At 62.2% G+C, this 53,695-nt stretch carries 65 protein-coding genes, 3 tRNA genes and 2 pseudogenes (1 of these 70 cut by a window edge); 18 read left to right on the forward strand and 52 right to left on the reverse strand.

The window, feature by feature from the left end; all coding sequences use genetic code 11:
• The 6 genes from CKW37_RS26395 to CKW37_RS26420 all read left to right on the forward strand — a co-directional run.
• On the forward strand, positions 1-3,017 hold a 3,017-nt coding region (locus CKW37_RS26395; RefSeq protein WP_143502139.1), incomplete at its 5' end, for an RHS repeat domain-containing protein.
• A gap of 157 nt (positions 3,018-3,174) precedes the next feature.
• Positions 3,175-3,522, forward strand: a complete 348-nt coding sequence (locus tag CKW37_RS26400) for a hypothetical protein (RefSeq protein ID WP_095159138.1) — start codon at positions 3,175-3,177, stop codon at positions 3,520-3,522.
• Positions 3,523-3,642: 120 nt separating this feature from the next.
• Positions 3,643-4,437, forward strand: coding sequence for an alpha/beta fold hydrolase (locus CKW37_RS26405; protein WP_095159139.1), 795 nt, complete (start codon positions 3,643-3,645; stop codon positions 4,435-4,437).
• Positions 4,434-5,288, forward strand: coding sequence for an alpha/beta fold hydrolase (locus tag CKW37_RS26410; protein WP_095159140.1), 855 nt, complete (start codon positions 4,434-4,436; stop codon positions 5,286-5,288). The genes CKW37_RS26405 and CKW37_RS26410 overlap by 4 nt, the downstream gene beginning before the upstream one ends.
• A 117-nt stretch (positions 5,289-5,405) precedes the next feature.
• On the forward strand, positions 5,406-6,200 hold the full coding sequence (locus tag CKW37_RS26415; protein WP_095159141.1) for a DUF4892 domain-containing protein: 795 nt from the start codon (positions 5,406-5,408) through the stop codon (positions 6,198-6,200).
• 13 nt (positions 6,201-6,213) lie between these two features.
• Entirely contained in the window at positions 6,214-7,263 is a 1,050-nt protein-coding gene (locus tag CKW37_RS26420; protein ID WP_095159142.1) for an AI-2E family transporter, read from the forward strand.
• 113 nt (positions 7,264-7,376) lie between these two features.
• On the opposite strand, the gene CKW37_RS26425 is transcribed toward CKW37_RS26420, so the two are convergent.
• The 4 genes from CKW37_RS26425 to CKW37_RS26440 form a co-directional block, all read right to left on the reverse strand.
• On the reverse strand, positions 7,377-8,066 hold the full coding sequence (locus CKW37_RS26425) for a GntR family transcriptional regulator (protein WP_095159143.1): 690 nt from the start codon (positions 8,064-8,066) through the stop codon (positions 7,377-7,379).
• 17 nt (positions 8,067-8,083) lie between these two features.
• The gene (locus CKW37_RS26430) at positions 8,084-8,788 is read right to left on the reverse strand and encodes a FadR/GntR family transcriptional regulator (protein WP_095159144.1); all 705 of its coding nucleotides are present in this window, start codon (positions 8,786-8,788) and stop codon (positions 8,084-8,086) included.
• Positions 8,789-8,821: 33 nt separating this feature from the next.
• Complete coding sequence (locus CKW37_RS26435; RefSeq protein WP_095159145.1) at positions 8,822-10,126, reverse strand: C4-dicarboxylate transporter DctA; 1,305 nt, start codon at positions 10,124-10,126, stop codon at positions 8,822-8,824.
• Positions 10,127-10,327: 201 nt separating this feature from the next.
• Entirely contained in the window at positions 10,328-10,642 is a 315-nt protein-coding gene (locus tag CKW37_RS26440; protein ID WP_095159146.1) for a helix-turn-helix domain-containing protein, read from the reverse strand.
• 89 nt (positions 10,643-10,731) lie between these two features.
• On the opposite strand from CKW37_RS26440, the pseudogene CKW37_RS33825 reads away from it, so the two are divergent.
• From CKW37_RS33825 to CKW37_RS26450, 3 genes and pseudogenes are all read left to right on the forward strand, one after another.
• Positions 10,732-11,106, forward strand: a pseudogene (locus CKW37_RS33825) (PAS domain-containing protein); the annotation flags it as partial.
• A gap of 153 nt (positions 11,107-11,259) precedes the next feature.
• Positions 11,260-12,393: a methyl-accepting chemotaxis protein gene (locus tag CKW37_RS26445; RefSeq protein ID WP_371864343.1), complete on the forward strand. Its 1,134-nt coding sequence runs from the start codon at positions 11,260-11,262 to the stop codon at positions 12,391-12,393.
• A gap of 21 nt (positions 12,394-12,414) precedes the next feature.
• The gene (locus tag CKW37_RS26450; RefSeq protein ID WP_095159148.1) at positions 12,415-14,118 is read left to right on the forward strand and encodes a bifunctional diguanylate cyclase/phosphodiesterase; all 1,704 of its coding nucleotides are present in this window, start codon (positions 12,415-12,417) and stop codon (positions 14,116-14,118) included.
• A 52-nt stretch (positions 14,119-14,170) separates the two neighbouring features.
• On the opposite strand, the gene CKW37_RS26455 is transcribed toward CKW37_RS26450, so the two are convergent.
• From CKW37_RS26455 to folD, 8 genes are all read right to left on the reverse strand, one after another.
• Positions 14,171-14,665 carry an Lrp/AsnC family transcriptional regulator gene (locus CKW37_RS26455; protein ID WP_095159149.1) on the reverse strand — a complete coding sequence of 165 codons (495 nt, stop codon included), beginning with the start codon at positions 14,663-14,665 and terminating at the stop codon, positions 14,171-14,173.
• A 12-nt stretch (positions 14,666-14,677) separates the two neighbouring features.
• Positions 14,678-15,514, reverse strand: a complete 837-nt coding sequence (locus CKW37_RS26460; protein WP_256587875.1) for an ABC transporter ATP-binding protein — start codon at positions 15,512-15,514, stop codon at positions 14,678-14,680.
• A gap of 3 nt (positions 15,515-15,517) precedes the next feature.
• Positions 15,518-16,231, reverse strand: coding sequence for an ABC transporter permease (locus CKW37_RS26465; RefSeq protein WP_095159150.1), 714 nt, complete (start codon positions 16,229-16,231; stop codon positions 15,518-15,520).
• Positions 16,228-16,953, reverse strand: a complete 726-nt coding sequence (locus tag CKW37_RS26470) for an ABC transporter permease (RefSeq protein WP_095159151.1) — start codon at positions 16,951-16,953, stop codon at positions 16,228-16,230. Before CKW37_RS26470 ends, CKW37_RS26465 begins: the two co-directional genes overlap by 4 nt.
• A 64-nt stretch (positions 16,954-17,017) precedes the next feature.
• Positions 17,018-17,797 carry an ABC transporter substrate-binding protein gene (locus CKW37_RS26475; protein WP_095159152.1) on the reverse strand — a complete coding sequence of 260 codons (780 nt, stop codon included), beginning with the start codon at positions 17,795-17,797 and terminating at the stop codon, positions 17,018-17,020.
• Positions 17,798-18,064: 267 nt separating this feature from the next.
• Positions 18,065-19,111: an ornithine cyclodeaminase gene (locus CKW37_RS26480; protein WP_095159153.1), complete on the reverse strand. Its 1,047-nt coding sequence runs from the start codon at positions 19,109-19,111 to the stop codon at positions 18,065-18,067.
• Positions 19,112-19,136: 25 nt separating this feature from the next.
• Positions 19,137-20,054: a citrulline utilization hydrolase CtlX gene (gene ctlX, locus CKW37_RS26485; protein ID WP_095159154.1), complete on the reverse strand. Its 918-nt coding sequence runs from the start codon at positions 20,052-20,054 to the stop codon at positions 19,137-19,139.
• Between the two features lie 204 nt (positions 20,055-20,258).
• Complete coding sequence (folD, locus tag CKW37_RS26490; protein WP_095159155.1) at positions 20,259-21,113, reverse strand: bifunctional methylenetetrahydrofolate dehydrogenase/methenyltetrahydrofolate cyclohydrolase FolD; 855 nt, start codon at positions 21,111-21,113, stop codon at positions 20,259-20,261.
• 284 nt (positions 21,114-21,397) lie between these two features.
• Between folD and CKW37_RS26495 the strand changes: the two genes are divergently transcribed.
• The 3 genes from CKW37_RS26495 (at position 21,398) to CKW37_RS26505 (ending at position 21,730) form a co-directional block, all read left to right on the forward strand.
• Positions 21,398-21,474, forward strand: a tRNA-Arg gene (locus tag CKW37_RS26495).
• 42 nt (positions 21,475-21,516) lie between these two features.
• Positions 21,517-21,592: transfer RNA gene (locus CKW37_RS26500), tRNA-His, on the forward strand.
• A gap of 53 nt (positions 21,593-21,645) precedes the next feature.
• Positions 21,646-21,730, forward strand: a tRNA-Leu gene (locus CKW37_RS26505).
• A 135-nt stretch (positions 21,731-21,865) separates the two neighbouring features.
• Here the strand turns inward: CKW37_RS26505 and CKW37_RS26510 are convergent.
• The 13 genes from CKW37_RS26510 to CKW37_RS26570 all read right to left on the reverse strand — a co-directional run bounded on the left by CKW37_RS26510 (position 21,866) and on the right by CKW37_RS26570 (position 29,757).
• The gene (locus tag CKW37_RS26510) at positions 21,866-23,032 is read right to left on the reverse strand and encodes an Arm DNA-binding domain-containing protein (RefSeq protein WP_095159156.1); all 1,167 of its coding nucleotides are present in this window, start codon (positions 23,030-23,032) and stop codon (positions 21,866-21,868) included.
• A 236-nt stretch (positions 23,033-23,268) separates the two neighbouring features.
• A complete protein-coding gene (locus CKW37_RS26515; RefSeq protein WP_095159157.1) occupies positions 23,269-23,493 on the reverse strand; it encodes a hypothetical protein in 225 nt (74 codons plus the stop codon).
• Positions 23,483-23,686: a hypothetical protein gene (locus tag CKW37_RS26520; RefSeq protein WP_095159158.1), complete on the reverse strand. Its 204-nt coding sequence runs from the start codon at positions 23,684-23,686 to the stop codon at positions 23,483-23,485. Before CKW37_RS26520 ends, CKW37_RS26515 begins: the two co-directional genes overlap by 11 nt.
• Positions 23,683-23,949: a hypothetical protein gene (locus CKW37_RS26525; RefSeq protein WP_095159159.1), complete on the reverse strand. Its 267-nt coding sequence runs from the start codon at positions 23,947-23,949 to the stop codon at positions 23,683-23,685. Before CKW37_RS26525 ends, CKW37_RS26520 begins: the two co-directional genes overlap by 4 nt.
• A 64-nt stretch (positions 23,950-24,013) precedes the next feature.
• Positions 24,014-24,373 (reverse strand): hypothetical protein, encoded by a 360-nt coding sequence (locus tag CKW37_RS26530; RefSeq protein ID WP_095159160.1) that lies wholly within the window; start codon positions 24,371-24,373, stop codon positions 24,014-24,016.
• Entirely contained in the window at positions 24,370-24,957 is a 588-nt protein-coding gene (locus CKW37_RS26535) for a hypothetical protein (RefSeq protein WP_095159161.1), read from the reverse strand. The genes CKW37_RS26530 and CKW37_RS26535 overlap by 4 nt, the downstream gene beginning before the upstream one ends.
• A gap of 62 nt (positions 24,958-25,019) precedes the next feature.
• Positions 25,020-25,295: a hypothetical protein gene (locus CKW37_RS26540; RefSeq protein WP_095159162.1), complete on the reverse strand. Its 276-nt coding sequence runs from the start codon at positions 25,293-25,295 to the stop codon at positions 25,020-25,022.
• A gap of 47 nt (positions 25,296-25,342) precedes the next feature.
• The gene (locus tag CKW37_RS26545) at positions 25,343-28,066 is read right to left on the reverse strand and encodes a toprim domain-containing protein (protein WP_095159264.1); all 2,724 of its coding nucleotides are present in this window, start codon (positions 28,064-28,066) and stop codon (positions 25,343-25,345) included.
• Between the two features lie 11 nt (positions 28,067-28,077).
• Positions 28,078-28,311: a hypothetical protein gene (locus CKW37_RS26550; protein WP_095159163.1), complete on the reverse strand. Its 234-nt coding sequence runs from the start codon at positions 28,309-28,311 to the stop codon at positions 28,078-28,080.
• A 69-nt stretch (positions 28,312-28,380) separates the two neighbouring features.
• Positions 28,381-28,755: a hypothetical protein gene (locus CKW37_RS26555; RefSeq protein ID WP_095159164.1), complete on the reverse strand. Its 375-nt coding sequence runs from the start codon at positions 28,753-28,755 to the stop codon at positions 28,381-28,383.
• Entirely contained in the window at positions 28,752-29,045 is a 294-nt protein-coding gene (locus CKW37_RS26560; RefSeq protein ID WP_095159165.1) for an ogr/Delta-like zinc finger family protein, read from the reverse strand. The genes CKW37_RS26555 and CKW37_RS26560 overlap by 4 nt, the downstream gene beginning before the upstream one ends.
• Positions 29,042-29,515, reverse strand: a complete 474-nt coding sequence (locus tag CKW37_RS26565) for a YmfL family putative regulatory protein (RefSeq protein WP_095159166.1) — start codon at positions 29,513-29,515, stop codon at positions 29,042-29,044. The genes CKW37_RS26560 and CKW37_RS26565 overlap by 4 nt, the downstream gene beginning before the upstream one ends.
• Before the next feature lie 29 nt (positions 29,516-29,544).
• Complete coding sequence (locus CKW37_RS26570; RefSeq protein ID WP_095159167.1) at positions 29,545-29,757, reverse strand: DNA-binding protein; 213 nt, start codon at positions 29,755-29,757, stop codon at positions 29,545-29,547.
• Positions 29,758-29,851: 94 nt separating this feature from the next.
• Between CKW37_RS26570 and CKW37_RS26575 the strand changes: the two genes are divergently transcribed.
• The 4 genes from CKW37_RS26575 to CKW37_RS32640 all read left to right on the forward strand — a co-directional run bounded on the left by CKW37_RS26575 (position 29,852) and on the right by CKW37_RS32640 (position 31,883).
• A complete protein-coding gene (locus CKW37_RS26575) occupies positions 29,852-30,175 on the forward strand; it encodes a helix-turn-helix domain-containing protein (RefSeq protein ID WP_095159168.1) in 324 nt (107 codons plus the stop codon).
• Between the two features lie 38 nt (positions 30,176-30,213).
• Entirely contained in the window at positions 30,214-30,684 is a 471-nt protein-coding gene (locus tag CKW37_RS26580) for a hypothetical protein (RefSeq protein WP_095159169.1), read from the forward strand.
• Between the two features lie 121 nt (positions 30,685-30,805).
• A complete protein-coding gene (locus tag CKW37_RS33350) occupies positions 30,806-30,934 on the forward strand; it encodes a hypothetical protein (RefSeq protein WP_256587876.1) in 129 nt (42 codons plus the stop codon).
• A 55-nt stretch (positions 30,935-30,989) separates the two neighbouring features.
• A complete protein-coding gene (locus CKW37_RS32640; RefSeq protein WP_143502143.1) occupies positions 30,990-31,883 on the forward strand; it encodes a hypothetical protein in 894 nt (297 codons plus the stop codon).
• Positions 31,884-32,148: 265 nt separating this feature from the next.
• Here CKW37_RS32640 and CKW37_RS26590 read toward each other — a convergent pair whose 3' ends face one another.
• The 27 genes and pseudogenes from CKW37_RS26590 to CKW37_RS26715 all read right to left on the reverse strand — a co-directional run bounded on the left by CKW37_RS26590 (position 32,149) and on the right by CKW37_RS26715 (position 51,032).
• A complete protein-coding gene (locus tag CKW37_RS26590; protein WP_095159171.1) occupies positions 32,149-33,024 on the reverse strand; it encodes a hypothetical protein in 876 nt (291 codons plus the stop codon).
• Between the two features lie 203 nt (positions 33,025-33,227).
• Positions 33,228-34,304, reverse strand: a complete 1,077-nt coding sequence (locus CKW37_RS26595) for a phage late control D family protein (protein WP_095159172.1) — start codon at positions 34,302-34,304, stop codon at positions 33,228-33,230.
• A complete protein-coding gene (locus CKW37_RS26600) occupies positions 34,301-34,744 on the reverse strand; it encodes a phage tail protein (protein WP_095159173.1) in 444 nt (147 codons plus the stop codon). Before CKW37_RS26600 ends, CKW37_RS26595 begins: the two co-directional genes overlap by 4 nt.
• Before the next feature lie 6 nt (positions 34,745-34,750).
• Positions 34,751-37,477 carry a phage tail tape measure protein gene (locus tag CKW37_RS26605; protein WP_095159174.1) on the reverse strand — a complete coding sequence of 909 codons (2,727 nt, stop codon included), beginning with the start codon at positions 37,475-37,477 and terminating at the stop codon, positions 34,751-34,753.
• Positions 37,470-37,586: a GpE family phage tail protein gene (locus tag CKW37_RS26610; RefSeq protein ID WP_095159175.1), complete on the reverse strand. Its 117-nt coding sequence runs from the start codon at positions 37,584-37,586 to the stop codon at positions 37,470-37,472. Before CKW37_RS26610 ends, CKW37_RS26605 begins: the two co-directional genes overlap by 8 nt.
• 8 nt (positions 37,587-37,594) lie before the next feature.
• On the reverse strand, positions 37,595-37,918 hold the full coding sequence (locus CKW37_RS26615; protein ID WP_095159176.1) for a phage tail assembly protein: 324 nt from the start codon (positions 37,916-37,918) through the stop codon (positions 37,595-37,597).
• Between the two features lie 20 nt (positions 37,919-37,938).
• A complete protein-coding gene (locus tag CKW37_RS26620) occupies positions 37,939-38,454 on the reverse strand; it encodes a phage major tail tube protein (RefSeq protein ID WP_095159177.1) in 516 nt (171 codons plus the stop codon).
• 15 nt (positions 38,455-38,469) lie between these two features.
• Positions 38,470-39,642 carry a phage tail sheath protein gene (locus tag CKW37_RS26625; RefSeq protein WP_095159178.1) on the reverse strand — a complete coding sequence of 391 codons (1,173 nt, stop codon included), beginning with the start codon at positions 39,640-39,642 and terminating at the stop codon, positions 38,470-38,472.
• Positions 39,643-39,730: 88 nt separating this feature from the next.
• Positions 39,731-40,165 carry a phage tail assembly chaperone gene (locus tag CKW37_RS26630; RefSeq protein ID WP_095159179.1) on the reverse strand — a complete coding sequence of 145 codons (435 nt, stop codon included), beginning with the start codon at positions 40,163-40,165 and terminating at the stop codon, positions 39,731-39,733.
• Positions 40,166-40,174: 9 nt separating this feature from the next.
• Positions 40,175-42,019, reverse strand: coding sequence for a phage tail protein (locus tag CKW37_RS33355; protein WP_095159180.1), 1,845 nt, complete (start codon positions 42,017-42,019; stop codon positions 40,175-40,177).
• Entirely contained in the window at positions 42,016-42,627 is a 612-nt protein-coding gene (locus CKW37_RS26640; protein WP_256587877.1) for a phage tail protein I, read from the reverse strand. Before CKW37_RS26640 ends, CKW37_RS33355 begins: the two co-directional genes overlap by 4 nt.
• The gene (locus tag CKW37_RS26645) at positions 42,624-43,538 is read right to left on the reverse strand and encodes a baseplate J/gp47 family protein (RefSeq protein WP_095159182.1); all 915 of its coding nucleotides are present in this window, start codon (positions 43,536-43,538) and stop codon (positions 42,624-42,626) included. Before CKW37_RS26645 ends, CKW37_RS26640 begins: the two co-directional genes overlap by 4 nt.
• Entirely contained in the window at positions 43,535-43,879 is a 345-nt protein-coding gene (locus tag CKW37_RS26650; RefSeq protein ID WP_095159183.1) for a GPW/gp25 family protein, read from the reverse strand. Before CKW37_RS26650 ends, CKW37_RS26645 begins: the two co-directional genes overlap by 4 nt.
• Positions 43,876-44,451 carry a phage baseplate assembly protein V gene (locus tag CKW37_RS26655; RefSeq protein WP_095159265.1) on the reverse strand — a complete coding sequence of 192 codons (576 nt, stop codon included), beginning with the start codon at positions 44,449-44,451 and terminating at the stop codon, positions 43,876-43,878. Before CKW37_RS26655 ends, CKW37_RS26650 begins: the two co-directional genes overlap by 4 nt.
• A 61-nt stretch (positions 44,452-44,512) precedes the next feature.
• Positions 44,513-44,968 carry a phage virion morphogenesis protein gene (locus CKW37_RS26660; protein ID WP_095159184.1) on the reverse strand — a complete coding sequence of 152 codons (456 nt, stop codon included), beginning with the start codon at positions 44,966-44,968 and terminating at the stop codon, positions 44,513-44,515.
• Positions 44,961-45,491, reverse strand: coding sequence for a phage tail protein (locus tag CKW37_RS26665; protein ID WP_095159185.1), 531 nt, complete (start codon positions 45,489-45,491; stop codon positions 44,961-44,963). Before CKW37_RS26665 ends, CKW37_RS26660 begins: the two co-directional genes overlap by 8 nt.
• Positions 45,475-45,744 carry an Rz1-like lysis system protein LysC gene (lysC, locus tag CKW37_RS33070; protein ID WP_218241382.1) on the reverse strand — a complete coding sequence of 90 codons (270 nt, stop codon included), beginning with the start codon at positions 45,742-45,744 and terminating at the stop codon, positions 45,475-45,477. Before lysC ends, CKW37_RS26665 begins: the two co-directional genes overlap by 17 nt.
• Positions 45,665-46,036 (reverse strand): annotated as a pseudogene (locus tag CKW37_RS26670) (LysB family phage lysis regulatory protein); the annotation flags it as partial. The gene lysC and the pseudogene CKW37_RS26670, both read right to left, overlap by 80 nt.
• A complete protein-coding gene (locus CKW37_RS26675; protein ID WP_095159187.1) occupies positions 46,033-46,275 on the reverse strand; it encodes a hypothetical protein in 243 nt (80 codons plus the stop codon). The pseudogene CKW37_RS26670 and the gene CKW37_RS26675, both read right to left, overlap by 4 nt.
• The gene (locus CKW37_RS26680) at positions 46,272-47,108 is read right to left on the reverse strand and encodes an N-acetylmuramidase family protein (RefSeq protein WP_095159188.1); all 837 of its coding nucleotides are present in this window, start codon (positions 47,106-47,108) and stop codon (positions 46,272-46,274) included. Before CKW37_RS26680 ends, CKW37_RS26675 begins: the two co-directional genes overlap by 4 nt.
• On the reverse strand, positions 47,105-47,419 hold the full coding sequence (locus CKW37_RS26685; RefSeq protein WP_095159189.1) for a phage holin, lambda family: 315 nt from the start codon (positions 47,417-47,419) through the stop codon (positions 47,105-47,107). Before CKW37_RS26685 ends, CKW37_RS26680 begins: the two co-directional genes overlap by 4 nt.
• A 33-nt stretch (positions 47,420-47,452) precedes the next feature.
• A complete protein-coding gene (locus tag CKW37_RS26690) occupies positions 47,453-47,665 on the reverse strand; it encodes a tail protein X (protein WP_095159190.1) in 213 nt (70 codons plus the stop codon).
• Complete coding sequence (locus CKW37_RS26695; RefSeq protein WP_095159191.1) at positions 47,665-47,874, reverse strand: hypothetical protein; 210 nt, start codon at positions 47,872-47,874, stop codon at positions 47,665-47,667. The genes CKW37_RS26690 and CKW37_RS26695 overlap by 1 nt, the downstream gene beginning before the upstream one ends.
• The gene (locus CKW37_RS26700; protein WP_095159192.1) at positions 47,874-48,335 is read right to left on the reverse strand and encodes a head completion/stabilization protein; all 462 of its coding nucleotides are present in this window, start codon (positions 48,333-48,335) and stop codon (positions 47,874-47,876) included. Before CKW37_RS26700 ends, CKW37_RS26695 begins: the two co-directional genes overlap by 1 nt.
• A 100-nt stretch (positions 48,336-48,435) precedes the next feature.
• Positions 48,436-49,137 (reverse strand): terminase endonuclease subunit, encoded by a 702-nt coding sequence (locus CKW37_RS26705; protein ID WP_095159193.1) that lies wholly within the window; start codon positions 49,135-49,137, stop codon positions 48,436-48,438.
• A gap of 3 nt (positions 49,138-49,140) precedes the next feature.
• Positions 49,141-50,151: a phage major capsid protein, P2 family gene (locus CKW37_RS26710; RefSeq protein ID WP_095159194.1), complete on the reverse strand. Its 1,011-nt coding sequence runs from the start codon at positions 50,149-50,151 to the stop codon at positions 49,141-49,143.
• 29 nt (positions 50,152-50,180) lie between these two features.
• Entirely contained in the window at positions 50,181-51,032 is an 852-nt protein-coding gene (locus CKW37_RS26715; RefSeq protein WP_095159195.1) for a GPO family capsid scaffolding protein, read from the reverse strand.
• 158 nt (positions 51,033-51,190) lie between these two features.
• Here CKW37_RS26715 and CKW37_RS26720 point away from each other — a divergent pair, with 158 nt between their 5' ends.
• Positions 51,191-52,948, forward strand: a complete 1,758-nt coding sequence (locus tag CKW37_RS26720) for a terminase ATPase subunit family protein (RefSeq protein WP_095159196.1) — start codon at positions 51,191-51,193, stop codon at positions 52,946-52,948.
• Positions 52,945-53,695 carry the 5' portion of a phage portal protein gene (locus CKW37_RS26725; protein WP_095159197.1) on the forward strand. Its footprint extends 287 nt past the window's final position, so only the first 751 of its 1,038 coding nucleotides appear in the window; the start codon lies at positions 52,945-52,947; its stop codon lies beyond the right edge, outside the window. The genes CKW37_RS26720 and CKW37_RS26725 overlap by 4 nt, the downstream gene beginning before the upstream one ends.

Genomic DNA, 53,695 nt, shown 5'->3' on the forward strand with positions numbered 1-53,695 from the left:
GCCAGTACGTCGCCCAGCCGGTGCTGCGCACCATGGAAACCCTGAAGACCAACTTCGACGCGGTGAGCAAGGTCATCATCCTGGAACACTCGCTGCTCAACGGCCGCGCGCTGCTGGAGCGTGACGATAACGACGTGGAGATCGCCTACGCCTATGACGCGCTGGGGCGGGTGATCGAAGAGAAAGTCGCGCCGGGCAGCAATGTCGAGGCACGGCGCCAGTACCAGTACCTGCTGGTCAATCAGGTCACCGGGCAACCGACCCAGACCACCATCGACGTCAAGGGCGTGCAGACCCGCAGCCTGCTGGACGGGCTGCAACGGGTGGTGAGCGAACTGCGCCAGGATGTCGACGGCAACCCGGTGAGCAAGCCGCTGCGCGAGACCTACAGCGCCAGCTATGACGCCTTCGGGCAACTGAGCGAGAGCACCGAATTCGACTGGCTGGGCGCCGAGACCGTAGCCCTGACCAGCCGCTACACCTACGACGACTGGAGCGAACAGGACAGCGTCACCGGGCCGGACGGGGTGACCGAATACTCCCGCAACGACCCCGTCGCGCTGCGGGTCGAAACCTGGCGCGAGGGCATGGGCAAGACCGTTACCCGCAACAACCTGTTCGAGAAACCGGTCACGGTGGAGCGCTTCGATCTGGCGGGAGGCAAGATCAGCCTGTACGAGTACTTCTATGACGGCCTGGGCCGCACCTCCCATGAATACGACGAACTGCGACAGTTCCGCTTCTATCGGTACGACGCGTTCGACCGCTTGACCCTCCAGGGTCTTCCCGACAGCGCGCAGGTCGAGCGTCGTTATGCCGAGCACAGTACCGAGGACTTGCCGACCTGGATTGGCGTCGACGGGGTCGTGCTCGGTGAGCAGTCCTTCGACGGGCTCGAACGGATGTACCGCTCCGTGACCGGCGGGCGGGAGCGCACATTCGCGTTCGACGGGGGCCAGCAGCAGCCCTCCAGCGTCACCACGGCCAAGGGCCAGGTCATCGATTACGAGTACAACCCGAACCTGGGCGAAGCGCCGATCCAGCGGCGTATCCAGAACGTCACCGCCGACTATGAATACGACAAGGACAATGCCCGGCTGCTGTCCAGCCGTGAAAACGACCAAAGCCTCAATTGCACCTACTACAGCACCGGTGAACTGAAGACCGAGCAGCGCGTCAATGCCGGGCAGACCCGCAACATGGCCTATGAATACAGCCTGCGCGGACGCCTGCTGGCCTACACCGATGTGCTCGGCCAGCAGCAGCGTTATCACTACGATGCCGGCGGGCGGCTGGAGTCGACCAGCCTGGGACAGACCGAAACGCACTTCAGCTACAACGCCAGTGGCCTGACCTCACGTATCGTCACCGAAGACAAGGCCGAGGGTCACAGCGTGCGCATTGACCTGGAGTACGACGATTTCGGTCGTGAGATCTTGCGCACCTTCACCTTTGACGACGGCGTGATCCAGACCCTGGAACAACGCTACAACGTCCGCGATGCGCTGGAGCAGCGAACCCTGCGTCAGGGCAGTGTGCTGCGCGACGAGAGTTACACCTACGACTCGCGGGGGCGGCTGGAGGACTACCGCTGCACCGGCAGCGACCTGCCCCTGGACGGCTGGGGCAAGCCGATCCAGCGTCAGGTATTCGAGTTCGATGTGCTGGATAACCTGACCCAGGTGCGCACGGTATTCCCCGGTGGCGAGAACCTCGCCACCTATCTGTTCGAAGGCCAGGACCCGACCCAGCTCAGCGCGGTACGCAACAGCCACGCCGATTACCCGGCGCTCATCAGTCTCGACTACGACGCCGACGGCAATCTGATCAGTGATGAACAGGGCCGCAACCTCAGTTACGACGCCCTCGGCCGGTTGCTCAGCGTCAGTGAAGACGGCAGCGAAATGCTGGAATACCGCTACGACGCGCAGGACATCCTCAGTGGCAGCATCGGCGGGGAGGGTGACGAGCAGCGTTTCTACTGCGACGGGCAACTGGTCAACCAGTTGCAAGGTGGTGAACAGCGCACGTTCATTCGCGGCGGCGACCATGTACTGGCCGAACGGGTGACGGGGCAGGACGAACTGCTGCTGGCCACCGATGCAAAAAAGACCGTGCTGGCCGAACGTGACAGTCAGACCCGCAACAGTGCCTACAGCGCTCACGGGTTCCGCTCGTCCAGCACGCAGTTGACGGCCGGGCTGGGCTTCAACGGTGAATGCCTGGAGCGCAGCGGGGTGTATCTGTTGGGCAGTTACCGGGCCTACAACCCGGTGCTGGGGGTGTTCTGCAGCCCGGACAGTTGGAGCCCGTTTGGCGAGGGTGGGCTGAATGGATACACGTATTGCCTGGGGGATCCGGTGAATCATGTGGATCCGACGGGGCACATGCCGTGGTGGGTCGGGATCGTCGGGGGCGTGGTCGCGACGCTCTTGACGGCGGGACTCGCCGCGCCGATAGCCACCACGCTGGGCGTGAGCGCGACAGCCGCGGCAGCGGTCAGTGGTGTGGCCGCGAAGGTGGCGCTGGGTGCGACGGCACTGTCGATTGGCAGCGGTGTTGGCGCGAGCTTCGTGGAGGAGGGGGCACTTAAACAGGGGTTGGAGTGGACGAGCCATGCATCCGGCGTTATTGCGGGCGTCTCGACAGGGCTGGCGTTAGGGATGAAGGCTGCGGCTTCATCGCTCGCCAGGCGTGCGTCGGCAGTGAGTGGTGGATCAAACTCATGGGGGACTAGCTCTTCATTCTTCAAGCAGCGCCCCGGTGGCCAGCCCTCCATAGGCGGCAGTTCTCCGTCATCTGCAGCGTTGCGCAAGGCTCAGGATGATATCTACGAGAGAGCGATTGAGCCCGTGCCTCACGCCGCATTTAAACGCGGCAATTACTCAAATCCACCGGGAATGCAGACCCAGCCGAGTGATCGCCTCCCACTATTCGAGGTGAGGGGCTCTCAGTTGAAGCAAGTGCTTCGAATCAGGGCGAGCAAAGAGATTGTGAGGGGCAACAAGCCTTACTGAAAAAGAAGCACTGCTGCGCGATGTCCGTAGCAGTGCTTTTCGGTGCGCGTATTTTCCGTCCAGCCCTCCACCCACCTGACATTTTTGCCAGTTGTTGCCTCGCTGCCACCTTGTTAGCGTGGCCCCATCGTGGTGTCACTGTCCGGGGAGAAACACAATGAATGGACAAAACGGCGTTCAAGCCTGTGCGGCTGATCTGCGCCAGGTGCTGGACGAAGTGAACCTGAGCTGCAACCTCGATTTCGCCGAGTTCCAGGTGTTGCACGATGCCGCGGATGCCCGTCTCGACGCCCTGGTCCGGCACTACCACAATCGCCGCGAATCACAGCACCTGGAACAGTTCCAGATGGCCTGCGAGCAGATGGCGAAGATGCTCCAGGTGTCCTGCCTGGCGCTGCAACGGGCCCATCTGAACGACAACGAACGTGACCAGGTCCGCGAAGCTTACGAATACCAGGTGGCCTACATCCAGGCCTGCCTGCACCGTTCTTTCCAGGACTTCTGAGCCTCGGCGGCCGGCCCTGGCTGACCGGAGTGCCGTCACCGATGGCTGTTCCGGTCATTGCCGGCTCATAAGCGGTTGCGGACAATCCGTGTCAGTCTTTTCCGCAACGGGCAGTCCGGTATGTCGCAACAGGTCTTCTTCGCTCACGCCAACGGCTTCCCCTCGGCCACCTACGGCAAGCTGTTCACCGCCCTGGCGCCGGATTATCAGGTCAGCCATCTGCCCCAGCACGCCCATGACCCGCGTTTTCCGGTGAATGACAACTGGCTGCAACTGGTTGACGAACTTATCCATCACCTTGAACAGCAACCCGAACCGGTGTGGGGCGTTGGTCACTCCCTTGGCGGCGTGCTGCACCTGCACGCGGCGCTGCGTTGCCCCCAGCTCTATCGCGGCGTGGTGATGCTCGATTCGCCGGTGCTGACCCTGGCGGACCAGTGGCTGATCCGCCTCGCCAAGCGCTGGGGTTTCATCGACCGCATCACCCCGGCCGCGCGCACCGAGGGCCGGCGCGAGGCCTTCGCCGATCTCGATCAGGCCCGGGCTTATTTCGCCAGCAAGACGCTGTTCCGCGCCTTCGACCCGGATTGCCTGGAAGCCTATCTGCATCATGGCCTGAAACAGGAGGGCGATGCCTTGCGCCTGAGCTTCGATCCCTCCATCGAAATGAGCATCTACCGCAGCATCCCCCATACCCGCCCGGCCCATCCCGGCCAACTGCAAGTGCCGCTGGCGATGGTGCGCGGCAGCCACAGCCGTGTCGTCAGGCCCCACCATACCCAGGCGGTACGGCGCATGCCCCGGGGAGAAAACCATAGCGTCGTCGGTGGACACATGTTTCCCTTGGAGCGCCCGGATGAAACCGCGCAACTGATCAGAAACGTCTTTCAGCGCTGGCAGGAGAAACAGGTATGAGCAACCCGGTCGAAGAGGTCCGCCTGGACCTGGGCCATATCGAACTGGCCGCGCATCTCTACGGCCCGGCGGATGGCCGCCCGGTGATCGCCCTGCATGGCTGGCTCGATAACGCCAACAGCTTCGCCCGCCTGGCGCCAAAGCTCGACGGGCTGCGCATCGTCGCCCTGGATTTTGCCGGGCACGGTTATTCCGGGCATCGCCCGCCGGGCGCCACCTATTCACTGTGGGACTATGCCCACGACGTGCTGCGGGTCGCCGCGCAATTGGGCTGGGAACGCTTCGGTTTGCTGGGGCATTCGCTGGGCGCCATCGTCTCGGTGGTGCTGGCGGGCAGCCTGCCGGAGCGCATCACCCGGCTGGCGCTGATCGACGGGGTGATCCCGCCGGACGCCAACGGCCAGGATGCCGCCGAGCGCATGGGCATGGCATTGCAGGCGCAACTGCGCCACGACAGCAAGCGCAAATCGGTTTACCCGGTGCTGGAGCAGGCGGTGGAAGCGCGGATGAAAGGCATGGTCGCGGTCAGCCGCGAGGCCGCCGAGCTGCTGGCCCAGCGCGGGCTGGTGCCGGTGCCGGGTGGTTTCAGTTGGCGCAGCGACAGCCGCCTGACCCTGCCGTCGCCGCTGCGCATGAGCGAAGAGCAGGCCATGAGCTTCGTTCGCCGCGTCGCCTGCCCGACGCAATTGATCGTCGCCGACGACGGCATGCTGGCGCGCAACACGACCCTCCTCGAACAGCTACCCTTTAGCCTGGAACACTTGCCCGGTGGTCATCACTTGCACTTGAACGATGAGGCCGGCGCAACGCTTGTTGCAGACTGTTTCAATCGCTTCTTTGCCATTCCTTGACTTGTATCGGGCAACTGTCGAGGCTTGGCGGGTTTTGATCAGGGAGACAATCATGACCCAGCACGACTTACGCCCCCTTCGCATTGCCCGCGCCGCACCCGTCGGCGGGGTTCGCCGATGAATGCCATTCATACGTTGCGTGCCGGCCTGGCCGGACTTTTGCTGGTAACCGGTGCGGTACAGGCCGGTGGCGAACTGCCGGTGCCGCAGGACGCCAAAAGGGTCGATGAGCGCCCTGTGGCGGAAGTGGAGCGCGTCTACCCGTTGGGCGGGCTGCGCAAGATCAGCGGCCAGGTGCGCATGGAAGGCAAGATCGAGGCCCGTGGCCAGCTCCATTCGGTCACCTGGCAACTGCCCGCCGAACGCAGCGCCGCGGAGGCGTTCAAGGCCGCTCGCGAAACCTTGCAGGCCGATGGCGGTTACCCGCTGTTCTGGTGCGAGGGCCGAGACTGCGGCGAAAACAGCCTGTGGAACGACCTCTTCGGCAATGCCCGCCTGTCCGGCTCGGATCAGGATCAGTTCTTCATTCTGCTGCGTCGCACCGGCGCCGATGCCGATACGCTGGTCGCCCTCTACGCCATCACCCGCGGCAACAAGCGTACCTACCTGCACACCGAACAGTTCGAAGCCAACGCCCCCTTGGGCGAGTTGCTGCCGACGCCTGCCACCGTCCTACGCGAACTGCGCAGCAATGCCAGGCTCGACTACCCTGACCTGAACGCCGAGCCGCCCCAAGCCTGGGTCAATCTGCTGGCGCGCAGCCTTAACCTCGACAGCACCTTGCGCGTGGTCCTCACCGGCGCCCAGGCCCAGGCCTGGCTGGACCAGTTGACCGCCGCCGGTGTCCGCTCGGCCCGGCTCGAAGTCGGCAGCCAGGCGGCGAACGGCTTGCATGTCGAACTGATTCGCTGAGCCGGGAGGCGCGATGCTCAACAATGATCGGTTGCTGGTGCAGATTCTGTTGCTGGCGCTACTGGGCGCTGGCCTCTGGGTCATGGCACCGTTCATCTCCGCGCTGCTCTGGGGCGCGATCCTCGCGTTCGCGAGTTGGCCACTGATGCGTTTGGTCACGCGCCTCTGCGGCGGCCGCGAAACCCTCGCCGCGAGTTTCCTGACCTGCCTGTGGTTACTGCTGGTGGCGCTGCCGCTGGTCTGGTTGGGCTTCAACCTCGCCGATCATGTGCGCGATGCCACCACCTTCATTCGTGACGTGCAGGTTGACGGCCTGCCCGATGCGCCGGCCTGGCTCGGCGGCGTGCCCTTTGTCGGCGAACGCCTGGTGCGTTTCTGGGACACCATGGACCAGCAGGGCGCCGCCATGCTGGCGACGGTCAAACCCTATCTCGGTCAGGTCGGCAACTGGTTATTGGCGCGCAGCGCGCAGATTGGCAGCGGCATCCTCGAACTGATCCTCAGCCTGGTCTTCGTGTTCTTCTTCTACCGTGACGGGCCGCGCCTGGCGGCGTTTGTCCTGCGCCTGCTGGAACGGCTGATCGGCGAGCGTGCCGATTACTACCTGGGGCTGGTGGCGGGGACTGTGCAGCGGGTGGTCAACGGCGTGATCGGCACCGCCGCCGCCCAAGGCCTGCTGGCGCTGATCGGCTTTCTTATCGCCGGGGTGCCGGGGGCGCTGGTGCTCGGCCTGGTCACCTTCATGCTCAGCCTGATTCCCATGGGCCCGCCGTTGGCCTGGATTCCCGCCACCGCCTGGCTGGCCTGGAAGGGCGACTACAGCATGGCGGTGTTCCTCGGGATCTGGGGCACCTTCGTCATCAGCGGCGTGGACAACGTGCTGAAGCCCTACCTGATCAGCCGCGGCGGGGATTTGCCGTTGGTGATCGTGCTGCTTGGGGTGTTTGGCGGGTTGCTGGCGTTTGGCTTTATCGGCCTGTTCATTGGACCGACCCTGCTGGCGGTGGCCTACAGCCTGCTGCTGGATTGGTCGCGGCATACGCCGGTTGCGGATCGGCCTTAGGTGTAGAACGTTTGGGGCCCTTCGCGACGGTTCGGCGCCCCGACGAGCTCGCTCCTACAGATATGTGACACCGAATCTCTGTAGGAGCGAGCTTGCTCGCGAAACGGGAGGCCTCACTCCAGATCCAGCTTCGCCTCGATCCGATCCAGATGCAGATGCATCAACCGCAACGCTGCCTCACTGTCACCATCCTCCAGCGCATCCACCAGCGCCGCATGTTCTTCCCAGGCGCAATGCTCGCAAGCCCGGCTTTCGTATTTGGCGATGATCAGCGAGGTCATCGGCACCAAGCCGTTAAGGAAACGCGCGAGCGGGGCATTGTCGGCAATCTCCGCCAGCTTCAGGTGAAACTCGCCGCCCAGGCGGATCGCCGTGCAGCGTTGGCCTTGTTCATGGGACTGCCGCTCGCGGGAAATCAATTCACGCAACTGGCGCAGTTGCGCCGGCCGCGAGCGCCGCGCCGCCAGTTCGATCAGGGTGGTTTCCGCCAGCCGCCGGGCGCTCAATACCTGCCGCGCCTGCTCCGGATCTGGCGCCGCCAGCCGTGCGGTGTGCGCCGGGCGCTGGACGATCACCTGCTGGTCCGAAAGCCGCCCCAGCACGCGACGGATCACCGTGCGGCTGACCCCGAACGCCTCGCCCAGCGCCATTTCGGTCAGCGGCGTGCCGGGAGCCAGGCGCTGTTCGAGAATCGCATCGAACAGCCGCGGATAGATTTCCGCAGCCGACAGGCGCCGTTCGCCAACGGCCAGCAGCGCGGGCAGGGCGGACGCGGTGGAAGTGACGGGGGCAACGGCTCTCATGTGTGCTCTCCTGGAAGTCAGTAACCGGGCTGTTCGTCCGGAATCTTCAGTTCAATACCCATGCGTCGGCCTTCCTGCAGGATGTGCCGGCGCATTTGCGCACTGGCCTGGGCGCTGTCCTTGTTGCGGATGGCGCGCACCACTGCTTCGTTTTCTTCAAGGCGCGCGGCCAGGTGTTCGGGGGATTTGCGCAGCATCTGGGCGCTCTGCTTGAGGGCATTGCCGGTCTGCTGCACCACGCTCTGGAAAATCGGGTTGGAGGTCAGGGCAAACAGCGCCTCATGGAAGGCGATGTAGGCGTTGACCCCAGCCTCGCCGTCGCCGGCGTCCAGGGCTTCGCGCATGTCCATCAGGGTCAGGCGCAACTGGCCGGTTTCCTGGCTGCTGATGGACTGCGCCACCAGCCCGACGATGAACGGTTCCAGGGTGTAGCGCAGTTGCAGCACGTCTTCGAGGCTGGCTTCGGCCACGCCGGCCGGCGCCATGACCAGCTCGTTGCTGTCGGCGTCGAGTACCAGCACGCCTTTGCCGGGCATCGAGCGCACCAGACCGAGGGTTTCCAGCACCGTTACCGCTTCACGCAGGCTGGGCCGGCTGATGCCGAGTTGCTCGGCCAGCTCGCGCTGGCCGGGAAGCATCTCACCGGAGCGCCACTGGCCGCGGGCCAGGGCCTGGCGCAGTTTGTCCACTACCGCATTCACTACTGTCGAGGAGGTAATCACATTTCGCTCCGTGAGATGTCGTTCATTGGCTAACTAGAATTCCTGCTGATGGGCCGTCTTGCGCGCCTGGAAGGCGAAGCCCTGCTTGCCTTCGAGCACGTTGTGCGCGCGCTCCAGGTCGATGTCCTTCTCCCAGCGGGCGATGGCCACGGTGGCGACGCAGTTGCCGATCAGGTTGGTCAGCGCCCGGCCGATGCCCATGAACCAGTCCACCGCCAGCACCAGCACCAGACCGACCACCGGAATCGCGGGAACGGCGGTCAGGGTTGCGGCAAGAATCACCAGCGCCGAGCCGGGAATGCCGTGGGCACCTTTGGAGGTCACGAGGGACACCAGCAGGATGGTCATCAGATCGGTCATGGCCAGCGGCGTGCCGGTGGCGTTGGCGATGAACACAATGGCCAGGGTCAGGTAGATGGAGAAACCGTCGAGGTTGAAGGAGTAGCCGGTGGGAATCACCAGGCCGACGGTGGAACTGCCGATGCCCAGGTGCTCCAGCTTGCGCATGATCTGTGGAAGCACGGCGTCGGAAGAAGCGGTGCCGAGGACGATGGTCAGTTCTTCACGCAGGTACTTGAGGAACGGCAGCATCTTGAGACCGGACACACGCATCACCAGGCCGAGAACCAGCAGCACGAAGCCGGCACAGGTGAGGTAGAACAACGCCACCAGACCGCCCAGGTGTTGCAGCGATTCCAGGCCATATTTGCTGGTGGTGAAGGCGATGGCGCCGAACACACCGATGGGGGCCAGGCGCACGATCATGCCCATGATGCGGAAGATCACATGGCTCAGTTCGTTGATCAGTCGCGAGATGCCCGAGGCCGATTCGCCCACCAGGTTCAGCGCACTGCCGAACAGCACCGAGAACAGCAACACCTGAAGGATATTGTTGTCGGCGAAGGCGCCGATCACCGAGGTGGGGATCAGGTCCATGAGGAAGGCTGTGGTGCTGTGGATATGCTGCCCACGCTCGGCGAGGCTGCTGGCGTCCGTCGCGGAAAGTTGCTCCAGATGGATGTTGGCGCCGCTGCCGATGCCGGTGGAGAAGGCGAGCACCAGACCCAGGACCAGGGCGACGGTGGTGAGGACTTCGAAATAGATCACCGACTTCAGGCCGATGCGCCCGACTTTCTTCAGGTCGCCGGCACCGGAAATGCCGCTGACCACCACGCAGAACACGATCAGACCGATCAGCATCTTGATCAGTTTGATAAAGCCGTCACCAAGGGGTTTGAGTTGCAGGGAAAGGTCGGGGAAGCTCAGGCCGCAAGCGATGCCAAGCATCAGGCCGAGCACTACTTGCAGGAAGATCGAACGCGAGCACCATTTGAGCATGGGAGGGATCTCTGGTCGGTGTCCTGGCTGCCGGGGTGACGGCGCGTCGGACTTAATTATTGTGGTCTTACCGGTATGTCCAGTGCGCGGGCAGTGTAAGCGCGTATTTTCGGTTTTCGCAAGAGGTGAGGCGATAATTGGTTTTACCGGTCTGACCAGTTGGCGTACCAGGCAAGAATCGACAGAAATGCCAGGGGTCGGTCAGTGCTTGGACAAGACCTGATCCACCGCGGCGATCAGCCGTCCCAGATCGTTCGGAGGGGCTTTGTGAATGACGCCAAACAGATAGGCGCGTTGTTCGTCTTCAGTGTCCAGGTCGGTGAAGAAGGCCGTGAGCTTGACGCCCAGCACCCTGGCAAAGACGAACAAGGCTTCAACGCTGGGAGTGTAGGTACCGGTTTCGAAGCGGCTTATGGTCTTGGGGTCGAACCCGGCTTTTTCGCCCAGTTCAGCCTGGGTAAGCCCGGCGACCTTGCGACAGCGCCTGATGGCTGAGCCCAAACTTGAAATTTCCATCGCTCAATTCCCATTTAGAATCAAGAACTTAACGACAAAAAATTTCAATAGACAACCTCTCCTGCCATCACCCCGGATTACAAAAGGTGATGTATCTCGTAGACTTTGCCGCTTGGACGGATTTTCCCGCAGTGGGTTTGGCAGAGAGCAACCCGCATTTTTCCTGCGGCTCATGGAGCTTTATCGTGCGTCTCAACTTACCGATTACCGCGGTGGAACAGACATTTCCCGATCAGCAACGGCTGATTTCCGCCACCGACACCGCCAGTAATATCACCTACTGCAATGCTGAATTCGCTGCCATCAGCGGCTTCAGTCAGGCGGAACTGATCGGTGCCTCGCACAACCTTGTGCGCCATCCCGACATGCCCGCCCAGGTGTTCGAGCAGATGTGGCAATACCTCAAGGCCGGCCAGAGCTGGATGGGGATCGTCAAGAACCGCTGCAAGAACGGCAATTTCTACTGGGTCAGTGCCTACGTCACGCCGATCCTCGAGAATTCGAGGTTAGTGGGCTACGAGTCGGTGCGGGTCAAGCCGACTCGCGAGCAGGTGCAGCGCGCCGAAGCGCTGTACGCCCGGCTGCGCGCGGGCAAGACGCCGGTGCCGCTGGCGCGTCTGCTGGTACAGCAGGCCCAGGTGCTTGCCGTGCCGGTACTGGCGGCGGGCGTGGCATTAGCCGCCAATCATCTTGTCCCCGGTCTTGTCGGTCAGGGCATCACCCTCGGCCTGTTTGTCGTGGTCGGGTTGTGGGGCCACAGCCGCTTGCGTGGCGAATTGCGGCGGATCGTCCGCGGCGCCGAAAACACCTTCTGCGACCCCATTTGCGCCCTAGCCTACAGCGACACCCTCGGCCCGGCCGCGCAATTGCAGATGATCCTCATCAGTGAAGAAGCGCGGCTGAAAACCGCGCTGACCCGCCTCAGCGACCTCGCCAACCAGATGGCCCACGCCGCCAGCGATTCCAGCCGTCTCTCCGGTGCTACTGAATCGGCGCTGCTGGAGCAGCGTGCCGAGACTGACCAGACCGCCGCCGCCATGACCGAGATGGCCGCGTCCATCGCTGAAGTCGCCGCCCATGTGCAGCAAACCGCCAGCGAAGCCCACACCGCCAACCAGCTCGCCGACCAGGGCAGCCAGGTCGCCGGCACCTCGCGCCAGGCGATCCAGGTGCTGGCGTCCACGGTCACCCAGATCAACCAGGCGGTGGGCGAACTGGCCGGGCAGACCCAGGACATCATGTCTGCCGCGGGCGTGATCCAGGCGATTGCCGAACAGACCAACCTGCTGGCGCTGAATGCCGCCATCGAAGCCGCCCGCGCCGGCGAGCAGGGCCGCGGCTTCGCAGTGGTGGCCGACGAGGTTCGCGCGCTGGCGGGCAAGACCCGGCAGTCGACCCAGCAGATCCAGGGCGTGATCGAAAACCTGCGCAAGGGCGCCGATGAAGCGGTGTCCATCGCCGACCTCGGCATCCGCGAGGCCGAGCAGGGCGTGGCCCAGGTGGTCGAGGCGCAGGAGGCGCTGCAGGGCATTCGCGTGGCGGTGGAGCGCATCACCGACATGACCCGGCAAATGGCCGCTGCCTCGCAGCAGCAATCCCATGTCGCCGAAGACGTCGCCTGCCAGATCAACAACGTCGCCGGCACCGTGCAGCGCACCGCCGACAACGCCAACGCGGCCGCCACCCGCGGTGCTGAACTGGAACATATTTCATCCGGCCTGCGTGCCTTGGTCGAACGCTTCAACCGATAGCCGTCGGACAGGTTTTATTTCATGGATGACAACTACCGCGCGGCCGTCGACGCGGCCGCGATCTTTTCCGAAACCGACCTGACCGGGCGTATCACCTACGTCAACGATCAGTTCTGCACCATCTCCGGCTACAGCCGCGAGGAACTGCTGGGCGCCGACCACCGCATCCTCAATTCAGGCCAGCACGAGCCTGGGCTGTTCCTCGGCATGTGGCAGAGCCTGGCCGCGGGCGAGACATGGAAGGGCGAAATCTGCAACCGGGCCAAGGATGGCTCGTTGTACTGGGTCGACAGCACCATGGTGCCGCTGTTCGACCCGCTTACCGGCGCGGTGTGCAAGTTCGTCTCGATCCGCTTCGATATCACCCAGAAACGCCAGTTGCTCCACACCTTGCAGTGGCGGGTGGGGCACGACGTTCTGACCGGCCTGCCCAACCGCTCATTGCTCGGCGACCTGCTCGGGCAGGCCATCGAGCGTGCGCGCAACGAGGAGTCGGCGCTGGCGGTGTGCATGCTTGACCTCGACGGCTTCAAGGCGGTCAACGACGGCTATGGTCATGCCAGTGGCGACCTGCTGCTGGTGGAGGTGTCGCGGCGCTTGAAGCGTGTGTTGCGTGAGGGCGATGCGGTAGGGCGGTTGTCCGGCGATGAGTTCGTGCTGATTCTCGGCGACATCCAGGGGCTGCCGACCTTGCAGGGTGTCCTTGAGCGTGTGCTCAAGGCGATCGCCGCACCCTGTGTCATTCGCGGGCGGCCGATCAGCGTCAGCGCCAGCATCGGCGTGACCCTGTTCCCCAATGACAACGATGACGCCGACACCCTGCTGCGCCACGCCGACCAGGCCATGTACCTGGCCAAGCAACGGGGGCGTAATCGTTTTCACCTGTTCGACGTGTCGCTGGACCAGGAGGTCAAGGCCACGCACCAGACCGTGGAGCGCCTGCGCCGGGCGCTGCACAACGGCGAACTGTGCCTGTATTACCAGCCCAAGGTGAATATGCGCAGCGGCACGGTGGTGGGGTTCGAGGCGCTGTTGCGCTGGTGCCATCCTGTCCGCGGCGTGGTCGCGCCGGGTGAGTTTCTGCCGTTGGTGGAGCGCACTGACCTGATCGTCGATATCGGTGAATGGGTGATCGATGAAGCACTGGCGCAGATGCAGCAGTGGCAGGCGCAGGGTTGCCGTTGGCCGGTGAGCGTGAACATCGCCGCGCGGCATTTCCAGCGCACGGACTTCGTCGTGCGGCTCCAGCGCCTGTTGTCCCGCCACGCCACGGTGGCGCCGCAGATGCTCGACCTGGAAATCGTCGAGTCGGTGGCCATCGAGAATATCCAGCGGGTCTGTGAATGCCTGGAAGCGTGCCAGCGACTGGGGGTGCGTTTTTCGCTGGATGATTTCGGCACCGGGTATTCGTCCCTGAGCTACCTCAAGCGCTTGCCGACCCAGACCATGAAGATCGACAAATCCTTCGTCCAGGACATCCTTCACGACCAGGACGACCTGGCCCTGACCCGCGCGGTGATCGGCCTGGCCCAGGCGTTCGGTCGGCAGGTGATTGCCGAGGGCGTGGAGACCGTGGCCCATGGCGAGTGGCTGATGGAACTGGGTTGCGACGTGGCCCAAGGCTACGGCATCGCCCGGCCGATGCCGGCGCAGGAGGTGGTGGAGTGGGTGCGAGGATTCGTGCAACCGCGGGAGTGGCGGGTGCGGGCACGCGGGGCGGGGTGATTGTGGGCCTGTCTCGCGACGGTTCGGCGCGAGACAGGCCCACCCTGTAAACCTACATCTGCGGCGCGGTGTTCTTCACCACCGCCAATTCCGGATGCGCCACCAACTTGTCGATATGCAGCTCATCGTTGTTCATCCAGGTCTCGGTCAGCACCCGGTAGTGCTCCATATCCCGGCAACGCATGCGCAGGCTGTAGTCGAAATGGCCGCTGATCAGCTGGCATTCGAACACCTGCGGGCAGGCGCGCACGCAGGCTTCGAAGGCTTTTTGCGCGGCGCGCCCGCTCTGGTTGGACAGCGCCACCAGGACCAGCAGCGACAACCCCGGCGAGACCATCTGCACATCGATGATCGCGCCGTAACCGCGGATCACGCCGCGCCGTTCGAGCTTGCGCACCCGCTCCAGGCAGGGCCTGGGCGTCAGGTGGACCAATGACGACAGCTTCTCGTAGGTGATGCGCCCGTTGTGGCGCAGCACGTCGATGATCGCTTCGTCGATGCGGTCCAGCGGCGGCGCGGCGTGGGAGGAGTTGGCCTTGGTATCCATGGTGGCGTTGCTTCACTTCAAGCGGTTGGAAAGAAATTGCTGCAGGCGCTCGCTTTGCGGCTGGTCGAGAATCTGCGCGCTTCCCTGTTCTTCGACCCGGCCCTGATGCAGGAACAGCACCTGGCTGGACACCTGGCGGGCAAAGCCCATCTCGTGGGTGACCATGAGCATGGTACGACCTTCCTCGGCCAGCGTCTGTATGACCTTGAGGACTTCTCCTACAAGCTCTGGATCAAGGGCTGACGTTGGTTCGTCGAACAGGATGATCTCCGGCTCCATCGCCAGCGCCCGGGCGATTGCGACGCGCTGTTGCTGGCCGCCAGAGAGGAACGCCGGGTACTGATCGGCGGCGCGGGCCGGCAGACCGACCTTGTCCAGGTACGCGCGGGCGCGGGCTTCGGCGTCCTGCTGGCTGACCCCCAACACCCGGCGTGGCGCCATGGTGATGTTCTCCAGCACGGTCATGTGGCTCCACAGGTTGAAATGCTGGAACACCATGGCCAGCCGCGTGCGCAGGTTCTGCAATTGCGCCGGATGCGGGGCGCGGGCGCCGGCGCGGCCCTGGCGCATTTCGATGGTCTGGTCGTCGAGGGTGATGACCCCGGCGTCCGGTTGTTCGAGGAAATTGATGCAGCGCAGCATGGTGCTTTTGCCCGAGCCGCTGGCGCCGATCAGGCTGATGACGTCGCCCTTGCGTGCTTGCAGCGAGACGCCCTTGAGCACTTGGTGATCGCCGTAGCTTTTATGCAGCGAGTCCACCGTCAGTTTGATCGCGGCGCTGGCAGCGGCGGCGACAGGTGCGGCGGCGAAGGTCGGTTGGATCGACAAGGCATGTGCGGAAGTGGTCATGGGTCAGCCTCGGGAAGGAACGAGAAAACGCATCCAGCGTCGTTCGGCCAGGCGGAACAGCCCGACCAGTGCGAAGGACAGCAGCATGTACAGCAGGGCGGCGATGCCGAAGGCCTGGAACGTCAGGAAGGTCGCGGCATTGGCGTCACGGGCGACTTTAAGGATGTCGCCGATGGTCGCGGTGAAGGCCAGTGAAGTGGCATGCAGCATCAGGATCAGTTCGTTGCTGTAGGCCGGCAACGAACGGCGCAAGGCCGCCGGCAGCACCACGAACAGGTTGAGCTTCCAGCCGTGCAGGCCGTAGGCGTGGGCCGCCTCGATCTCGCCATGGGGAATGTTGCGGATCGCCCCGGCGAAAATCTCCACGGTGTAGGCGCAGGTGTTGAGCACGAAGGCCAGCAGGGTGCAGTTCAGTGCGTTGCGGAAGAAGCGGTCGAGCATTTCATGGTCGCGCACCACTTCCAGGCCGTAGAGCCCGGTGTAACAGATCAGCAACTGGATATAGAGCGGCGTGCCACGGAACAGGTAGGTGTAGAACTCCACCGGCCAGCGCAGCCAGAGCTTGCGCGACACCCGCGCCAGGGCCAGCGGCAGCGACAGGAAGAAACCGACGACCATGGTCACCACGAACAGCCACAGGGTCATGGCCAGCCCGGACAGGCCGGCGCCATCGCTATACAGGTAGGCCAGGCCGTATTCCTGGATCAGTTCGATCATGATGTCAGCCCCTTGATGCCGGTGTTGTAGCGCCGCTCCAGGCGTTTGAACAGGCGGTTGGAGAGGGTGGTGATCAGCAGGTAGACCAGTCCCGCGATGATCAGGAAATACAGGACGTTATTCGTACTCTTGCCGGCGTTCTGCGCGGCTTTCACCAGGTCGGCGAGGCCGATGATCGACACCAGCGCGGTGGACTTGAGCAGCACCAGCCAGTTGTTGCCAAGGCCCGGCAGGGCGAAGCGCATCAGTTGCGGGAACAGCACCAGCCGGAAGCGCTGGGCGCGGCTCAGGCCGTAGGCGGTGGCGGCTTCCAGTTGCCCGGCGGGCACGCTGAGGATCGCGCCGCGGAAGTTCTCGGTGAAATAGGCGCCATAGATAAAGCCGAGGGTCATGACCCCGGCGGTGAACGGATCGATCTCGAAGTAACCCCAGCCCATCCATTCGGTGAAGTCGTTGAGCCAGATCTGGAAGGTGTAGAAGATCAGCAGGATCAGCACCAGGTCCGGCACGCTGCGGATCAGGGTGGTATAGAGCGTCGCGGGGAGTCGCAGCAGGCGCAGTGATGAGAGCTTGGCGCTGGCGCCGACCAGGCCCAGCACCAGGCTCAGGGCCAGGGACAGCAGCGCCAGTTTTACGGTCATCCAGGTACCTTGCGCCAACAGCGGGCCGAAGCCCTGCAGGCTCAAGGCCTGCAAGCCGACAGAGTGAAGGAAGTCGTTCACGGGGAAAATCTCGATGGGCACCAGCGATGGCCCGGCATCGGCTGCCGGGCCGTCGACGGGCGGGTTACTCGTTGTAGATGTCCAGGTCGCCGACGTACTTCTGCTGGATTTTGGCGAAGGTGCCATCGGCCAGTACCGCGGCGATGCCCTTGTTGATCAGGGCCTTGAGTTCGGCGTCGTTCTTGCGCACGCCCATGGCGATGTCCAGCGGCAGGGTCGGGTCCTTGATCGCCGGGCCGCTCTGGAAGTCGGCGCCTTCAGGCTTGGTGAGGAAGTTGAGCTGGGCTTCGAGCTTGTCGGTGACGGTGGCGTCGAGGCGGCCGTTCATCAGGTCGGCGTAGTTCTGGTCCTGGGCCTGGTAGGCCTTGACCGTGGCCCCCAGCGGCGCCAGTTTGGCGCGGGCGTAGGCTTCCTGCAGCGAGCCTTGCAGCACGCCGACGGTCTTGCCCTTGAGTGACTCGGGGGTGTCGCCGAAATCGGCGCCCTTGCGGGTGATGACGGAGGTTGGGCTGAGAAACAGGCGGTCGCTGAAGTCGATCTGTTTCAGGCGGGCCGGGGTCACTGCCATCGACGACATGATGGCGTCGAATTTGCGCGCGCGCAGGGCCGGGATCATGCCGTCGAATTCGTTGTGCACCCAGGTGCATTTGACTTCCAGCTTGGCGCAGATCGCGTTGCCCAGTTCGATGTCGAAGCCTTGCAGGCTGCCATCGGCGGCGACGGATTCAAACGGTGGGTATTCGGGGAAAACGCCGAAACGGATTTCTTTCCATTCCTGCGCCTGGGCCACGCTGGCGCAGAGTGGCAGGAGCAGCACGCCGAGAAGCTTTCGCAGCGAAGTCATATGAGTTGATCCCTGTGTTTTGTAGTTGATGTAGGGCAGTAGAACGCTTCGTAGGCCAGGGCCTTTTGGTCTTTTAGTGACTCTTCGGTCGGGGCTCAGAATGCGCGATGACAGCAGTTTTTTTGTGTCGTTTGGGCCGGCGCTGGCTGCCGGAATATGCTGTTAGTGCGGCTGCTCGCAGCCGATTCTGTCGAGGCGCCTCCTGTTTTGGCTTTGTCACAGCGTTTTCCGATCCGCTGCGCGGTGGGCGCAGCGGATTCGGTTGTGTCAGGCGCGTCTCTTCTGCACGTCGGCAACCGCCGGCTGAAGCAAGGCGTAGAGGTCTTTCGGGTTTTTAAGGTCTGGCACCAGGCCGATCTCGCTACCGATGTCCAGGGCCTTGGCCACATCCAGCACATAACGCAGCGCCGAGTAGTCCTCGATGGCGAAGCCGACCGAGTCGAACAGGGTGACCTGGGCGGCGTTCTCGCGGCCGGCGATCTCGCCGTTCACCACCTGCCAGAACTCGGTTACCGGTGAATCCGCAGGCATCTGCTGGATCTCGCCTTCGATGCGGCTCTGCGGTTCGTACTCGACGATCACCCGCGCGCGCTCGACGATGTCGCGGTGCAACTCGGTCTTGCCCGGGCAGTCGCCGCCCACCGCGTTGAGGTGCATGCCCGGCTCGATCATCTCCGGGGTGAGGATGGTGGCGTAGGCCTTGTCGGCGGTGACCGTGGTGATGATGTCCGCACCGCGAACCGCTTCAGCCACGGAGCCGGCGATGACCAGGCGAATGCCCGGGTACGCGGCGAGGTTGGCGGCCAGCTTGGCGCTGGCCTGCGGGTCGAGATCGTACAGGCGGATTTCTTCGATGCCGAGCAGGGTGTGGAAGGCGATGGCCTGGAACTCGCTCTGCGAGCCGTTGCCGATCAGCGCCATGCTGCGGCTGTCCGGGCGGGCCAGGTAGCGCGCGGCCAGGGCCGAGGTGGCGGCGGTGCGCATCGCGGTGGTCAGGGTCATTTCGCTGAGCAGCAGCGGCTTGCCGGTATCGACATCGCCCAGGGCGCCGAAGGCCATCACCGTGAGCATGCCGCGGTGGGTGTTCTTCGGGTGGCCGTTGACGTACTTGAAGGCATATAGATTGGCATCGGACGCCGGCATCAGCTCGATCACGCCGTCGGGGGAGTGGTTGGCCACCCGTGCGCATTTCTCGAAGTCGTTCCAGCGCAGGTAGTCCTGGCGGATGTACTCGGCCATTTCTTCCAGGCAGGTGGTCAGGCCTTTGCGGGCGACCAGGCGGCTCAGGTCGGTAACGTCGATGTAGCGGGTCATGATGCTCTCCTTCTTGTAGTCGGGATCAGTTGCGAACGGGCAGGTGGACTTCGGCGAGCATGCAGCGCGCGCTGCCGCCGCCGATGCGTTCGATATGGTCGATGTTCACCACTACCGGGTGGCTGTGGCGCTCGGCCTGGCGGCGTTGTTCGGCGCTGAGCGAATGCCAGGCACTGCGCGACATCACCAACAGCGGCTGGCCTTGCTTGTCGTGGACTTCGAGCATGTTGCCGGCGAAGCCTTCGAGCTGGTCGAAGTCCAGCGCCAGGATGTCCTTGCCGGTGTCGCGCAGGCTGTGTTCCAGGGCGCGGCGCTCGGCGGCGTCGGGCAGGGCATCGAGGCAGACCACAGAAAGGTTGCGGCCTACGCTCATCATCACGTTGCTGTGGTAGATCGGTGACTGGTGGCGATCGACGGCATGGAACACGCAGAGGCGGTAGTCCATGTTCTCGGCGAACTGGCGCAGCGCCTCGCCGTGGGTGCGGCCGGAGTGGCAGGCGTAGCTGATGCGGTTCTCGCGGTCGAGCACCATGCTGCCGGTGCCCTCGAGGAAGATGTTCTGCGCTTCCAGCGGGCTCAGGTCGAGGGTCTTGTGAATCGCGAAGCGCTCGCTGAGCACCTGCAGCACGCCCTTGTCACGCTCTAGCCGACGGTTCTGGCCTTCCATGGGATAGAGCACCAGGCTGCCGTCGGCATGGCTGCTCCACCAGTTGTTGGGGAAGATCGAGTCGGGGGTGTGCGGGGCCGGGGTGTCCTGCACCACCAGTACATCGACGCCATGCTGGCGCAGCGTATCGACATAGCCGTCGAACTCTTCCAGCGCTTTCTGCTGCGCCTGTTCCGGTTCCAGCAAGGGCTTCTGGAAGCGGTTGTTCACAGCGGTATCCGGGTTGAAGGCGAACCGCGCCGGGCGGATCATCAGGACGGTATTGGTGGTTTGCATCGGGGCACGCATCCAGGGGTTGGCAGTGCGTACATTGTCTTACCGATGGCCTTGCAATCCCGGCTGAAGCACGTCGGGCGCCCAGCCGGGAAAGCTGAAACAGGTGATTTGACAGCTGAATCGGCTGCGAGGGTTTTGGCTGTATTACGGGGATAAAAAAACGGCACCGTGGAAGGTGCCGTTTTTGGGAAGCGCGTTACTGAATCACTTGTGCAGTTCTTCAGCCGCGTACAGGGTGTTCTCCAACAGGCAGGCGCGGGTCATTGGGCCGACGCCGCCCGGGACTGGCGTGATCCAGCCGGCGCGAGGCAGGGCGGTCTCGTAGACCACGTCGCCCACCAGCTTGCCGTCTTCCTGGCGGTTGATGCCGACGTCGATGACGATGGCGCCTTCCTTGATCCACTCGCCCTTGACCAGGCCCGGCTTGCCGGCGGCTACGACCACCAGGTCAGCGCGGCCAACGTGGCCGGCGAGGTCCTTGGTGAAACGGTGGGTGACGGTGACGGTGCAGCCAGCCAGCAGCAGCTCCATGGCCATCGGACGGCCAACGATATTGGAAGCGCCGACGACGACTGCATCCATGCCGTACAGATCCTGACCGGTGCTTTGCAGTAGGGTCATGATGCCTTTTGGCGTGCACGGGCGCAGCAGCGGGATGCGTTGGGCCAGGCGGCCGACATTATAAGGATGGAAACCGTCGACATCCTTGTCCGGACGAATGCGCTCGAGCAGCAGCGAGGCATCCAGGTGAGCAGGCAGCGGCAGTTGCAACAGGATCCCGTCGATGTTCGCGTCATTATTAAGACGGTCGATCAGGTCGGTCAGGTCTTGTTGGCTGGTGTTGCTTGGCAGGTCGAAAGCCTGGGAGATGAAGCCGACTTCTTCGCAGTCTTTACGCTTGTGCGAAACATAGACTTGAGAGGCAGGGTCGTTGCCAACCAGGATCACCGCCAGGCCGGGAGTCCGCAGACCTTGCTGGCGACGTTCCACGACACGTTGGGCGATCTGCTGGCGCAGGCTGGCGGCGATCGCCTTGCCGTCGATAAGTTGTGCAGTCATGACGGGTGATTAACCATCGAGAGGGAAAAAAAGAGCGCGCATTCTCGCATGACCACGGCGCAGGGCAAAGGCGCTTGGTCCGGCAAATCCCCTAAGCCCTTAAATAAAATGAATTTTTTTGAAAAAATAGTTGACGACCTTACCGACCGTCTATAACATTCGTCGCACTTGTCGGGCAGGGCCTAGCACTGGTTAGCAAGGTCGGGCAGAATGAGCGGATTTGTTAGCTTGTTCGGTAAGGCTAAAAGTTAATTTGTAATCTTAAAAGAAAGCAGATTAAATATGCGCCCGTAGCTCAGCTGGATAGAGCATCCGCCTTCTAAGCGGATGGTCGCAGGTTCGAGTCCTGCCGGGTGCGCCATACAAGGCAGCTTTGGCACAAGTAAAGCAGTAACGCAATATGGTGGGCGTAGCTCAGTTGGTAGAGCACAGGATTGTGACTCCTGTTGTCGTGGGTTCGATCCCCATCGTCCACCCCATATTCCAGAAGGCGCCCGATGAAAATCCGGCGCCTTTGCTTTAAAAGCGTTATGCGGACGTGGTGAAATTGGTAGACACACTGGATTTAGGTTCCAGCGGCGCAAGCTGTAAGAGTTCGAGTCTCTTCGTCCGCACCATCTAAGCGTCTGTTTTCAAAGGGTTTTATCCCGGCGATCCTTGAAATGGGAGCAAACTGGGAACACTTTGGGAATCAAGACGTAAAAAAGGCAGCCTCTCGGGGCTGCCTTTTGCATTTCTGGACCTCGGTTTCCTCACAACCGAAGCGCATGCTCCAGCATGCCGACCATGTCCGGCCCATCCTGGTGAATCCATTTCCCGTAGTGCTTCCAGATCATCGCCGTCGAGGTGTGTCCCATCTGGTCCGCGATCCAGTCCAGCGGGACCACGCCGGTGCTAAGCGTCTGGCTCGCGTAGGTATGCCGGCAGTTGTTCGGGCCGCGGTACCGCACCCCCACATTTTCCAGATGCTTCCTCCACCAGGTTTTCACCAACACGTCAGAGCTCGTCCAGGCTGCGCTGGTGGTGGTCTTGTGGAAGACGAAGCGAAGCTTCTGCCGCTTGATCGTCCGGTTGTCGCGATCAGTGACGTCGACGTCCACCAGCGGCCGGCTCCTGGTGAAGCGAACCTGTGCCCGTAGCGCTTCCAGTGCAGGCTTTATCAAGCGGACCTCTCGCGTCGATCGGCGGTTTTTGGTCACCCGGTAGTTGCTGCGAACCTGGGAGCGGCGGAACTTCACCGTCCCGGCTTCCAGCTCGACATCCTCCCAGGACAAAGCGATCGCTTCCGAAACGCGTGCCCCCGTCCAAATCATGAACTGGATGAGATTGATCTCCTGTAGGAACTCCAGATCCTCGCCCAGGATGAGATCGATCTCGCTTCGTTCGAACGGATCGGGGTCATCGGCGTCGGGCAGGCGAACAGTGATTCCCTCGGTAGGATCGTGGGCCGTCTTATTCCTGGTGCGGTACAGCGTGAAGATCTGCCGGACGATGCTGAGGATCTCCCGGACCGTCTTGTTGTGCAGCGCTGGCATCAGGGTTTTCTGAATCCAGGTCTGCAGATCGAGGTGGTCGATATGGTCGGCCTGGCGATCGCCCCACATGGGGCGGATGTGGTTCTTCACCTTGCTCGCGTATGCCAGGAAGCCAGAGGTAGCCATCTCATTACGTTTGATATCCAGCCACAGGTCGATGAAGTGGCCGAATGTGTTGCTCTTCACCTTGGGCGAGTCAGGGAAGTGGCGGGCGTAGCTGAACGTCCCGGCCTGAATCTCGTAGTTGATGATCCCGACCAGACGCTCGGCGTTGGCCACGCTGGCGGGCGAGGCGTCACCGGGTATGGTCTCCCGGCACAGCTCTCCCTGGTAACGGAAATACACGCGGACACGGTTGCCGCGTACTTCGACTCCATCAGCCATTGAATTTCACTCACGAACGAAGAAACGGCCCAGTGTATGGGCCGTTGTAAGAGGTTGGCCTGTTGCCAGACCTAGAAGGTTGCCGCATCAGTTCTTGATGCGAAGAAAGGCCAGCGGCTATCCGTGGCAGAACCCAACGAGCCCGGTGAACCACCACCAGGTTTCCTGAGCGGCCATGAATCCGATGCCACTGCAGAATCCGAAGATGACCGCGAGCTTCGCGGCGCTCCGCGGAGTCATTGGTCGCTTCCTGGCTTGTGGCCGGGATGCGTGAAGGTCGTCAAAGTGCTCGGAAGTTCTCGCTGATGTTGCACCAGGAGCGAGGGGTCGAGGTTCAGCTTGCTGGCCAGCCCTTCGGCTGCCTGTCGGGCGCTAACGGTGTTGCTGGCTGTGAGTTTCTGGCCTTTCACCATCGCCACATAAGTACCGGTCGTGTACCGGCAACGGATCTCAACGACCACGGTAGTTTCCTCGTTGTGCCCGTTTGGCCTCGACGTTGGCCATGTAGGTTTCCCACGCAACCGACTTCTGCTCCTGGCGAATCTTGCTGCACTTTCGATGGTCGCCATGGGAGCGCGATCGGTTGCAGATATCGCAATAGTTCGGCAGGTCCAACGAGTGGCTGGCCAACCGTGGGCGGGTCCGTTGGCTCATGCTTTGTCCCCGCAAAGGGCACGCGTGAGTGCGTTCCGCTCACTTGCTGGGGTCAGCTCCGAAACAGCAATTGCGAGTTTCTGCCCGTTCCTGTACCTCACGATGGCAGTGCTGCCAAGCACCTTGACCACGGTAGTCTCTTTGACGCTGAAGTTCACGTTCCGGCCGCGGCTTTGTGCGGAAACGAAAGTGACCTTGTCGCCGGGTTTGAAATCCGGTGTGTTAGCCTTCTCGCCGCTGACTTCTGGGGTTTCTACTTGCATGTGGTTTCTCCTTGGGGTTGGTCGGCGTCGGGGAGTTGCAGCTCCTCGGCGCCACTTATTTCGCTTACTTCAACCGGTACTGCTTGCCGCCCTCGATGACGTAGAACTCCACGTCGCCCAGGGGATAGACGCCGCCCGGACCGCCGTGAACGGCATAGTTGCCGTAGGGCGGGCTACCGACGCGGACCGGGAACAGCCCGTCAGCCTGGTGTGCGTACTCGCTGGTTTTCTTGATCTTTGCGTAGAGCTGCTGACCAGATGGCCCGCAGCCCGCTGGCCCGTGTGCGGCCTCATAGCCCAGCCAGGCCGCGCGGGTTTCGAGGTTGGTGGGCAGGCCATCGACGCCAGTGCTCACGTCGTAACCCCGATCAGTCGCCCATTCCTGGAAGCCCAACTGCAGATTCAGAGCGGTCAGAGTGTTCATGCAGAACCCCCGACCTTCGCGAGACGCGCGGTCTCGTACTCACTGGGCAGAATCTCGGTCGCACCAATGATCCAGCCTGACGTCGGCTTGTCTTCCGCCAATGCCTTTTCGTACCGAGCTTGGTTAATGTCAAAGCCGAGCATGAAATAGGCGGTCCCCTGGTGTTCGAACTTCACGCCGCCGCTGAGCCAAAGGTTTCCGGTGTTGACGCCCAAGCGGTCCCAGTAGGGGGTGATATCCAGCCGTGGCGGGCAGTGCTTATCCCATTGCGCATGCAAGCTCTCATGCTGCGCACGGATCTGGGCACGGTCTTCTTTGCTGGTCCCTTTCTGGATACGGGCGTTGTGACGCAGGCTGCGGAATCCGTGGTCGTCGGGCCGGCGCCAATGGACGTCTAAAGCACCATCGTCCGACAGCTTGATACCGCCGGCGTAGTGCGAGTCGAGATCCCGCATCGAGGCGGCGGCGCCACCGAACACCTTGCCCAGTTCCAGCAGTTGCTGCTGGAACTGGGCCCGTGCCTGGAAGTACTCCTGAATGATCGCCAGAACAGTGGCGTCCTTAGATTTGTAGTAATGCTGCATGTGGTTTTCTCCTTGAGATAACCCGCACCGGGGAGTTGCAGCTCCACCGGCGATCGGGTTGGTTATGGTCTGTCTTGCTGCACGACGTGCAGGACTACCCCTGCGGGAAACCGCCGCCCCCATGTCTGAATGAGGCCGATCAGGTTCGGATGGCACTCATCGATGAACACCTCTTTGGCGCCCCGATAGAGTTGGCGGCTGACCTGACGATGCAGAGCGGTACCGGTGATACATGACCCATTGAGGATCCGGCTTTCCATGCCTTGGGCCGTGGCCATCTCGCGAAGGCACCGGGTTTTGCCCGAGCCGGCGGGACCGGTGATGACGTTGAGTTGCATGTGGTTTCTCCTTGGAGTTGTTCCAGGCGTTGCAGCGCCCGGGCGGTTCAGCCGGCCTTGAAGGTCCAGCACTTGACGGTGGTCGGCCGCAGGTTCGCGGCCGTGGTACGGGTGTTGAATACAGCGCGCACGGCGCTGTCGACGGCGCGGTTGGCGTCGACCAAGGGGCGTGATTTGCTGTTTCGCAGCAGCGTGCGCAGGGCTGTGACGTCGGCCAGCTTTTGCTTGTGCTCGGCCGCGCGCTCGCAGAATTCGTTGAGGTGGATGGCGATCAGTTCCGGGTTCTTGCTGTGGTTCACCACCGGTTCGTCACTGAGCGACTGCAGGTAGTCGAAGACTTCCCAGAACTCGGCCACTTCCTTCGGATCGGAGTTCACCGCGTGCTGACGGGCGATGGCCATGCAGCGCAGCTCCCGCAGAGTGCCTTCGTGCTCGCGGTCGCTCATCGGCACTACCAGGCGCAGTGCGTCGACCAGGGCCATCATCTGGGCGTGGTTTTTGATGATCCGTTCGATACGGATCTCGCGCAGCTCGCGCAGTGCCATTTCGTGGACCTTCACCTGGGCGCGGAACGTCTCCATGACCTTCTGTTCGGCCTTGGCTGCCATCAGCAAAAAGTGGCTCACTTCGCTGGCCTGCAGGTGGTTGAGGTTGTCGGCCGCGGCCCGGCTGTCGCTGGTGACCTCCGGTCGTACGAAATGCAGTTTCACGATCCGGGTAAGGATGGCTTCCGACGCGACGACAGAGGCGTTCTGGCTGAACACCAGGGCGGACCGGAACGGTGGTGCATTGGTGTCGTTGCCGCCGTTCTTCACGCCGGTCAGGCCCAAGCCGCGGCCATTGAACAGCGGCTTGAACTGGTCGAAGTCGAAGGACTTGGCCATGCCGGTTTCAGCGTCGCTCCGGTCCGCTTCCAGCATGACCGTCGGCATTCCCGAGGTCTGGCTCAGCCAGCGGCGCAGGCCGGCCTTGGTCATCTTGATCGGGTCGTCGCCTTCCTCGTCCTGTCGACCGAGCAGCTTCCACAGGAACATCAGCAGCGTGGACTTGCCGGCGCCGGCCTCGCCCGTCACCTCAAGGAACGGGAACGACTGGAACTCAGAGCGGATCTGCTCGGCAAACAGCGAGCCGAACCAGTAGGCGAGGGTGATCACGCCCTGGGTGTGAAAGCAGGTCCAAAGCCACTTGAACCACTCCGGCCGGTAGGCCGAGGCGTCCTGGTTGATCTCCAGCTTGATCGACTTCTGCAGCGTCTTGAGGCGCAGCCCTTTGAATTCGAAATAGTCCTCGGCGTTGGCCTTCTCCAGCACGCCGCCGCGGACCGCCAGATCGCCGAACACGTAGCAGCCGTGTTCTTTGCTGTAGCCGACGTAGTCGATGGTCTTGACGGTCTTCAGCCCGAATAGTTGCTGCTGCATGATCCGGTCGAGCTGGGAGCCACTGCCGGTGAACACTGCGCCGGCGGCCATGCCCAAGAGCCGTTTCTTGAATTCGCTGGCGGCCGCGACCTGGCCACCGGTGAAGGTGTTCAGCACGCTCGGTTCGTCGTGCGGGAAGTCCACCCGGAAGTAGTACCAGGACTCGTCTGTCACCTCGTTGCGTTGGAAGTACAGCGCCTGCGGGTAGCAGTTGGCGATCTCTATGACCATGCCGCACTGACGCATGGCCTTGTCGCGGAGCTGGCGATCGTTCAGCAACTGGTTGTCGTGGCTGTCGGAGTCCTTGAGTTGCTGAATGGCCTTGGTCAGCTTCTCCAGGTCCATCTTGAACCAGTAGAGACGGTTCTCGAACGAGAAGTGAAACTCGTGGCGCTCGCGCCATTCGTACATCAGAACGCCCTTCTCCGACGCGCTTTCCGCCAGCAGCAGGCTGCCGTGGTAGCGAACCTCGCGCAGATCCCGATCGATCCGGTCCTGGCGCTTTTCCTCGTCGAGGAACCCCCAGCGCTGGTGCAGATCGTTCCAATCCACCTTGCGGCCGCGCTGGGGGATTTGTGCGGCCTCAACGGTGAAACCCAGCTCGCGAGCGAGGGCGGCATGCTTGCGGGTGAAGTAGTGCGCGCCCGGCTCGTTGTCCAGGGCCCAGATCAGCTTCGGCAGCTTCTTGCCAGCTTCAGTTCTCTGCTTGGCCAGCGCCTTGAGCGATTCTGCCGGGTAATAGCCCGAGCCCATGGCCGACACCGAGTCGAGGCTGTTATGCAACAACCCGATCGCGTCGAAAATCCCCTCTGTGATCCAGAGTTCGTCCACTTCCAGCAGATCCACGGAAGGTGGGCACCACCAGTAACCTGTTGGCGATTGTCCTGGGGCGAAGCGTGCTTTTTTGTTACCGAACCGATGGGGCTGGTCGATCAGGCGCTCCCAGTAACCACCTTTCTCCAGGACGAAGCGTACCGTAGCGCTGCCGATGCCAAGGTCACGATCCCAGTAGTTCTCTTGGGTGTACCAGCCCTTCACCAGGCCGAGGTCGAAGCCGCGGGCAAACTGCATGTAAGCGTCGGCCGATGCTTTCGGGGATTCAGCGGTCGACGGGTAGCGCTTGCTGTAATCCTCGAACAGATCCTCGAACAGATCTTTGACGTGCCACTGCTCGCCACACTTGCTCTCGCGGCCGCACTTGATGAACCAGGGCTCGTCCTGGCGGGAGTACAACTCTTTCTTCCCGCAGCTCGGACAGGTGCCCTTGCGCAGGTACTGGGTACCGGCCATGGGTTTCAGGCCAAACTCGTCCTGCAGTCGCCGAAGAACTTCGGCGCGCAGTTGTTGCTCCATCGGCTTGCGGTTCACTGCGAGCGCTCCGCCAGGCACTTCTCCAACTCGCGCCGGGTCCGTGAGATCCCGGCCAGGTGCGGCACGTCCTTCATCACCAGCGGTGCACGTTCTCCGCAAGGGACATTCCTGTAACGATCGGAATACCAGACGTCGGCCATGGTCGTGCTGAACTGGCTGTTGAGCCATTGCAGGTAGTGCTGTGCCTGCTCCTGGTTCAGCTCCAGGTGAATGGTGATTTTGGTCATAACGGCCACCAATAAAGTGCAGTTTCCCCTTACCCACGCGGTGCGGGCACGGTTCGGGGGAGATTCGGGTTACTTCGAAGTGTTGCGAGGGTTCTGCTGCAGGCGGGCCGGCAAGTAGCGCGCCGGCACCTGGTGCCGCTGTTGCGTCTGCGTATCCAGGAACCACAGCGTCGGCCGGAAGGCCCCGCTGGCCGGGTGAACCCCGAGGAGGGTCAGCCGCTTGGTGGTCATCCCTTCGAACTCGGATACGGCCAGCTCGGCGATCCGCTGCACCAGGTGCGCGGGTACCTCCAGCGACTGGGCCAGGAAGCGGGTGCAGTTCTGCAGCACCTGGTCGTCACCCGTCAGGTGTTCACCGCGGTGACGCAATAGGAACGCAACAGCGGCCTCCTGCATGGCGGCGCGGTAGTCATTGGTGGGGTTCTCGGTGAGTGCGACGTTCATACGGGTACGACCTCCATTTCCAGTTGATCCAGCAAATCCGGGTGATCGTCGGCGGTTTTCATCGCCAGCCGCTTCATAGCGATCGGCGCCACCGGCAACTTGACCGTGGGGTTGGCCATGCCGCTCGGGCTCATTTCGTGGGTCATTTCGAACTGGGCGCGCACGGACCAGCCGCAGGCCTCGTTCACGCACTGCAGATAGGCAATGCGCAGGAAAATGTGTGTGCCTTCGCTGGTGCGGATGCGCATCTTGGCGCTGCAGTGAGGGCAGATGAGTTTGTAGGTGCTCAATGCTTCGGCCCTTTGCTGTGCAGTTGGATCGTGGCCAGTACTTCGGCAGAGCGTGCGGCCAGATAGCGGGCATGCGCCTGTAGGATCTCTGTGGCTTCCTCGGGCTCGATGACGCCATCGTCCAGGGCCTTGGAGATGATCTGGTCGACTACACCGCGCTTGGCGTCGGTCTTGACCGAGCGCCGGTACAGTTCGACGTTGTCCAGGGGCTCGGTGATCGCCAGTGGTACGAACATGCCGCCGTACACATGGGCGATGAACTCCGGCAGGTAAGTGGTACCGGCTTGGCTTTCGAGTTGGTGGATCTGGTCGTATGTCAGCGGCTGGCTGCCAGCGTTCTCGTACATGCGGTTGTCGAACTGCTTGAGCTTGTAGCCGAGGCGGGTAGCGGCAGACTCACGACCACCGGGAAATGCGGCGACGACGGCGCTCATGACCTGGCGCAGGGTCTCTAGAACGGGACGTTTCATGTTCTGGTTTCCTCCTTGAGCCAGGGGGCTTAGCTTGCCGCTTCGGTTTGCTTAATGCCGAGTAGCACGGCAGCTCGGTGGGCCTCGCCGCGAAGGCACTTCTTCTGGCCGTTCAGAACCGCATAAACGGTGGAGGGACTGAGGTCATGCTTGATGGCCCATTCCTTCGCCGAGATTCCTTGCTTGGCCAAGCGCTCGCGGGCTGCCCGGCACGCTTGCTCGGTAGGGGTGCTGTTCGGCATAGTCTCGATTCGTGTGATTTAGTGTGATTTCGTGTGATTGCATGACGATTATTTCCCTCGATTGTGGGATTGTCAATCGTCTATGGAGACATTTGTGGGAATTGGCGATCGCCTGAAGGAAGAGCGTGAGCGTTTGGGGTTAAACCAGACGGACTTCGCGGCCCTCGCTGGTGCCTCGAAAAACACGCAGTACAACTACGAAAAAGGCGAACGTAGCCCAGACGCCAACTACCTCTTAGCCGCAGCGGTGCAAGGGGTCGACGTGCTCTATGTATTGACGGGGGGCCGCGCGCCGGCTCCTGGAGAAGGATTCAGCGGTGAGGAGGTCGAGCTAGTGAATCGCTATCGGCGTATGTCGGCGGAAGGGCGGGCCACGCTGAACAGCGTCAGTGAGGCGCTGGCCACATTCAAAGGATAAACGGCGGCCATCCGGCCGCGATTACAGGGAGTAACACCATGCAAGTCGTCGGGAAATTTGTCGGAAAAGTCATCGCCTCGGTCGTGTTGACCATCGCTGCGGCTGGTGCCTGGGCATCTGAATTCCAGGACAAGGCCGAGCGGATTTTTTCCCCTTCGGTCATCGAGTCGTTGAGCGAGTCAGGAGCCAACGGGAAGATCTCATTCAAGATCCCGGAACGCGTGCCGGACTACTTCGAATCAGGGGACAAGACCAACAAGGTCTTCGCTATCGAATCTGCCCGTCTGTTCCGTGATTTCCCCAGCTTGAAGCGATTGACGTTGAAAATCCCTACTGCCCAGGGCACCCAGGTTCTGGATATCTCCCGAGCTGATATCGAGAAGTACTATGGCGTTGATCTGGCAGCCATGAATGGCAATCCTGGTGCCTGGCGTGACGACTTCATTCAGCAGCACGATACAAAAAGTTCGCGCGCAGACTTCGTTAAACGTTTTGTGAGCACGCAGTAACGCGCAGTAATTTTTTCCATTTTGATGCTGGTGGCACACGAAATCATGCAGAAAATAGGTGACTCCCCGGGCGTTTAGTACGGAGCCATGAAGGCCCCGAGCGCTCGGTAATGGAGTTTACATGAGCCAGAAACTTTCATTTTGCAGGGATTTCATTCGAGTGATTTGGTTGTATCAGCGTCGAGATATTGAACAGCGTGGTCATATTTTGAAGATTCTTGAAGCTTACGAAAAACAATCTAAGCGTTAATTTGTGCCCCGGCAGAGTTTTGTCGGGGTTCGCTCTCAGTTTGGGATACTATTCCATGGTGACTAATAAAAGTGATGGTGGCCATAAACACCTAATCCAGACTCGGGTGTTTTGGATAGCTCTGCTCGTACCTCTGACCTTCGGCGCTGCGTTGGCAGTTGCAATATATTGTTCGGAGGGGACGCTGCACTGGTGCGCGACAGCTGACTGTGTTCAGCTTTTCTTTACGTTGTATAAATTCCCTATTGCTATATGTGGAGTTTCCTTACCACTGGTCGCAATGGTGGCAGCTATTCATCGTTCGAAAGAAGCTGCTCTCCAGATCAGTAATGCTCAACGTCAATATGATGAGGCAGTGCTGAATAATCGGTTTGGCAATTACTTGAAACACCGAGAGGGATTCGAGAAGACGCTGGATTCACTAGTCAAAAGAGAGAATGAAAGCGGGCTTAGAAATATCGGTATATCAAGTACAAAACTATATGAACACCTATATCCTGATAGTGGTTTCAATAATCCTCACTGGCTGGGTCGCCACAATGAAGTTTTCATGGCTGAGCTGAATCATCATCATGATATTATTTTGGAAGAGTTTGCGCGCGCATCTGGGGAGCTTGATTTTATTCGCATGATGAGTTCTTTGGCTGTGATAAGTAAGAAACTTTGTGTTGGTTATGAACCTCAGCAGTATGCAGGTTTTAAAACGGTTGATGGAAAACAGAAATCTGTTGTCGTTCCTGCTGGCTTGAAACCATCGTTTGCGATCGGTGCGGCGGTGGTGGATGTTTTAGGGGTTTACTTGCATGTGCGCGGGTATTGTGGGTTTAGAAGGGCTTATGAACTTGACGATTATAATGGCAAGGTGTTCATACAAAACATAGGGGTGATGGCTGATAAGTACGAGCTCCGCCAGCCTATAAATCTATTTGAGGGTTCAGAAAAAAAATAATCTGTATCAGCTGTGTTAGTCTAAGTTTTCTCGACCGAAAAAGGGGACGGATTTAGTTTCTACTGTTTGTGCGCCCCCCCTTCCTGCCCCTTTCTGTTTAAGGCGCTAGATCGTGTGAGCTGGTTATTTTGGCGAAGAGCTGGACATCAGAAGCGTAATGTCTTACTCATCCTTGAACCCTATGAGCAGCAAAGTCACAGGTTATCTTGATGCCTTCTCATCAGGCAGGTTGCACAGCCCTGGAGGTGATTCCAGGGCTTTTCGGTTAGTTGAAAATTTTGGGCCCGAACATACTAAGGTCGTGCTCAAATGCCTCAATTGTTCCGGACTTGGCTGCTCGCTGAGGGTTTTTTCTAATTGAAGCGTCAATCATTTTTTGCTGCGATGGGGACATCGTTTTATAAGTTTCAGCGATCTGCTCTGCTTTGGCAAATATATAATCGCCAACTCCGCTTGGGAATGTGTACTTTCTAGGTTTCAATATCCCATCTCCGAGAGCTACTCGGCTACTCCGCATTTCTTTCGCTTCAGGATGCCCAGTCAATCCCATCAAGATGAAACCGGGAAGCTTAGTGAAGATGATCATATTTTCCGTATTGGAGACTATGTCCATCTGCATGGTTCTTAACAGGTATCTGTTAATGTTTTTGGGGAGGTTGGTCATATCACTAGAAGCGATGCCTTCAACTGGATAGAGGTGTTGCTCGTATTCTCCCAGATTTGTAGATTTTCCGAGGAGGTAGTCGGCGAGAGCATTTTCCGCTGCGGTAGCTTTTTCCTCAGTATCACTATCGGCAGCTGGATTTACACTTCTGACGTATGTAAGGGTTCTCCAGCTCAGCGAGGCGCAAAATTTTGCCAGCCAATCTCCATATCTTGCTGTGTCATTTTTTTTGTCAACCATTGGGTAAAATATCTTGTTTGCGAATTCTCTCTCCCATCCAGAGAATAATTGTTCGCATTCGCCACATAGCCAATACTCTTTGGCGATGTCTTGGGAGCGTTTATTTATGCTGTGGTTCATTCTTATGTAGCCAGTGGCAGAGGTCTCCTTTACCCACTTGCCAACAAATTTCGGTATGAAATGGCTTAGACGAAGCTCTGTTTCTGATTTACAGAGTTTACAGATACCTACCGGCATGGAGCTTTTCCCATCCTGATGTGAGATTTAAGAAAAATCGTTCCCATTGAGTACCAGTGCTGTCAATCTATTTCCAGTTTTACCGCATATTTTGGCCCTATGCTCCCGTATCGAACACGCGTTTCATACGCTCAGACGTGAGTCAACTCGCTGGGTGAATCGTTTTTTGCCCTATCAGTGTGAACCGGTTCCTCGGTACTCGCTCACAATCTCCTCTCGCTCTCCTCGGGTAGCTTGCTTTCCAGCTCTAGGCTCATGGTGTAGCCGGCATCGGCCGTCAGGCTGTGCACTACGTTGCCGCCATACCAGGTGATCGAATCGATCTCTGGCTTGATCCCTCGCAACGTGTATGTCAGCTCCGGAATTAACTCCGGACGGCCCTTGGCCAGGTTGTAGCTGAGCGTTGCACTCCCGCGCTCCAGGCGGTTCAGCTCCGATCGAGCCGCGCGCAGCGCTGATTCCCGGTCGCTGTACGTGTGTCGCAAGTCCTTCAGCTTGTCACCACTGCCGGCGATCGCCTCCTGTTTCTTGGTGCTACCCACGTCGTAGTAGTAGGCCTTCGCTCCGGTGAAGCTGTCCCGATCCGCCTGCAGGAAGCGATGGCCATCGCCGTCCTGGCGGGTGAGTGTGATGTGAGGCAGGGCCTTCCCGCTGGCGGTCTTGCCACCGCCGGCAGGCAGGCAGACCAGGCAGCCGGACTTCACGCTGATCATCGCGTCGTAGGTCTTTCCCAGGCGGGTGATCAGGTTCGCGTCCGACTCGTTGGCCTGGTCCAGGTGTTTGATCGCTTGCTCCTGCAGGGCGGGCGATATGCTGGTCTTGAGACCGTTACCGGCGGCGATATCGCCCAAGACCTTGCCCAGCGTTGTCCCGTCCCAACTGCGTTCGCGCTTGGTCTTGAGCCCGCCGCGCAGATCCGCCGATCGGGCGCGAATGCTGAGCACGTCCGGCGCGCCGCTGTGCTCGGTTTCGTCAACCGTGTAGGTGCCTTTGTCGACCAGTCCGGTATCGCTCCAGCCGAGCCAGAGCCGCACGGTCGCGCCCTTTGGCGGGATGGCCAGCAGCCCATCGTGGTCGCTCAGGGTAATGCTGAGCTGGTCAGCCTCGATCCCGCGGTTGTCGGTGAGCTGGAGGCTGATCAGCCGCGGGGCGACCATGCGTGCGATGTCTTTGCCGTCGACCGTCAGGCGGAAGCCTGGTACCGAGTAGGCGGTGTCGCGGCGGAGGTTTTCGCGCACGTCCCGTAGATAGGCCGCGTTCTGGTCCTGTTCGGTGGTCATCGGATGAGCGTCCTGAGGATGTCCGAGTTGCTCCGGTCCCTGGCGCCGACCAGGTCCGCCCGGCCGTCGTCGACGCGCTTCAGGGCCAGGTTGAATTCGATGCGGCGAGCCGTCCCGTCCTGAAAGAAGAGGGTTTGGGTCTCGCTGAGGCTCTCGATCACGAACACCCCGTACAGCCGGCCCGTGCCGTCCAGCAGCGACCAGCTCTTGCCGGTGTTGCCCATCGCGCGCAGCTCGTCAAGGCAGATGACCTGTCCGGCCAGCTCCGGGAGCAGGATGCCGGGGAGGGTGATTGTATCGTCTCCCCGGCCGACGAACTGGAGAGCCGGCTGCGCGTTGACGCGGTTGCTCGAGGCGTGGCGCCAATTGGTCTGGCGCTGCAGCTCCTGGTACGCGAGCGTGTTGAGGCTGAAAACGAACATGCCCAGGGCGAGCATCATGTGTGGTTACTCCGAATCGGAAAGTCGGCTGCGCTGGCGGGCGGACTTCTCGCGATCGCGGCGATCCAGCTCGGCACTGACTGCGCGGGCGATCGCCTGCGGGTCCATTCCAGGCGCAGGGTGGATGTTGATGTTCACGACGTCATGGCTGTCGTAGCTCGCCGCCGGCGCCGACGCGATCGGTGGCCTATCGTCGACCGCGATCGCCGGCGCGGTAGTGACGGCCAGGCTGGCAGCAATTGCGGCCGCGCCCAGTTGCTTGCCCAGCCCGGGACGATCGCTCGGCGGTCGGGCGGTGACCAGGTCGGCGGCAGCACGGACCGGTGACTCCTGGGCGAGGGTCGGTACCGGCGGTTTGATATCGATGCCGGTGGAGGTCAACTGCTGGCTGATCCGGTTCATCGCGTCCAGGGGCAACTTGGCGCCGGCGTCGAGGCCCTGGGCCAGGCCCTCGGTGGTGAAACCGCCCAGCTCGGCGAACACGCGCGACGGGCTGTGGATGCCCAGCTTTTCCTTGAACCAGCCGATCGCCCCGTCGCCCAGGCTGCTCACGGCGTCCTTCACCATGCCCAGCCCAGACGTGAGGCCGTTGACCAGGCCGTTCACGATCATGCTGCCGAACTCAGTGAATCGCATTGGCAGATCCAGCCCCAGGTAATTCAGGACGCCGGCGAACGCCTGATAGATCAGCCCCATGGGATTGAAGTTGATCAGCACGCTCAGGATGCCCGTGATGCCACCGCTGAAACCGGCCTTGATCTCCGCCCAGGCGTTGATGAAGTAAGCCTTCACGGCGTCCCAGTTCTGGTAGATCAGGTAGGCCGCGCCGGCGAGAGCCACCACGACTGCCGCGATCGCCAAGGCGACGGGGTTCGCCGTTAGCCCCCAGAGTGCCGTGCCGACAACGCGAATAGCCGTCAGCAATCCGCCCTTCATCACGCCGGCCAGCTTGCCCAGTGTGGGCGCGAGGATGGCGCTCCTCACTCCGAACATGGTCATGCCGTACCGAATCATGGCAAATGGGCCGAGCATGCTGGCGAGCGCGACTGTTAGAGCGCCCATGCCGCCGATCAGGACCGCAACGGCTGCTGCGCCCTTGGCGATCTTCGAGGCCAGCTCCGGGTTGGCTGCGATCCACTCGCGGACCGAACCCAGCACGGCGGTCACCTGCTGCACCAAGTCACGCAGGGCGCCGTTCTCCCCATCCATCAGCGAGCCGATCAGCCCGGCCCAGGCGCCGGTCAGCTTATCCAGGTCGCCCGACAGGTTGTCCCGCAACGCGCTGCCCATCTTGCCGGCAGCGCCGCCGAAGTCGCCCAGGGCTTTGGTACCACCGTTGAGCTTTTCCAGGAACGCCGGGATCTGGTCGACCGACAGGTCTTCAACCGGTGTGCCGAACAGCGCGATCGCTGCGTTGGCGCGCTCAGCCGGATCCTTGATTTTCTGGAGCGCCTTGGCGGTCTTGAGGATCGCGTCGCGCGCACCCGGTCCGCCCTTCGCGATCGCCGACGACATTTTCTCTGCGTCGAGGCCGATCGAGGCGTAGGCCTCCCGGCTCGTTTTCGACAGGTCGGAGCCGCGAATGGAGAATTCCTTGATCGCATCGCCAGTCTTGTCCAGGGCGAATTTGCCCTGTTTCGCCTGTTCCACCAGCAGGTTCATTGCCTCGGCGCCGCTGAATCCCATCCCGCGGAAGTGCGTCGAGTACTCATGCAGGATCTCGGGGATCTCGCCACGCATTTGCTGGGGGATCTTCTGCAGGCCGGCGGTCAGCAGGTCGAACGCCTCGGTGCTGTCCTTGGCCAGGCCGTTCTGCATCATGATGCCGACCGTCTGCATGGCCTCGGCGACGTCGATGCCCATTACTTTCGAGAGGTCCAGCGCCTTGCGCGCCGCGGACTCCAGTTCCTTGTCTGCAACAGGGCCCAGTGCCGACAGTGTGCTCTTGGCCGCGCCAACGGCTGTGGAGATCTCCCCGATGTCGGTGCTCAGGCCGTCGGTGCGCATGCTGCTGATCATTGCCTTGTACTGATCGGAGCGGCTCGCGTCTTCACCGTTCTGTGCCGCGATCATCGAGCCCTGGTGACCGACCTCGACCTGGGGCGCCACAAGAGTGGCACCGGTCGCGATCAGCCCTCCGGACGTGGCCACGCCTGCAGCGCCAGTGGCGACCATCGCGCCCGCTCGCGCCTGTGATCGCTCCAGCCTCCCGCGTGCTTGGGCCGCTCGCTCCTGGAGGGCCGCCAACCGTCGAAGCCTGGCCTCCTGGTCGCGCATGACCTGGTTCGCCCGCTCCATCTCCTCCCTGAGCCTGGCCGAGTGCTGATTGAGTCGTCGGGTATCGATGCCTGCTTCGCCCAGGCGCTGACGCAGCCCCTGGAGCGCTTGCTGCTCTTGCTCGTGCTTGCGCTTCAGTTCTGCCGCCGCGCGGATCGCGGCCTGGAACTCGGCATTCATCTGTTGCGTGGGGTTGGCAGTCGCCGCCATCTGCCGAGCCATCTGCTTGACGCGCTCGCGCGCTGCGTCGAAAGATTGGGATGTCTGCCTGGCCTGCGTGCTCTGCTGCCGCCAGCCAGCGATGTCGCGCTGCTGGGTGTTCAACTCGCGAAGGCGCTGACGCGCAGCTTGAATGCTGCGCGCGGCCTCCTGGCTGCCGGCCTGGATCTGTCGCAGAGGCGCGGATGCGTTGTTGATCGCGTTGAGCACCACACGAAGGCGCAGATCGTCAGCCATTGTTGCTACTCCGGACGCGCGCCCGCTCGCGCCATTCCATCAGTTCCTTCAGTGAAAGGCGGTCCATGTCGGCGGGCGCCCAGTGGAAAACCACGGCCAGGTCGGCCATGGCGTCTTCTACGCAACGAGCGATGCGTCCGTCTTCGTCCGCTTCTGCAGCAAAAAACCGATGACCTTCGTGCCGATCGCGACCAAGTCTGCCGGGTCCAGCTTGCTGGCTTCGAACTCGTTGAGGGAGGTGATGCGGGGGATCAGCTTGATGAGGCTGGCTACGTCGAGCTGCAGCAGCTCGGACAGGTTCAGGCCGCGCAGTTCGCCGGAGGTCGGTTTGCGTAGCGTCACCTGGTCGATCTCGGTGTTGCCGCGCTTCACGGGGGTATCCAGCAGTACCAGGTTGTCGTCCTGGGTGACGGGCATTACTTCGTTTTCGTGGGCTTTCATAAGGACTCCAGGAGTGTGGGTCAGATACCGAGGGCACGGCGCTGCTCTGCGAGCATGTCGACGCCGTTGATGATTTCGATGAAGTTCAGGAGATCGATCTCGACGACGGTTTCGCCGTTCACGATCAGCTTGTAGTAGCTGCAGGTGGTGGTGACCTTATGCTCGGTGTCTTCGCCCGGGGTGGCCTCGCCACCGTCCAGGGTCTCGTGCCGGCCGCGGACTACTACCTCGACGCTGGTGTATTCGCCGGTGTCGTCCTGCTGATAGCTGCCGGTCCAGCGCAGCATGACCCCGGCAGCGCTGATGGCGCCGAACTGGTGCAGGCTGATCAGGTCAAGCCCGCCGAGGGTGTATTCCACCTGCAGGCCATCGTCGGAGAAGCCCAAGTCGGCCTTCACCGGCCCGTTCATACCGCCACCGCGGTACGACTCCATCTTGCGGGCGAGCACCGGCAAGGTGACCGACTTGCTGACGCCGAGGTAGCTGTTGGCGTCGTTGAACAGGTTCATGTTCTTGAGTTTGCGGGGCATGCCCATGGGCGTGGTCTCCGGTTATGCGTTGATGCGGCTGGCGAAGTCCACAAGGTAGCGATCGGTGATGCGCTGCCGGAGGGTCAGGTCTTCGAGCGGCGGCACGGGGGTGTAGTCGTAGTCGATGAACAGCTTGCCGGCCTTGAGGGTGTCCTTGTCGTTTGCGGTCTCGTCGTACCAGGCGCTGCCGCCGATGATGTAGCCGGCGGCGGTCAGCTCGCGGAACTTGGCGTTGATGCCTTCGAGGATGTCGCGGATCAGGGAGGCGTGCATCGGCTTGTCGATGGCCCACAAGTGGGCCTCGGCCATCGTGTCAGCCAAGACGTGGGCGGTCCGGGTGTAGTTCTCGAACGCGAACAGCGGGTCGTCGGTGCAAGTCCGGCTGCCCCAGAAGCGGAAGCCGCCCTGGTTGATCAGCGTGGTGACTTCGTTCTCGTTGAGGTAGCCAGCGTCGGTGGCGGGGTTCTGCAGGTCCCAGAAGACGTCTGCGCTGATGCCGGTCACGCCATTTACGGGGATGTTCGACAGGGTTTTGTGCCAGCCAACGTCTTGGTCCAGCTTCGCGCGCAGGCCCAAGGCTACGGCCACGGCCGGGGCGGTGAGGGTGCTGTCGGTGGCAGTGCTCCAGGCTTCGAAGTCCGGCCAGATCACCATCACCTCGCGGGCGCCGAAGTTCTCGCGGTAGGCGACGGCTTCTTCCTTGGTCTTGCAGCCGTCAGCGCGGACGTATGCGAACGCACGCAGTTGCTGGGCGATCGCGACCAAGGCGGTGGCCACCGGTAGGGTGTCAAGGCCTGGCACGCCGAGGATGCGCGGGGTGACCTTGAGCCTGGTCTTCGCGGCCAGTAGTGCTTTCATACCGGTGTACTTGCCGTCAGCGGTGGTGGTGCCGATCAGGTTGCTCGCGGTCTCGGCGTCGTCGGCGCCGGTGGCCACACGGACCACGACGGTGACGGGTTTGGTCTGGTCAGCGATCGCCTGGAGGCTTGCTGCAAGGGTGCCGGTGGTACCGGCCTTGCCGATCGCGGCCTGGACGTTGGTGAGCAGAACGGGAGTGTCGAGCGGGAATGCCGTGGCGTCGGCGTCGTCTGCAGTGCAGACCAGGCCGACGACGGCGGTGGAAACTGTGCGGATCGGGCGGGTGCCCTCGTTGATTTCGAGGACGCGCACGCCGTGGTGGTATTCGCCGGCCATTGGTGGATGCCTGTGCAGTGGGATGACACTGCACAGGCTGCCGCGCGCGTGATCGTGAATCGAGGGTCGGGACCTGTAGCGGCGCTTGCTACAGGGGGAGTGCCGGTTGGTCCTGGAGCCAGCCGGGCGACGCAGGGCGCTGTTCGACGCTTGGAAACTCGGTCCCCGATGGCCAATCGCGTAGCGCCTGGCGGTAGGTCAGCAGTTCGATGAACTGCTCGGCGGTCAACGTCGGGCTCTGCTCCAACTCGATCTGCTCGCGGTGCCGGGTGACGATCCACTCATTGCGTGCCAGCTCGGCATCGCGCCAGGCTCGCTCCCGATCTCTAAGCAAATCGTCGCTTGGTGGTGCCGGATCGACGATCGCTGGCTTGCCGTTCTTGCCTGGCTGAATGATCTGCCCGGCCGCGCCGGCGTCGATCAACTCCTGGTGGCGCGACAGCGTGATCTCGATGCCGCCATTGTCCGACAGCCCGAAGTGGTACCGGCCATCAGCCTCAACCCATTTTGCCCAAATACTCATGTTCACTCCTCAGAAGCCGATGGCTAGCCAGCGGATATAAGCCGAACCGGCGAATGAGGTCGCCGTGCCAATGTCTTCGCGCCGCGACTGAAAGCCTGTTGCCGTGAGTAGCCGCGCCTGGGTGACGACGGTTGATTGCACAAGTGCGGGGCCTTCGTGGGTCAGCATGCTTACGCACACCGGGATGATGTTAAAGCCGACGGGAAAGGTGACAGAAGTTTCCGTGTCTGCAGTGTTCGCCGCGTGCACGCCCCACTGGATCATCAGACCACCGAGCCAGCTCGGAAACACGATTGTGTTGTTGCCGTTGCCGCCGCCCTTCGAGAAGTAGAAGCCGAAACGCATCTTCCCTGCCGTCACGAAGTTGCTGTCGCCGGTTCCATTGTCGACCTCGGCCTGCGTCGCGGCGCCGCCGATCAGCAGCGGTTGGCCATTCCATTTCAGCGTGCCGAGGGCGTCCATGATGAGTCGCCCGGTCGTTTTGCCGAGCCAATGAAACCCCACGGCCGGTGCGTAGTTATCGGCACTTTGGGCATTGCCTACCTGCCCCGCTTCCCGAATCTGAATGGCGGATGCGTCGTAGCCAAGTCCGCTCTGGACCGCCGCCAGGATTGGCACCTGCTGGCTGACACTTCCCACCACCAAGGCTTTATCCTTGTCAGCCTTGTTACCCAACGTTGAGTCGATCACGACCGCGGTGTAGGTATCTGTGATTCCGTAGCCGGCGAGTGTTGTAGCCTTGTCTGCTTTGTTGCTGAACTTCGTATCGATCACCGTGGCGGTGTAGGTATCCGTTATGCCGTAGTGGCCGAGGGTGATGCCCCAGTTTGCTTTGCCGGACAGGAACCCGTCGATCTGTGGTGCCGTGTAGGCGTTGTTGATTCCGTAGCCGGCGAGAGTTGTAGCTTTATCTGCTTTGGTGTTCAGTGCGGTGTTGATTTGGGCCTGAGTGTACGAGGTCGCTTCGGTGAGCAGTTCCTTGCCGTTCCACTTCAGCAGCCCGGCAGCGCTCATGAACAATCGTCCCGACACTTTGCCAAGCCAGTTGAAGCCCACGGCGGGGCCGAACCCGTCAGCACTTTGGGCATCCCCGACTTGCCCACCTTCACGGATCTGTATGGCGGACGCTTCATAGCCTGAGCCACTTTGGTTCGCGGCCAGGACCGGCACTTGCTGGCTGACCTCTCCTACCACCAGGGCTTTGTCTTTGTCGGCTTTGCGAACAAGAGCCGCATCCATCACTGTCTTTGTGTAAGCGTCCCGGATGTCGTACCCGGCTAGCGTCGTCGGGTTATAGCCTTGGAGGACGACGCCGCGCTTATCGATCTTGACTTGGGTAAAGACGCCGTCAGTTTTGGTTGGAGGCAACACGTCCAGGATCTTGTTATCGACATATTCGCGTGTTGCGAGCACTACGGATGGGTCGATTTTCAACTGGACGTTCGCGGTACTGGTGACGATCAGGTTCAGACGTACGACCTGCGTCTTTCCGGTGCCCTGGCTGAGCAATGGCTTGAAGCTCGGTGCGCAGTTGGCCACCGCGACAAGGTCCCCGGCCGCGTCATAGAGTCCGATCTCGCGAATCCACCAGCCACCGACGTCCGGTGGGATCACCTGCTCGGCGATGATGATGCTCGCGTTGCCGGGGTCAACCTTGACGGTGTTCAGCGGCGCCCGGCGTCGTTCGTTGATGAGGCGTGTCTGCAGGCGATCCGGGATCGGGTCCGCGCCATTGGCATCGCCCACGCCCATCTGGGCGAATGTCCAGGGCACGCCCAGGGCGTCGGCGTTGGCCTGCTTGGCCTCGCCCACCGCAGTGAGGATCGCGAAGAACTGGCTGTTCTGGTCAGTCATGGGTAAACGTCCAGGGTTTCGATGGTGTGGGCGCGCCCGGTCAGGCCGAGGGCGCCAGTGACGACGATGTCCCGCGCAAGCGGCGGGTACACGTCAATTTCTTCGCCGTCGGTCAGCGCCGCGGCCAGCCGGAGGTATCCGGAGGTGGCGAGGGTGATGGCCAGGCCGGTCAGGTGGCGGGTCAAGGGCTTGGCGTCGTCAATCAGCCAGCTCAGTTCGTCGTACATCTCGTCGGTAATACCGGTATCGAGTACGCCGATCTTGAGTGCAAAGGTGCCAGGCACGCCCAGCGGTACCGTGTCGAACCACTCAACGACCTCAATCAAATAGCCCAAAGGCTCGACGACGCGCCGCAGGGAGCCAATCGTCCCTTTCCTTGTATGGATCAGGAACGCCGAGCGGATCGCCCGACGCTTCGCCGCCTCGGGCCAGCCGCTGTCCCAGCGATCGACGGAAAACGCCCATGCCAGGTACGGCAACAGCTCAAGCGGGCAGCGGTCCGGATTGACCAACTCGCGCATCGGGATGGGCACACGCTGGATCTGCCCCAAGGCCTCGGCCGCCAGGCGCTCCAGTTGTGTGGCGTTGCCGGGCAGCAGCGACGTCACGATGCTGCCCCGGCCGCCAGTTCGATGGCGGTGCAGTAAGGGGCTTGGGCTGGGGTTGCGTTGATGTCCTGCCATGCATCCAGCTCGACCTTGCGTACACCCTCGACGTGCAGTGCTGCGTGGATGGCCGACTGCGACACTTGCAGGCCGAGCCGGCGCCGCTTGTGGACGTAGGTCTCCAGCTTCTGCCGGGCCGCTGTGAGAATGGGCTCGGACTCAGGGCCAGGCGTGCTGAGGAAGAGCTTGGCCTTGATCTGGTAACGCAGGATCTCCGCGCCCTGGACAACGAGCCGGTCAGCCACCGGCCGGCGGTCTTCATCATTGAGATAAGCGAACACAGTTTCCAGCAGGGCATGGTCGGCAGCGCCGTCGCCGGCGGTCGACTGGACGGTGACCACGGCCACCGCCGGCGACGGGCTAACCGCCGAGGCGTCGGCAACTCGGCCGTTCGCGTTCCGGGCGTGGAAAATGTAGGCGTTGCGGGGGCCGGCAGTGCTCAGACCTTCGAATGCCATTTGCGCTCGCTCGCGCAGGCTGTCGTCGCTTTCCAGCTCTTCGACGATCGGCGGGATGGCCTTCGGCGCCGCTGCGCGAATCACCAGACGTTTGACGTTGTAGTTCGCCGCGATCTGGTCCAGGTCCTGGCCCTTGGCGGTGCTGAGCATTGTGGCTTGGGCGGCTTCGTTGACCCGCTGCCGCAAGACCACTTCCCGGTAGGTGTTCTCCTGCAGGAGCTTGGTCAGGGGTTCCGACTCAAGCTCCAGCCGGCCTGCGATTTCGGCCTGCTGATCCGCTGGCCAGAGGCCAATCATGTAGGCCTTCCGCTCCTGCAGGATCACTTCGTAGTCGATCTGCTCGACCACGGCCGGCGCCGGCAGGAGGCTGAAATCGATGGGAGTGAAAGTGTTCATGCGCTGGCCCCGAGCTGCAGTGGAATGGCGAGGTTGAACGGTTGGTTGCTGTCGACCAGAACGCCGTCAAGATCCAGCTCGGCCCGGCCGGACAAGTCGACCAGGAAGAACTGCACGCGCGACAGCCGAATCCGCGGCTCCCAATTCATCAGCGCCATGGCCGTGGCGGCGAACAGGCGCAGACGGGTGGCCTCGTTCTGGGGCTGGTCGATCAGCTCTGGCAGGAGGCTGCCGTATTCGCGGCGGGCAATGCGGGTGCCGATGCGGGTGGTGAGGATGTCCTGCACCGACTGTTTGATGTGCTCCAACTCGGTCAGGCTGCTGCCGTTCTGGCGGTTCATGGCAGCGGCTTCCCGCTCTGGCCCGAGCCCGGCATGACGCCGCCGTGCGGGTGCTGTACCAGGCTGACGCCGGCGGCGAGCACGTCTTGGCTCACGGTCACTGTCCCGGTGACGGTCTGGTTGCCGGTCTGGGTGTAATCGCCTTCGTGAGTGATCGGGCCAACAATCTTGATGCCGCCGGGGCTGACAAGGTTGGTGGTACCACCGCCCGGCAAAGTGGCATTGAGGTGATGGGCGATGCTGTCGTACTCGATCACGGCGCCGTCACGGTACGTCCGGCGGTGCAGGCCGGCACGGTCGCCATTGGCGGGGATCGCGTCGCTGTAGATACCGGTGATCGCCACGGCGTTGGCAAGCTGGCCGCTGGGGGAGATCAGGAGCACTTGCTCCCCCTCGGTCGGGGGATCCCACTCAATGTCGGCGCCGGCGCGCAGGGCCAGCCAGGGCAGCATGGCCGTGACCAGGTCGCCGGTCTTCACGGATACGCGGGGCGGCACATGCTGCACTGCGGCAATTGTGCCGAAGCGGATCATGTTTTCGAGTAGTCGGGATAGGGTGGCGAGATCGTTCATGGCGCCGATGGTCGCGCCATGCTCGCGTGCGCGCAGCACGGGGGGCTTGTAAAAGCGGGGGCTACAGGGACAGGTGGTCGATCAGCGCGGCGCGGATAAGGTCGTGATCGGCGTCGGTCAGGCCGAGGATCTCGCGCCGTTCGTACAGCGCAGTCGGGCCGCGGGGCTCTACCCGGTCGCGCAGACCGTCCTGGTGCACACGGGCAATCCGCGCAACGCGCCCGGTGAAACCGACCGTGGCGAGGCTCTTGTCGCCGCGTGCTTTCATGTAGCTGGCGGCGCGCAGCTTCTGGAACATCTTGGCCTTGCGCTTCACCCGGCCCTGCTTTTCTCGCAGCTTGGCGGGCTTGCGCGGAGCGAACGGCGTGCCGTCCGGGTTGCGCTGGGCGTTGACCCGCTGTTGCTGGGAGCGACGGAGCTGCTGGGCGATCGACCTGGCCAGCTTCGCGCGCTCGGGCGCGGCGATGCGCTGCAGGAGGGGATTGATCCAAGTGTCGAGCGATTCAAGGTCAGCCATGGTGTTGTGGCCGCTTCGGGTGCGGGCTGGCCAGGGCCATGCCGTCGGGCGCCGCCGGCGGCTGGTAGGTGGTCACCTGATCGTCATTGACGTAGATCTCGATCGGACCGTGCGGTTCATACATCTCGTACCCCCGATCAGCCGGGTGGCTGACGTCGTATTTGCCCTGGTCGTTGAGCTTGACGACGACGCGCTCGGTCAGCGGCAGGCTGATGCTCATGTCCACTTTGCTGCCATCCAGGATATCGACTTCGAATTTCAGCCCTTCCTTCGACTTGTCGAGGTTGGCCAGCAGCTCGGACTGGTTCACCCGCAGCCAGCCCAGAATCGGCAACATCACAGTGTCTGGGTGTCCCGCGAAGTCGGTGAGGATGAGCTGCAGGCTGTACTCGTACTCGAATGACAGGGACGTGGCGGCTGTGCAACGGACCTTGCCGTTGTCGATGAAGACCAGCAGCCGATCGGGGTCAAGATCCGGAACGGCGGCGAGCAGGTGGGCGCGCAGGCTATCGGGTTTGTTCATCGATGTTCACCTGGTGCTGATAGATGCGGTCGACCTGGGCGGCACATTCGGCCCAGGCCTGTTCGACCAGGTCCTGGTCATTGAGCAGGGTTCCGTTGTCCGCCGGTGCCGTCGCCGGCAGCACGCACGGCACTACCGCGGGACAGCCAGTCACGATAAGCGTCGGCGCCGGTGAGGGCGGGACGCTCGCGCAGCCGGCGAGCAGCAGGAGGCAAAGGCTGGTCAGCCCAGGTACGGAGTTGGTCGTTTTCACGCTTGAGGTCCTCGATCTGGTGGCGGCGATCGGCCAGGCCAATGCGCAGCTCGCCGAGAAGCTGGAGCTGTTGGGCCTGGGTTTCGCGCTCGCGGTTAAGGGTCTGTTCCAGTTCGGTGGCAGTGGCTAGGTTCTGGCGGGCTTCGCCCTGGGCGGTTTTGACTTGGTCCTCGAGGAGTTGCTTGGTCTCGCCCGCTGCGTTCAGGAGCTGGTGCAGCGCGAGCGACCAGAGGCCGGCGCCGGCAGCGACGATCAGCGCGCCGGCCAGTGCAGTGGTGCGGATGGAGATCATTTGCGGTACCAGCCGGCAACGTTCATTGCCGCTTCGTCCAGGATCTCCAGATCACCGCAGATCACTAGTGGAGGCACCGCCATCACCTGTTTAAGCGCATCTGCCATTTTCTGGCATTGATCGATCGGAGTGCCCGCTGGCAGGAGCACGGCACTGCATCCAGTGGGCGAAAGCCTGGTCATGCGCCGGATCAGTTCGCCGTATGGGAAGCGTTCAGTTTCCTGCTCCGCGTTGCTCATGCAGCCACCTGCCCGCAGCCGCAGTCCTGGTACCGCTCAAAAGCGCGCTGTAGCTTGACGTCGTAGAGGTTTCGCTTGTAGTCCGGGCCGTTGTAAAGACTGGCCACGGTCGCCCATTTCAGGGCCTTGAGCGCCTTGTGCAACGCCGGCTCCGTCTCGATGAAGCGGACGAAGGCCTCCAGTTGATCGGCTTCGCTATGGGACATCGCCGCGACGAAGTCCTGCACGCTGGCGTAGCCCAGGCGCTGCCACCAGAAGCCCATCACCTGGAACGCGCCCCAGGACGCAGATTCTAGCGCGGCGGTCTCGTCGAGCTGGCGGGCGCTGGCCATGCGCTGGTGCTCTGCGGTACCGCCGGAGTAGCCGCCAGGCTTAGGGTTGACCAGTGCTGGGAACTGACCAGCGAGGTGATCGGCGCGCTTCTGCAGTTCGCCCTGGTCGACCTCGGCGCCGTGGGCGACTTGCAGTTGGCGGTACATGATGTGCCGCTCGAAGAGGATTACCGGTTTTCCGTTGTCCAGGAAGCCGCGGCCCTTGGACTCGACTTCATTCAGGGCATAGACCGCAGCTACCGGCACGCCGAGCCGCTGGGCGGCCTTGGCCAGGTCCGCACCCTTCAGCAGCAGTTGGCAGTTGGCACCGCTCAGGCTGGCCAGCGTCTTGGGACCCGCGACGCCGTCGTCAACCAGGCCGACGCGGCGCTGGTACGCGGCGAGAGCCTTTTCGGTTTCGTCGCCGAAGTGGCCGTCGTCCACCAGTTTGGCGCCTTGGGAATTGAGTTTACGCTGCAGGTCGCGGACCGCCTGCGAGCGGTCACCGTGGCGAAGGGTCATAGCGTCCTCTCCTTGCGGGTGAAGGTTTTCTTGGCGGCGGCACGCACAAACTCGATGCCGAGCAGGCCGATCAGCCCACCGAAGAACGGCGCGGCAGTGAGCGGGATACCAATGAGCGACAGCCCGTGGCTTGCCGAAAGAGCAACGAAACCGCACAGAGGCGCTTCGATGACCAACTGGCGGAGCTTTCCGCCGCCGTAGACCACTCGCAGGGCGGCGATGAGGGCGGCGAGCAGACCTGCATACAGGCCGGGCCAGTTGTGTTCGAACCATGCGGCCAGGAAGGCCCAGGTTTCGGGACGGTCAGGCATGTGCGTTCTTCCTTGTGGGGCGGGTACGGGCGGTCAGTCCCATAGTTGAACCATTGCCCGTGCCGGGGCTGGGGTTTGTAGGTCGGGGAGAGTGACGAGCAGGCCGGACGGCAGTACTGGCCCATGGTCGGCCAGCTTCGGGTTGGCCTGGAGTACAGCCTCGACGACGCCTGCAGTGCGGCCGTAATGTCGCCAGCACAGGGCGTCGACAGTGTCGTTCTGGATGGTCCGCAGTTGGGCGGGCATCACTTAGAGCCTGCAGGTGGTGGAACTGGACCGGCATCTTCGGCAAAAACGAACGAGCCATCAGTCGAGACGATCGCACCTGCAGACTGACCCGTAGCGGGATCCCGGCAAACCGCCAGGCCGAGGGGATGCATGATCTCCCGGTTGATGCGCACCAGGAGTCCTCGGCGAGATATCTCGTTCCAGTCGATGGTTTCGAACTTTTCCATCACAACAGCTCCACGGTGGTTCGGGACTTGCCCAGAAAATCACGGATGGCCCATCTCTGGTCGCGACGGTAGTCGTCGATTGTTGGCGCGGTGTCTTCGGCGTTCTTGCTACCGCTGCCGGTGGTGTCGTACCCGCGGTATCGCTCGCACACCTCGGCACCGGTGGCAGCCTCGATCGCACGCAGGTACAGGTAGACGTGCTTGGTGACATCGCCGACTGGCGGGCTGGGAACCTCGGTCAGGGCGGCGAAGCCTTCGACCCGCTTGGCTTGCAGCCATGTGTCCAACTCGTCGTTGACGCTGATGGCCGCGGCGATGATTGCGGTTTCGAGCCTTGCCGGGGTGACGCTGGAGTCGATGCGCAGGGATTTGCGCAGCTTTTCGATATCGATCGAGGGCCAGAAGGTGTCGGTGTTGATGTGGCCGCTGGGCACCGGGGCGCCGGCAATGAATCCGCTCATGATGGCGTGCTCTGGAATAAGTCGGCGGTGGTCGGGGCTTCACAGACTGGCCAAGGGCCGCTGATCGCCCCGAGCCGCCGGGTGCGTGGGGGACGCTCGGTTAGCCGGGAGTACCGGCGTGTTTCTTGAGGAGGCGCTCGGCGCGCTCCAGGTCTTTCTTGCCGCCGCAACTGCTGTGCAGTTCGATGGCGCGTTTCAGCAGTTCGATGCCCGCCGCGATCTGGCCCGGTTGACCAGGCTTCTCGTCGTCCAGACCTTCGAGGGTGGCCCGACCGAGGGCGAGCATCAGCTTGGCGCGGGCCTCGTCGGGCATGTCGTAGTGATCGGTGAGTTCCGCGGTGCGGGTCAGCGTGTCGCGGGAGAAGGTTTCGCCTGCCTTTTGCGCCTTGAGCGCTGCGGTGGCTACTTCCTCCGCGACCACGCAGCCCGTGGTCCGGTTAAAGCGATCGGGCATTTTCAGAGCGTGCTGCAGGACATAGACCGCAACGTCGAGGCCGCCGTCGAAGTCGCCGGCGTCGAAGCGCCAGACCATCACGGTGACCACTACGTCATCCTGGGCGCCTTGGCCTGCCTGCAGCACGCCGTCGATGTAGGGAACATAGTCAGGCAGCAGCTCGGCCTTGAGCTTGCCCTTGGCCTCGCCGGACTGGACCTGCTTGAGGCGGAACTGATCCTGCTGGAGTTTGGCCAGCATGATTTCGTAGCCGGTAGCACCTTCCATCATGGCCGACGGGGCGACGGCGGCCGCCTCAATGGCTGCGCGCTTGCGCAGTTGGGTCTGTTGAGCGAGGGTCAGGGCCATGGTTTAAGCCTTCTCGATGTTTTCGACGAGGGCGACCAGGCCGAAGTCTTCGATGACGTAGGCGTCGTTCGAGGACTGGTAGTCGGCGATGCGGTCGTATTCCGGTTCGTCTTTCAGGTGGCGGCGGCGGGCGGCTTCCTGCCAGTAGATCGACAGGTTCGACAGGGTGGTCACCAGCACGGTGTTGTCCGGGAAGTACGGCACATCGACGATCTGCAGGCCGCCCAGGCGGGCACGGCTGACGATTTCCTGGGCCGCGTTCTCTTCCTGGTTGGATGCGGCTCCTTTCTCAACGGCAGTGAGGAGCTTTTCGTGCAGCAGATTGCGCGAGACGATCACCACCAGATCCGGGTGCTGACGGTGCCATGGCTCGAGCAACTGGACTGCGTCGAAGACCAGGCCGTCGAGCGTCTTGTAGTCGCCATTCGTGCCGATGACGACTTTGTCGTCCGCGATCTCGCCGCCGTCGATTACACGATCCGGTGCTCCGTCGCGGATCTTCTTGAGCCAGCCGATGTTGACGTCCTCCCGCATTGGGTAGGTGACTGGATTGCTCTCTGCCGCCGCCATTACGCCGTGCCAGCCGATAAGGATCCGGTCCAGGCCCTGACGCTGGGCTATTGCATTGGTGAGTCGTACCTGGAAGTCGGGGAATTTTGCCCAGGCATCCAGCAGTGGGTAGGGAAACGCGCTATCGAAGTTGGTCTGCTTACAGGTGTAGTTGTCTTTCGACAGGGAATGGCGTTCGCCGGGGTTACGGCGTTTGCCCGCAGCGGTGTTGGTGCGGCCGGCGATTGGGCCGTTAACGCCCAACAGCAATGCTTCGCCCGATTGTTCATCCACACCGATCATGTTGATCCGGGTCAGGAAGGCAATACCTTCCTGGATCGCGGTCTCCAGCTTCTGCTGAATGCTGGGCTCGACATTGAATTTCACGGCGGCGCTCTCGACGCCGTTGAGTTTGGCCACATGGCCGAGGTAGCCATTGAAGGCGACGCGGGTTTCGTTACGCATGTTGTGCTCCGAGTAGGGCGGGTATGAGGTCAGAACGTGGCCAGAGCCTTGCCTTCGTTACCAGTCGCGGGCGGGCGGTGCTTCTGGCTGTGGTCTTCGGTTTTGCCGAGACGGCTGACCAGGTCGTTGAAGTCAGTGGTCAGTTTGGAGAGGTCCTTGACCAGGTCAGTCCGTGCCGCCACCTCTTGAGTGAATGCCTCGGCCTGTTCCTTCGCGTGGGTGGCCAGTGCCTCGATGGCGGTGGCCAGCTCGGAGAATTGGGCGGCGTCCTTGCCTTCCTTGTCCTTGCTCTTGCCGAGGGCGTCCATGACGCGGTTGAACAGGCCTACGACCTTGCTCTCGCTGTCGGTGACTTCCTCGAATTCCAGTGCGGTTTCTTCGGCCGCGGTGAACAGGTTGTCTTCGTGCTGTTTCCGATTCTTCATGGTCCCGTGCTGTGCGCTGAAGCTCAGGGCTTCGGTGCCCAGGCTGGCCGGGGTGTCGGTAACTGCCAGGCCGACCAGGTATGCCTTGCCGGAGTCGGCGAACTTCGGCTGAACCTCGATCGACGTGTAGATCTTCTGGTTGGCCTTGTTCAGCGCGAGTAGGGCGTCATTCGGCTGGAGCTGGCCGAACAGGGCGAGCTTCTTCACGCCAGCGATTTCGACTTCCTCGGCCTTCAACGCCAGGACGTCGCCGTAGGCACCGAAGTCGCTGCTCGGCAGGTAGCCCTTGATGTGTTCGCAGTTGATCCGCGCACCGTAGGTATTCGGGCTGTACGTGCTGGCCATGTCCTCGATCCAGGAACGTTCGATTTTGCGACCGTCGGTGGTCGCGCCTTCGACGGCGATACGAGCCCACTTGGAGCGGTATTTCTTGGCGGTGTCAGTCTTGCCGGCCATGTTGGAATTCCCTCTGTACGGTGGCGGTGGCGTGGTGCCTGGCGTTGAGAGCATGGTCGGCACAGCGCGCAGCCACGGCAACGCGGCGCAGTTGTAGGGCGGTGCGCTACAGGGAGCGTCGATAGGGGATCGCGCGCGCGAACGGCAGCATCGGCGCCATGGAAACCATCGTCGACCTGCCCACCGATCACCGCCGCCACGCCAAGCACCTGTATTGGCAGGGCTATCGCGTGTGCGAGATCGCCGAGCTGATCGGCGAGAAGGAAAAGACCCTTCACAGTTGGAAGAACCGCGACGAGTGGGACCGGGCCACGCCGCTGCAGCGCATCCAGGCGGCGACCGAAGCGCGCCTGGTGCAGTTGATCCTGAAAGACCCGAAGTCAGGTTCGGACTACAAGGAAATCGATCTGCTGCACCGGCAGTTGGAGCGCCAGGCACGGATCGAGCGATTCCAGGGCGGCGGCACCGAAACCGACCTGAACCCGGAGCTGGCCAAGCGCAACGCCGGCGAGAAGCGCAAGCCCAAACGTAACGAGATCCCCGAGGAGCTGACCGAGAAGTTGGTCGAGGCCTTCGTCGAAGGGTGCTTCGATTATCAGCTCGACTGGTACCGCGCGGGCAACCAGCGGACCAGGGCCATTCTCAAGAGCCGGCAGATCGGCGCCACTTTCTACTTTGCCCGCGAAGCATTGATCGATGCCCTGACCACCGGCCGGAACCAGATTTTCCTGTCGGCGAGCAAGGCCCAGGCTCACATCTTCAAGGCCTACATCCAGGCGTTTGCCCGCGACACCATCGGCGTGGAACTCACCGGCGACCCGATCATCCTGTCCAACGGCGCCGAGCTGCATTTCCTCGGCACCAACGCCCGGACCGCCCAGGGCTATCACGGTAACTTCTACTTCGATGAATTCTTCTGGACGTTCAAGTTCAAGGAACTGAACAAGGTCGCCTCCGGTATGGCGATGCAGAAGCGCTACCGCCGGACCTATTTCTCGACGCCCAGCTCGATGGCGCACGAAGCCTATTCGTTCTGGACCGGCGAGCGGTTCAACAAGGGCAAGCCGAGCGCCCAGCACCTGAAACTGGACGTCGGCCACAGCGCGCTGCAGCAGGGTCGGCTCTGCGAGGACCGGGTCTGGCGGCAGATCGTCACGATCCTGGACGCGGAGGAGCGGGGCTGCGACCTGTTCGACATCGACGAGCTGCGGCTCGAATACGACGCCGCGGCCTTCCAGAACCTGCTGATGTGCCAGTTCGTCGACGACGGGGCCAGCATCTTCCCGCTGAACATGCTGCAGCCGTGCATGGTGGACAGTTGGTCGAATTGGGAGGACTACAAGCCATTCGCCGCCAGGCCGTTCGCCGATCGGCAGGTTTGGGTCGGGTATGACCCTGCTGAGACCGGCGATTCGGCTGGCCTGGTCGTGGTGGCGCCGCCCCTGGTGCCGGGCGGCAAGTTCCGTGTGCTCGAGCGGCACCAGTTCCGTGGGATGGACTTCAACGCCCAGGCCGAGACGATTCGCAAGGTGACCCAGCGCTACTGGGTGACCTACATCGGCATCGATACCACCGGTATTGGCAGTGCGGTGGCCCAGCTCGTTCGCCAGTTCTTCCCGGCCGTCCGGGCGATTTCCTACAACCCCGAGGTCAAGACCCGCTTGGTCATGAAGGCGTGGGATGTCATCAGCAAGGGGCGGTTGGAGTTCGACGCCGGCTGGACCGACCTGGCCCAGTCGCTGATGGCGATCCGCAAGACCGTCACGCCGAGCGGGCGGCAGTTCACCTTTGTTGCCGGCCGCAACGACACAACCGGCCATGCCGACCTGGCCTGGGCGCTGTTCCACGCATTGCAAAACGAGCCGCTGGAAGGCCAGACGGCAACGAACACAGGGATCATGGAGATTTATCAATGAGCGAAGACAACGGCGGGCAGCCTCCGGTCGTCGAGGGCGAACTGCTGACCCAAGGGCCGGGTAGCAAGGCGATGGCGTTCACGTTCGGGGAGCCGGTGCCGGTGCTCGATGGGAGGGAGATCCTGGACTACCTGGAGTGCTGGTCCAACGGGCGGTGGTACGAGCCACCGGTCTCACTGGACGGACTGGCCCGGTCGACGCGGGCCAGCGTGTACCTGCAGTCGGGGCTCAACTTTAAACGCAACATGCTGGTCCGGACGTTCAGGCCGCACCGACTGCTGAGCCGGCAGGCCTTCGAGCAGATCGTAATGGACTGGGGGTGGTGCGGGAATCTGTACCTGGAGAAGCGCGACAACATGCTGGGCCAGGCGCTGGGCCTGCAACCGTGCCTTGCAAAGTACATGCGCCGCGGCACGGACCTGGACACTTATTACCAGGTGCGAGGCTGGAAGGACGAGCACGCATTCAAGACCGGCAGTATCTGCCACCTGCGCGAGGCCGATATCAACCAGGAGGTGTATGGCCTGCCGGAGTGGATGGCGGCCCTGCAGAGCGCGCTGTTGAACGAGAGTGCAACGCTGTTCCGACGCAAGTACTACCAGAACGGCAGTCACGCGGGGTTCATCCTTTATATGACCGATCCGGCGCAGAACGAGACGTTCGTCGATGACCTGCGCAACGCCATGAAGAACAGCAAGGGGCCGGGCAACTTCCGGAACCTGTTCATGTATGCGCCTGGTGGGAAGA

The sequence above is a fragment of the Pseudomonas sp. Irchel 3E13 genome, from assembly GCF_900187455.1.
Classification (GTDB): Bacteria; Pseudomonadota; Gammaproteobacteria; order Pseudomonadales; family Pseudomonadaceae; genus Aquipseudomonas.

Bases quoted from the DNA above. Each gene is read 5' to 3' on its own strand.
- CKW37_RS26400 (WP_095159138.1), top strand. From the start codon at position 3,175: ATGAATGGACAAAACGGCGTTCAAGCCTGTGCGGCTGATCTGCGCCAG.
- CKW37_RS26405 (WP_095159139.1), top strand. From the start codon at position 3,643: ATGTCGCAACAGGTCTTCTTCGCTCACGCCAACGGCTTCCCCTCGGCC.
- CKW37_RS26410 (WP_095159140.1), top strand. From the start codon at position 4,434: ATGAGCAACCCGGTCGAAGAGGTCCGCCTGGACCTGGGCCATATCGAA.
- CKW37_RS26415 (WP_095159141.1), top strand. From the start codon at position 5,406: ATGAATGCCATTCATACGTTGCGTGCCGGCCTGGCCGGACTTTTGCTG.
- CKW37_RS26420 (WP_095159142.1), top strand. From the start codon at position 6,214: ATGCTCAACAATGATCGGTTGCTGGTGCAGATTCTGTTGCTGGCGCTA.
- CKW37_RS26425 (WP_095159143.1), bottom strand. From the start codon at position 8,066: ATGAGAGCCGTTGCCCCCGTCACTTCCACCGCGTCCGCCCTGCCCGCG.
- CKW37_RS26435 (WP_095159145.1), bottom strand. From the start codon at position 10,126: ATGCTCAAATGGTGCTCGCGTTCGATCTTCCTGCAAGTAGTGCTCGGC.
- CKW37_RS26440 (WP_095159146.1), bottom strand. From the start codon at position 10,642: ATGGAAATTTCAAGTTTGGGCTCAGCCATCAGGCGCTGTCGCAAGGTC.
- CKW37_RS26450 (WP_095159148.1), top strand. From the start codon at position 12,415: ATGGATGACAACTACCGCGCGGCCGTCGACGCGGCCGCGATCTTTTCC.
- CKW37_RS26455 (WP_095159149.1), bottom strand. From the start codon at position 14,665: ATGGATACCAAGGCCAACTCCTCCCACGCCGCGCCGCCGCTGGACCGC.
- CKW37_RS26460 (WP_256587875.1), bottom strand. From the start codon at position 15,514: ATGACCACTTCCGCACATGCCTTGTCGATCCAACCGACCTTCGCCGCC.
- CKW37_RS26465 (WP_095159150.1), bottom strand. From the start codon at position 16,231: ATGATCGAACTGATCCAGGAATACGGCCTGGCCTACCTGTATAGCGAT.
- CKW37_RS26475 (WP_095159152.1), bottom strand. From the start codon at position 17,797: ATGACTTCGCTGCGAAAGCTTCTCGGCGTGCTGCTCCTGCCACTCTGC.
- CKW37_RS26480 (WP_095159153.1), bottom strand. From the start codon at position 19,111: ATGACCCGCTACATCGACGTTACCGACCTGAGCCGCCTGGTCGCCCGC.
- ctlX (WP_095159154.1), bottom strand. From the start codon at position 20,054: ATGCAAACCACCAATACCGTCCTGATGATCCGCCCGGCGCGGTTCGCC.
- folD (WP_095159155.1), bottom strand. From the start codon at position 21,113: ATGACTGCACAACTTATCGACGGCAAGGCGATCGCCGCCAGCCTGCGC.
- CKW37_RS26510 (WP_095159156.1), bottom strand. From the start codon at position 23,032: ATGGCTGATGGAGTCGAAGTACGCGGCAACCGTGTCCGCGTGTATTTC.
- CKW37_RS26520 (WP_095159158.1), bottom strand. From the start codon at position 23,686: ATGAGCCAACGGACCCGCCCACGGTTGGCCAGCCACTCGTTGGACCTG.
- CKW37_RS26525 (WP_095159159.1), bottom strand. From the start codon at position 23,949: ATGCAAGTAGAAACCCCAGAAGTCAGCGGCGAGAAGGCTAACACACCG.
- CKW37_RS26530 (WP_095159160.1), bottom strand. From the start codon at position 24,373: ATGAACACTCTGACCGCTCTGAATCTGCAGTTGGGCTTCCAGGAATGG.
- CKW37_RS26535 (WP_095159161.1), bottom strand. From the start codon at position 24,957: ATGCAGCATTACTACAAATCTAAGGACGCCACTGTTCTGGCGATCATT.
- CKW37_RS26540 (WP_095159162.1), bottom strand. From the start codon at position 25,295: ATGCAACTCAACGTCATCACCGGTCCCGCCGGCTCGGGCAAAACCCGG.
- CKW37_RS26545 (WP_095159264.1), bottom strand. From the start codon at position 28,066: ATGGAGCAACAACTGCGCGCCGAAGTTCTTCGGCGACTGCAGGACGAG.
- CKW37_RS26550 (WP_095159163.1), bottom strand. From the start codon at position 28,311: ATGACCAAAATCACCATTCACCTGGAGCTGAACCAGGAGCAGGCACAG.
- CKW37_RS26555 (WP_095159164.1), bottom strand. From the start codon at position 28,755: ATGAACGTCGCACTCACCGAGAACCCCACCAATGACTACCGCGCCGCC.
- CKW37_RS26565 (WP_095159166.1), bottom strand. From the start codon at position 29,515: ATGAAACGTCCCGTTCTAGAGACCCTGCGCCAGGTCATGAGCGCCGTC.
- CKW37_RS26570 (WP_095159167.1), bottom strand. From the start codon at position 29,757: ATGCCGAACAGCACCCCTACCGAGCAAGCGTGCCGGGCAGCCCGCGAG.
- CKW37_RS26580 (WP_095159169.1), top strand. From the start codon at position 30,214: ATGCAAGTCGTCGGGAAATTTGTCGGAAAAGTCATCGCCTCGGTCGTG.
- CKW37_RS33350 (WP_256587876.1), top strand. From the start codon at position 30,806: ATGAGCCAGAAACTTTCATTTTGCAGGGATTTCATTCGAGTGATTTGG.
- CKW37_RS32640 (WP_143502143.1), top strand. From the start codon at position 30,990: ATGGTGACTAATAAAAGTGATGGTGGCCATAAACACCTAATCCAGACT.
- CKW37_RS26590 (WP_095159171.1), bottom strand. From the start codon at position 33,024: ATGCCGGTAGGTATCTGTAAACTCTGTAAATCAGAAACAGAGCTTCGT.
- CKW37_RS26595 (WP_095159172.1), bottom strand. From the start codon at position 34,304: ATGACCACCGAACAGGACCAGAACGCGGCCTATCTACGGGACGTGCGC.
- CKW37_RS26600 (WP_095159173.1), bottom strand. From the start codon at position 34,744: ATGATGCTCGCCCTGGGCATGTTCGTTTTCAGCCTCAACACGCTCGCG.
- CKW37_RS26605 (WP_095159174.1), bottom strand. From the start codon at position 37,477: ATGGCTGACGATCTGCGCCTTCGTGTGGTGCTCAACGCGATCAACAAC.
- CKW37_RS26610 (WP_095159175.1), bottom strand. From the start codon at position 37,586: ATGGCCGACCTGGCCGTGGTTTTCCACTGGGCGCCCGCCGACATGGAC.
- CKW37_RS26615 (WP_095159176.1), bottom strand. From the start codon at position 37,918: ATGAAAGCCCACGAAAACGAAGTAATGCCCGTCACCCAGGACGACAAC.
- CKW37_RS26620 (WP_095159177.1), bottom strand. From the start codon at position 38,454: ATGGGCATGCCCCGCAAACTCAAGAACATGAACCTGTTCAACGACGCC.
- CKW37_RS26625 (WP_095159178.1), bottom strand. From the start codon at position 39,642: ATGGCCGGCGAATACCACCACGGCGTGCGCGTCCTCGAAATCAACGAG.
- CKW37_RS26630 (WP_095159179.1), bottom strand. From the start codon at position 40,165: ATGAGTATTTGGGCAAAATGGGTTGAGGCTGATGGCCGGTACCACTTC.
- CKW37_RS33355 (WP_095159180.1), bottom strand. From the start codon at position 42,019: ATGACTGACCAGAACAGCCAGTTCTTCGCGATCCTCACTGCGGTGGGC.
- CKW37_RS26645 (WP_095159182.1), bottom strand. From the start codon at position 43,538: ATGAACACTTTCACTCCCATCGATTTCAGCCTCCTGCCGGCGCCGGCC.
- CKW37_RS26650 (WP_095159183.1), bottom strand. From the start codon at position 43,879: ATGAACCGCCAGAACGGCAGCAGCCTGACCGAGTTGGAGCACATCAAA.
- CKW37_RS26655 (WP_095159265.1), bottom strand. From the start codon at position 44,451: ATGAACGATCTCGCCACCCTATCCCGACTACTCGAAAACATGATCCGC.
- CKW37_RS26660 (WP_095159184.1), bottom strand. From the start codon at position 44,968: ATGGCTGACCTTGAATCGCTCGACACTTGGATCAATCCCCTCCTGCAG.
- CKW37_RS26665 (WP_095159185.1), bottom strand. From the start codon at position 45,491: ATGAACAAACCCGATAGCCTGCGCGCCCACCTGCTCGCCGCCGTTCCG.
- CKW37_RS26675 (WP_095159187.1), bottom strand. From the start codon at position 46,275: ATGAGCAACGCGGAGCAGGAAACTGAACGCTTCCCATACGGCGAACTG.
- CKW37_RS26680 (WP_095159188.1), bottom strand. From the start codon at position 47,108: ATGACCCTTCGCCACGGTGACCGCTCGCAGGCGGTCCGCGACCTGCAG.
- CKW37_RS26685 (WP_095159189.1), bottom strand. From the start codon at position 47,419: ATGCCTGACCGTCCCGAAACCTGGGCCTTCCTGGCCGCATGGTTCGAA.
- CKW37_RS26690 (WP_095159190.1), bottom strand. From the start codon at position 47,665: ATGCCCGCCCAACTGCGGACCATCCAGAACGACACTGTCGACGCCCTG.
- CKW37_RS26695 (WP_095159191.1), bottom strand. From the start codon at position 47,874: ATGGAAAAGTTCGAAACCATCGACTGGAACGAGATATCTCGCCGAGGA.
- CKW37_RS26700 (WP_095159192.1), bottom strand. From the start codon at position 48,335: ATGAGCGGATTCATTGCCGGCGCCCCGGTGCCCAGCGGCCACATCAAC.
- CKW37_RS26705 (WP_095159193.1), bottom strand. From the start codon at position 49,137: ATGGCCCTGACCCTCGCTCAACAGACCCAACTGCGCAAGCGCGCAGCC.
- CKW37_RS26710 (WP_095159194.1), bottom strand. From the start codon at position 50,151: ATGCGTAACGAAACCCGCGTCGCCTTCAATGGCTACCTCGGCCATGTG.
- CKW37_RS26715 (WP_095159195.1), bottom strand. From the start codon at position 51,032: ATGGCCGGCAAGACTGACACCGCCAAGAAATACCGCTCCAAGTGGGCT.
- CKW37_RS26720 (WP_095159196.1), top strand. From the start codon at position 51,191: ATGGAAACCATCGTCGACCTGCCCACCGATCACCGCCGCCACGCCAAG.